Genomic DNA, 55,501 nt, shown 5'->3' on the forward strand with positions numbered 1-55,501 from the left:
ACGGTGTCGACCGAGGGTCCGCCGACCCCGAGGGCTCCGAGCAACTTCTTGAACACCATGTGCGGCGTCCGCTCCTTCTGTGGATGGCCGTTGGATGGCCATGAATGGGCGATCGAGGGTGTGTGAGACACCTCACCGGGACAGAATCCCCCGGTAGTAAAGGATTTCCCAAGCCCATGACCACTACGCACAGTTCCGGCCACCAAGATCACAGGCGCCTCATCCCGGACGGCGCTCCGTGTGACACTCGCCACTCCCCTTTGCTTTGCGCTCCCTTTACTATCTACGGGGCGGGTTCACACCCGCCTTCCACTCGTCGATCCCGACACCCCGAACAGAGAAGGAGCTGCGGCACCGCAATGGGTGAGCCTCCCAGTACGAACCGTGTCATCCCCGACCCCGCTCACCAGGGGACGGAGGTGACACGGTGAGCGAAGTGATCCTTCTTGTCCTCGCGCTCGCGCTGACACTCGCCTGTGCGGTGTTCGTCGCGGCCGAGTTCTCGCTGACGACCATCGAGCGCAGCGAGCTCGAACGCGCCGCGCAGGCCGGAGAGCGCGGTGCGGAGAGCGCGCTCAAGGCCGCCAAGCGGCTCACGTTCCAGCTCTCCGGCGCACAGCTCGGCATCACCGTGACCTCCCTGGTCATCGGCATGCTGGCCGAGCCGTCCCTCGCGGTGATGCTGCGCGGCCCGCTGGAGGGCGTCGGACTTCCGGCCGGCGCCGTTCCCACGGTCGCCACCCTCCTCGGCGTGGCGGCCTCCACCGTGGTCCTCATGGTCATCGGTGAGCTGGTCCCGAAGAACTGGGCGATCTCCAGCCCGCTCACGGTCGCCAAGGTCGTCTCGACCCCGCAGCGGGCGTTCACGGCCGCTTTCGCCCCGCTGATCCGGCACCTCAACAACACCGCGAACCGTGCCGTGCGGCGGCTGGGCCTGGAGCCGGCCGAGGAGCTGGCCTCCGCCCGTACGCCGCAGGAGCTCATCGCGCTCGCCCAGCACTCGGCCCGTGAGGGCGCCATCGAGCAGGACTCGGCCGAACTGTTCGTCCGCACCCTGCACCTGGCGGAACTGTCCGCCGAGAACGTGATGACGCCGCGCGTCGACGTCCGGGCGCTGGAAGCGCACGCCACCGCCGCCGACGCGGCCAACCTCACGCTGGCCACCGGTCTGTCCCGCTTCCCGGTCTACCGCGACAGCCTGGACGAGGTCATCGGCACGGTCCACATCCGCGACGTCCTCGCCCTGGACGAGTCCGAACGGTCCCGGACCGCGGTCACGGCGCTGGCCACCGAGCCGCTCCTGGTCCCCGACTCGCTGCCCGTGGACCGGCTGCTCGCGCAGTTGCGCAAGCACCGGACGATGGCGGTGGTGATCGACGAGTACGGCGGTACGGCTGGGGTCGCCACCGTCGAGGACATCGTCGAGGAGGTCGTCGGCGAGGTCCGCGACGAGCACGACCCCCATGAGCGCCCCGACCTCGCACCGGCCGAGCCGCTCGGCGACGGGCGCCCGGTCTGGGAGGCCGAGGGCAGTATCCGGCTGGACCAGCTCGACCGGATCGGCTTCCGCGCGCCGGAAGGCCCGTACGAGACGCTCGCCGGCCTGCTCGCCAATCAGCTGGCCCGCATCCCGGTCCGTACGGACCGGGTCGAGGTCGACGGCTGGCAGTTCGACGTGCTCGACATCGAGCACCACCGGGCCGACCGGGTCCGGATCGCCGCGCCCGCACCGGCGCTGGCACTGGTTCCGGAGGACGCCCGATGACCGCCATCCAGCTCGCCATCGGCGCGCTCACGCTGCTCACCAACGCGTTCTTCGTGGGCGCGGAGTTCGCCCTCATCTCGGTCCGTCGCAGTCAGATCGAACCGCAGGCCATGCAGGGCAGCCGTCGCGCCAAGAGCACCCTGTGGGGCCTCGAACACCTGTCGGCGGCCATGGCCACCGCGCAGCTCGGCATCACCATCTCCTCCCTGGTGCTGGGCGCCGTCGCGGAACCCGCCATCGCCCATCTGCTGGAGCCGCCGTTCGACGCGGTCGGCGTGCCGGAGGCGCTGGTCCACCCGATCGCCTTCGTGATCGCGCTGACGCTGGCGACGTATCTGCACATGCTCATCGGCGAGATGATCCCGAAGAACATCGCGCTGGCCGCCCCGGTCGCCACCGCGCTGGCGCTGGGGCCGTCCCTGGTGGGCCTGACGCGGGCGCTGCGGCCGGTCATCTTCGGCATCAACGCCTTCGCCAACATGCTGCTGCGGCTGCTGAAGGTCGACCCCAAGAACGAGGTCGCCTCGGTGTTCACCGACGACGAACTCGTGCGGCTGGTGAAGGACTCCAGCGACGCCGGGCTGCTCGCCCCGGCCGACGGGGAGCGGCTGCGGGACGCGCTGGAGCTCGGGACCCGGCCGGTCGGCGAGGTGATGGTCCCGCTGAACCGGACCGTCACCGTCGGCCTGGGCATCACTCCGCAGGGGCTGGAGCGGGCCGCGGTCGCCTCGGGCTTCTCCCGGCTGCCGGTCACCGGACCCGACGACGGGCTGCTGGGCTACTTCCACATCAAGGACGCCCTCGGCGTCGCGGAGCGCACCGAGGCGCTGCCCACGAGCGCCCTCCACCCCGTCATCCGGGTCGAGATCGACACCCCGCTCGACGACACCCTCACCGCGATGCGTGCCGCCGGTACGCATCTCGCGGCGGTCGCCGGGGACAAGGGCACGGTCATCGGCTTCGTGACGATGGAGGACGTACTGGACGAGCTGGTGGGGGCCGCCGCGGTCTGACCGGCCCGGCGGTTCACACCGTCGCACCAAGCGGAAGGAGAGGCGGCCCGTCGTACGGCGGGGCGCCTCTCGCTGTTTCCGGCACAGCGGCCTGCCTCTCCGGCCCGAGCGCGTAAGCTCGGCGGATGGCCAAGTACTTCGACGTGCACCCCGCAAATCCCCAGCCCCGCACCATCAGCACGGTGGTCGACAGCATCCGGTCCGGTGCGCTCGTCGCGTACCCGACCGACTCGTGCTACGCACTGGGCTGCCAGTTGGGCAACCGTGACGCCATCGGCCGGATCCGGTCGATCCGGAACCTCGACGACAAGCACCACTTCACACTGGTGTGCCACGACTTCGCGCAGCTGGCCCAGTTCGTCCGCGTGGACAACGACGTGTTCCGTGCGGTCAAGGCGGCGACGCCCGGCAGCTACACCTTCATCCTCCCGGCGACGAAGGAGGTTCCCCGCCAGTTGCTGCATCCGAAGAAGAAGACGGTCGGCGTGCGTATCCCCGACCACGTCGTGACGCAGGCTCTGGTCGCCGAGCTCGGCGAGCCGTTGCTCTCCAGCACCCTGCTGCTGCCGGACGAGGAGGAGCCGCTGACGCAGGGCTGGGAGATCAAGGAGCGGCTCGACCACGAGGTGGACGCCGTCATCGACTCGGGCGACTGCGGCACCGAGCCGACCACGGTCATCGACTTCTCCGGCGACGAGCCCGAGATCGTACGCCGCGGAGCCGGGGACACGTCCCGCTTCGAGTAGCCCGGTCGGCAGCGGGGACGGGCCGAGGAGGTCCCGGTGGCCGTCACCGTCGCCGGGAGGGCACCTGGCTCGTCGGGGCGGGGCCGCCGCGCCTGGGGGTTCGGCTCCGCCCCGTGGGGCCCTTCCCCGGTGCGCGTCACCGTACGCGTCACCACAACGGCGGAACTCGGGGCCGCCGAGCGGTGGGGGTCTCCACGGCCCCCGGGCGGGCGCGGGCACCTTTTCCGTACCGGCCGCGGCTCGCGCGCGCAGAGGACCGGCCGGGGATGCGAGGGGGCGGGGCCCGTCGCAGGGTGGACCCATGGCACACCCCCCGATCGTCATCCACCGTCCGACCCCCTCGGGCGGCCGCCGGGTGACCGTGCACTACGAAGGCCGGGACGAGATACTCGGGCTGGCCCACAGCGACCACGACGTCATCGTGTTCCTGAGCGAGGCCGGCCTCGAAGAAGCGGACCGGATACTCGACAACCCGCTGTGGGTGGAATGGCGGGGCGGACGGGCCCACCACTACGAGGCGGCCTGAGAGACCGTTACTCCCGCTCGGCCGAGCCGCCGCGTCTCACCCGCGCAGGCCCGTCGAGGATGGCCGAAACCGTCTGCTCGGGCGTCTGACCGGAAGTGTCCGGCCGTCGAGGGGTTCAGTTCACGGGGCGCTCCGCGCAGCCGGGCCGGGGGATGCGGTGGACGCGAGGGTGTCCTGGTCCGCTGCGGGGTCCGCTGGGCCGCGCTGACCGGGCAGTCGGACGTCGGGCGGCACAACGGGGGTCCGGCGGACGGCGAGGGTACCGAGGACGGCGGCGAGGCCGGCGAGGGCGAATCCGTAGGGCGGGGTGGCGCCCATGGGGTGGGTCTCGTACACCAGCGCCGCCGAGATCACGATCAGGGCTGCGGAGAGGCGGCCGTACTGTTCGGTCGCGGCGACGACGGCCATGCCCCACAGCAGGTACCAGGGCTGGACCATGGGCGAGAGGGCGACCAGGGCGAGCAGGGAGAGCCCGAGCGCGTGGGCGGGCGTCACGGTGCCGCGCATCGCGCGCCGGGCCAGCACGAGGATCAGGCCGAGCGCGGCCGCCAGGCCCAGCGTCTGGACGGCGGACTTGACCGGCTCCGCGTCGACGTCCAGGAGCAGGTGGGCCAGTGATCCCAGTCCGAGGCCGAGGTCACTGGTGGCGGAGAGTGCGGTGTGGATGTTCGCGGCGACGCCCTGGGTGTGCAGCCAGCCGAATCCGGTGCCGCTGAGCAGCGTCGCCCCTCCGGCGACCGCGCAGGCGATCAGGCCGGGCGCGAGCAGCCCCTTGGCCCGGCGGCGCCACTGAGGGCCGGTCGCGGACGCGTGCACGAGGACCCCGATGAACAGGAGCGCCACGGCCGCCGGGGACTTCACCATCATGGCAAGGCCGATCAGGGCGCTGCCCGCGATCCACCGTCCGCGCAGGGCGAGCACCAGGCCGGCGAGCATCAGGCCGATCATCAGCCCGTCGTTGTGCACGCCGCCGACCACGTGCATCAGCAGCAGCGGGTTGAGGGCTCCCAGCCACAGGGCGCGGCTCTCGCTGCGGCCGTGTTCGCGCGCGAGACGGCGCAGGGACCAGACGATCAGGGCGAGGGAGACGAGTGCGATGATCCGCATCGCCAGGACGGCGGGGACGATCGTTCCGCCGGTGGTCCGGGCGACGGCTGCGGAGAGCAGCAGGAAGAGCGGTCCGTAGGGGGCAGGGGTGTCGCGCCAGTGGTTGCCGACGCTCGCGGCGGCGTCGCCGCCGATTCCCCCCGGGTCCAGGGCGGAGGGGCCCTCGGTGTAGACGTCGTGGCCTTCGAGGACCATCGCGCCCTGGGCGATGTAGCTGTAGACGTCGGCGCTGTAGAGCGGCGGCGCGAGCAGGAACGGGGCGGTCCACCAGAGGAGGGTGACGAGGGTGTCGCGGACGGTGGAGGCGGTTTTGCCGTACTGCCACCAGGCCACGACGAGCGCGGTCAGTCCGGCGTAGGCGAGGACGGCGGCGGCCGCCTTGGTGGCGGAACCGTGGTCGGTCCACAGCCCCCAGGGGTCGTGGACCGGCAGCTTTCCGGCGAACCAGCCACCGACGGCGACCGCCAGAGATCCTGCCGCACCCAGCCGTCGGTACCCGACCCCGCTCAAAGCCCACATGACCGGTCAACCTATCGGACGGCCGGGCCCGGCCCGCAGCCCCTCCCACGGCTCGCCGGGCGCCTCCTGGGAGGGCGGCGGCAAGGAATCGCATCGGCACATGGCCCGTCGTGGGGGGGGTCCGCACGGCGGTGTTCACCACCGCGCCCGCGTAAATCTGTTGGCGCCCGGGACGCTGTGTGCCAGGCTTCACCCGTAACCAAGGGGCGTAGCTCAGCGGCCAGAGCGGCGGTCTCCAAAACCGTATGTCGCAGGTTCGATTCCTGCCGCCCTTGCCATCACCACCCGGCCTCCGTCATCGCACATCGCCGCGCCAGTCCCACTGGTGGCTGTCCGGCGACCGTGGCCCGTACTCGGCACGTCCGCCCGGTCCGTAGGCGCCGATCTCGGTGACCAGCCCGACGCCGTCGCGCAGGTCCGCGTCGCCCCAGCCGGTGACGTCGAGCAGCAGCCCGTCGAGCGGGCCACCGACCAGCTCGCGGTAATCGTGTCCCTGCCTCGGCCCTGGGTGGGGGTCGTCGTGGTCGGTGCCGTACACCCGTCGCTGCCTCATCAGCTCGTCCATGCGGGCAGCATCCCACCGGGCACTGACAACGGCTCGGTACGAGGGTCCATCCGGCCACCGTCCGCTGCCCGCCGTCCGCCGCCCGGCCGCCGACCCGGGCCGGTGGGCGGCCGGGCGCCCACAAATGGGCGCGCGAGCGATCGTCGGCTGTGGCACGCTCCACCGATGACCCTCCCACCGCGCCTGATCCCTCTCCTGGAGCAGTTCGACTTCGCCTGCGAGCGGCTCCTCGGCCGTCTGGCCGGGCCCGTCATGGACAGCGGCAACGGCGTCGACATCGGCGTCACCCCGCTCGACGACGACGAGTACCTCTGGGAACCCGTGCCCGACTGCTGGTCCGTACGCCGTCGCGGCGACGGCCCTGGGCCGCGGGCGACCGTTCTGGCGGGGGCCGGGGACTGGGGCCGGGATTCGGCGGACTCCCCGCATCCGTTCCCTCCGCCGTTCACCACCCTCGCGTGGCGTCTGAGCCATCTCTCCGAAATGCTCACCCTCCGTGCCGACTACACGCGCGGCAGCAGGTCGCTCACGCGCGACGGCTACCGCACTCCGGGTGACGCCGCAGGGGCGGTGGCCGCCTTCGAGACCGCGTCGGCCGCCTGGCGCGAAGCCCTGCTCACCGCCGACGACGCGGCCCTGGACACCGTCGGGTACAGCACGTATCCGAACGGCAGCGACGCCGAGGATCTCTTTGTCGACATCGTCTGGTGGGTCAATCAGGAGGTGCTGCACCACGGCGCCGAGATCGCCCTGCTCCGCGATCTCTACCGCGCCCGGCGGTCGTGAGCGAGCCTCGGCGGCCGTGGGCCGGCGGAAGTCCTCGCCTCACCCGCCGTCATCACCGTCCCCACCGTCATCACAGTGCCCACCGTCGTCACTGTCCCCACCGTCATCACAGTCGCCGCAGTCGCCGCAGTCGCCGCTCAGGGACGCCCGCCATATGATTCAGGGACTTAACGCACCGCGGAGCGGCACATGAACCGGCGTCGGACTCCCCGCTCAGCTAGCGCCGAAGACCTGCTCAACACCCTCCAGAGCCTCACTGCCCGCGCTCGGCGCGAAGTGGAGTTCCATCAGGCCAGGGTGGAACTCGCGCAGGCACTCCAGCGCGACATGCTTCCGGCGACCCTGCCCACGCTCCCCGGTCTCCAGTCCGCGGCACGCTACGCGCCCGCCCGCCACGGTCTGGACATCGGCGGCGACTGGTACGACGGTTTCGCGCTCGCGGACGGGGCTCTCGGCTTCGCCATCGGCGACGTACAGGGTCATGACGTCGAGGCGGCCGCCTTCATGGGCCAGGTCCGCATCGCGATGCGGGCCATCGCGGGCACGGCGTCCGATCCGGGCGAGGTCCTGGGCCGGACGAACGATCTGCTGCTGTCCGTGGACTCGGGACTCTTCGCGACCTGCACCTTCCTGCGGCTGGACCCGACGACCTGGGAACTGCACAGCGCGCGGGCCGGGCACGTGGCGTGCGTGTGGGCCACCACGGAGGGCCGGTCCGGCGTCACGGAGGACCCGGGCGGCATGCCGCTGGGCATCGAGCCCGGCGAGGGCTACCCCGTCACCCGGCGCACCCTGGACTCCGACGGGGCGATCGTGCTGCTCACCGACGGGGTCGTCGAGGGACCGTCGCTGCTGATCGAGGACGGTCTCGAGCGGGTCCGGCAGCTGGTCGCCGCGCACGTCGGGGCGAGCGCGGTCCAGCTGGCCGACGAAGTCCTGGGCGCGGCGGAGCTGACGGGGCACGAGGACGACGCCGCCGTACTGGTCCTGCGGCATGCCGCCGCCCGGCGCGGGCCGCGGTGACACCGGACGGTGCCGCGCGTGTCACCTGCCGACTCCCGCCGCGGGCGGTGTCTGATGAGTGGTGTGATCCGCAGCAAGGAAGCCAGACGTCGGGCCGTGTACGTGGCGCAGGTCCTGGGCGTGGCCGGTGCCTACTACCTGTCGGGGCGGCTCGGGCTGATGCGCCAGGTCGTCGTGGACGGCGCGGTCGTCACCCCGCTGTGGCCACCCACCGGCATCGCACTGGCCGCGCTGCTGTGCCTGGGTGTCCGGATCTGGCCCGGCATCGCGCTGGGCACACTGGTCACGGTCTCCGAGCTCGGCGACGCGTTCACCGTGAGCCGTCTGGCCATCATGTTCGGCAACACGGTCGCGCCGCTCTTCTCGTACGCGCTGTTGCGGAGGGTGGGCTTCCGCAGTGAGCTGGTCCGGCTGCGGGACGGGGTCTGTCTCGTCTTCCTCGGCGCGTTCGCGGGGATGCTGATCAGCGCCACCATCGGGAGTTTCACGCTGCTGCTCGACGGCAAGGCCCCGCCGGGACGGTTCTGGCTGGTCTGGTCGTCCTGGTGGGCGGGGGACGTGATGGGGGTCCTGGTGGTCACCCCCGTGCTGTTGGTCCTGCGCGGGGCTCGGTGGCCGCGCAGGACCGACCGGTGGCTGGAGGCCTCGGTTCTCGCGGTCGTCGTGGTCGTGTCGTCGTTGATCGCCACGCGCAGCTCGATGTCGGTGATCTATCTGGTGTTCCCGGTGATCATCTGGGCTGCCCTGCGCTTCCAGCTGCCCGGCAGCGCGCCGTGCGCCCTGGTCGTCTCGGTGTTCGCCATTCTCGCCGGTACGGATGCCCTGGGGCCGTTCGCGGGGCACAGCCTGATACAGATCATGGCCAATCTCTCGCTGCTCAACGGATGCGTCGCGCTCACCGCGCTGCTGCTCGGGGCCACCGTCGCGGAGCACAAGAACATCCGCCGTGAGACGGAGAACGCCGTCGATGAGCTGGAGGCCCTGGTGGAGCAGCTCGCTCCGTTGCCGGGGCCGCCCGCGGCACGGTACGAGGACAGACCGCGGCGGCACGGCCCGCTCGACGGCGGTCCCCACCCGGACAGTCCTTAGGGGCGGCACCGGGTCAGTACGGCAGGGGGCGGCCCGACGGGGTGCGCAGATCGAGCGGCGGCGGCCCCGAAGGGGGCGGGGGACGACGGACGACGACTCGGATGCGGCCCATTGCCACCACCTCCTCCTGGTCAACCGGTATGTGCCCCGTCGGCGCGGCTTCACACTTCCCGCCCGCCCCGGGCCCGCCCGCGCGCGTCCTCGCCGTCTCCCGGCGCGGATGCGGACCGGGCCCGGTGCGGTGACCCTTGATGTGTGGGGGTGCAGGGTCGAGGAGGAGGACGTATGTCCGCACTGGACAAGATCAAGAAGATGCTCAAGGGCCACGAGGGTCAGGTCGACAAGGGCGTCGAGAAGGCCGGTGACATGGTCGACGACCGTACGAAGGGCAAGTACGAGGGTCACGTCGACACCGCCCAGGACAAGCTGAAGCAGCAGTTCGGGACGGACCGCGACCAGGACGAGCCGCCCCGCACCTGAGTCGGCCCCGCCGGCGACCGGGCGGCCGCCGGACCGTCCGCCGCCCATCCCGCACACCGGTCCGTGCCACGGATCACCTTCCGTGGCACGGACCGGTGTGCGGTGCGCCGGGCCCTCCGCACACAGCGCCGCGTCCGGCCCTGCGGGGCCCGTCGGCGGAGGGCAGCGGGCAGCGGCCGGCGGGAAGTTTCCGGGGTTGCCCGCCGGATTCTTGTTATCGTCCCGCCCGCACCCCATCTCCCGAGTGTGGGAAGTGACAGCACCCGACCCCGGAAGAGTGAGCACAGCATGGGCAAGGATCACCCGACGGTCTTGATCGCGGCGGCGCAGGGCGGCGACCAGCGCGCCCAGGACCAGCTCGTCTCGGCGTACCTGCCACTGCTGTACAACGTCGTCGGACGTGCGCTGGAGGGTCATGCAGACGTGGACGACGTGGTGCAGGAGACCGTGTTGCACATGCTTCGGGGCCTGCCCGAACTGCGCGACCCGGAGCGTTTCCGTTCCTGGCTGGTGGCGATAGCCATGAACGAGATTCGCACGCACTGGCGCGAGAGACAGTCGGGTGGGATACCGGCGGACCGGCTGGACGCCGCGTACGACCTGCCGGATCCCCGCGCGGACTTCGTCGAGGTGACGATTCTGAAGCTCGGCCTGACCGGCCAGCGGCGGCAGGTGGCGGAGGCGACGCGCTGGCTGGAGGAGGACGACCGCGCGCTGTTGTCCCTGTGGTGGCTGGAGACCGCCGGCCATCTGTCCCGGGCCGAGGTCGCCGCCGCTCTCGCGCTCTCCCCGCAGCACACCGCCGTACGGGTGCAGCGGATGAAGGCCCAGCTGGAGGCGGCGAGGGTCGTGGTGCGCGCGCTGGCGGCCGAACCGCCGTGCGTGCTGCTGGAGGACATCACCACCGGCTGGGACGGTGTCCCCTCCGCCCTGTGGCGCAAGCGGCTGGCCCGTCACGCCCGCGATTGCACGGTGTGCTCGGGCCACGGCTCGGGGCTGGTGCCCGCCGCAGGGCTGCTCGTGGGTCTCGCGCTGGTCCCGGTGGCCACGGCAGCGGGGTCCGCTCCCGAGCTGCTCGCCACCGCAGCGCCTCTGCGGGCCCCCGGGGCGGGCGCGGACAGCACCGGGGCGGGGCGCGCCGAGCGCAGACGGGCGCAGGCCCGGCGGCGCCGTCGCAACTCGGCCGTCGCCGCCGTGGTCGCGGTCGCGGCGCTGGGCACGGGCGGCGCGGCGGTACACCTCTACACCGACGGCGACGAACGCGGAGCGTCGACCGTCACGGCCGACGCTCCGGCGCCCCGTTCGAAGGTGTCCACGCCGGCCTCGACGGCGGCGGCCCCTTCTCCCCCGGCGTCCGCCTCCGCGTCGCCCAGCGCCTCCCCGTCGCCGAGCCTCTCGCATACGCCCGAGGCGAAGCCGGGGAAGAGCACTCCGGCGCCCGCGCCCACCTCCGCCGCCCCGGTTCCGAAGCCCGACCCGCCTGCGCCCGCGCCGCCCGCCCCGGCCGGGACCGCCGGGCAGGTCACCGAGCTGGTCAACGCGGAACGGGCCAAGGAGGGCTGCGGTCCGGTGACCGTCAACGATCAGCTCAACACGGCCGCGCAACGGCACTCCGCCGACATGGAGGCCATGGACTACTTCTCGCACACCTCGCTGGACGGCCGGAACCCGGGCGACCGGATCACCGCCGCCGGGTACCGGTGGTCCACCTACGGCGAGAACATCGCCAAGGGCCAGCGGACCCCGGCCGACGTGATGCGGTCCTGGATGGACAGTCCGGAGCACCGCGCGAACATCCTCAACTGCTCCTTCAAGGAGATCGGTGTGGGGAAGCAGGATTCCGGCGGCGGTCCGGTGTGGACGCAGGTGTTCGGGGCCCGCTGAGTCCGCGCGGGGCGGGAGCCGGGATACCGCTGTGCCGAGATGCCGCACCAGGCGTCGTGAGCACGGTCATGATCGGCGGTACATCTCAAGTACCTCCAAGCACCTCCAACACCTCAAAGCACCCCAAACACCTCTTGCTCTACGATGCGGCCATGATCGCTGAACTGGAGTGCGTGGTCCTGGACTGCCCGGACCCGAGGGAGCTGGCCGGCTTCTACCGGTCGTTGCTCGGGGGCGAGGTCGACCGCCCCGACCGGCGGTGGGGGTGCGACGCGGACTGGTCCACGCTGCACACGCCCGGTGGCCTCGTCCTGGCCTTTCAGCGAGTGGCCGACTACCGGCCGCCGCGTTGGCCCGGCCAGGACTCGCCCCAGCAGTTTCATCTGGACTTCGGTGTCACCGACCAGGAGCGGGCGCACGAGGAGGTCCTGGCATCCGGGGCAGCCCTGCTCGACGCCGGGGACGAAGGAAGCGGCTGGCGGGTGTACGCCGACCCCGCCGGACACCCCTTCTGTCTCGTACGGCACTGACCGTCCCGGCTCCGCTCGCGCGCGCCCCCGTATCGTCCGGTGCGGCCGCTGACCGGCCGCACCGGAGCCCACCGGGGTCAGCGACGGACCAGCGTCAGCGCCGTGCCGAGGCAGGTCGCCACACCCACCGCGCCGGCCGAGACGGCGACGCAGCGGGCGCGGAGCCGGGTGTAGCGCCCGGTGTACTCCGCGCGCAGTTCGTCCGCGCGGTCGCGGATACGGATGAGCGACTCCCGGGACGCGGTGACACGTTCGGCGATGAACACTCGCTCGATCTCCTCACGCTGCGCCGTGGTCAACCAGGGCAATTGGCCGGTGAATCGGCGTGCCTGCCCTCGCGCCCGCTCGACCTCGGCGTTCCACAACAGGAAGCCTTCCAGCTGGGCCAGGCCTCGGGCGCTGTCCTTGTCGGGTTCCACCCGTCCTCCACTCCGTCGGGTCGTCCGCCGGGGCCGTCTTCACGCGCGCTTGTCTCCCGGGGCGATGATCGTGGAGTTCCCGGAACGGTTGGTGGCTTCCTCCAGAGAGCGGACCACCGGGTGGTGCAGGTCGAACGCCGGGGATTCGGAACGGATCCGCGGCAGGGTGACGAAGTTGTGCCGGGGCGGTGGGCAGGAGGTGGCCCATTCCAGCGAACGGCCGTAACCCCACGGGTCGTCGACCTCGATCTTCTTGCCGTACTTGGCGGTCTTCCAGATGTTGTAGAAGAACGGCAGGATCGACAGTCCGAGCAGGAAGGAGGAAATGGTGGAGATCGTGTTCAGCGCAGTGAAGCCGTCGGCGTCGAGATAGTCCGCGTAACGGCGCGGCATGCCCTCGGCGCCGAGCCAGTGCTGTACGAGGAACGTCCCGTGGAATCCGACGAAGAGCGTCCAGAACGTCGCCTTCCCGAGCCGTTCGTCCAGCATTTTTCCGGTGAACTTCGGCCACCAGAAATGGAATCCGGCGAACATGGCGAACACCACCGTGCCGAACACCACGTAATGGAAGTGGGCGACGACGAAGTACGAGTCGGAGACATGGAAGTCCATGGGCGGTGAGGCGAGGATGATCCCGGTCAGCCCGCCGAACAGGAAGGTGACCAGAAACCCTACGGCCCACAGCATCGGGGTCTCCATGGAGAGGGACCCCTTCCACATCGTGCCGATCCAGTTGAAGAACTTCACACCGGTCGGCACGGCGATGAGGAACGTCATGAACGAGAAGAACGGCAGCAGCACAGCGCCCGAGACGAACATGTGGTGCGCCCATACGGTCGCGGACAGGCCCGCGATGGCAATGGTGGCCGCGACCAGGCCGATGTAGCCGAAGACGGGTTTACGGCTGAAGACCGGGAAGATCTCGGTGACGATGCCGAAGAACGGCAGGGCGATGATGTAGACCTCGGGGTGGCCGAAGAACCAGAACAGGTGCTGCCAGAGCAGTGCACCGCCGTTGGCCGCGTCGAAAATGTGCGCGCCGAATTTACGATCGGCCTCCAGCGCCAGCAGGGCCGCGGCGAGGACCGGGAAGGCCAGCAGGACCAGGACACCGGTCAGCAGAACGTTCCAGACGAAGATCGGCATGCGGAACATCGTCATGCCGGGGGCGCGCATGCAGATGATCGTGGTGATGAAATTGACCGAGCCGAGGATCGTGCCGAAGCCGGAGAAGGCCAGCCCCATGATCCACAGGTCGGCGCCGATGCCCGGCGAGCGGACCGCGTCGTTCAGCGGGGCGTAGGCGAACCAGCCGAAGTCGGCCGCGCCCTGCGGGGTGAGGAAGCCGGCCACCGCGATGAGCGAGCCGAAGAGGTACAGCCAGTACGCGAACATGTTCAGCCGCGGGAACGCCACGTCGGGCGCGCCGATCTGGAGCGGCATGATCCAGTTCGCGAATCCGGCGAACAGCGGCGTCGCGAACATCAGCAGCATGATCGTGCCATGCATCGTGAACGCCTGGTTGAACTGCTCGTTCGAGATCAACTGAATACCGGGCCTCGCCAGTTCGGCACGCATAACCAGGGCCAGGAGCCCTCCCACGCAGAAGAACGCGAAGGAGGTGACGAGGTAGAGCGTGCCGATGGTCTTGTGGTCCGTCGAGGTCATCCACTTGATGATGACGTTGCCGGGTTCCCCGCGCCGTACCGGCATTTCGTCCTGTTCGGCGGTATCGGTCTCCACCGGTTGCGAGATGCCTCTCGTCGTCACTCAGACGCTCCTTCGATCGACGGCCCGTATGGACTCGGCGACCAGAATGGACCCGCGGCGATCGGTGCGGGGGGACATCCTTCACCGTCCGGCGCGAGCGCCCGACAAGGACACTCAAATGGCCTACGGAGAACGTCCGGTCCTTGCCCGGCCGCAACCGAAGGCGTATGTCAACGTCCCGAAGACGCTCGGATATTCCCTCGCGGAGAACGGAATAGCGCCTCTGGGCCCGTAGTTGGTGAACCGACAGAACCACCTCTGTCCGCTTCTCTTCACTCCTCTTCGCTCCTCTCCACTTCACTCCACTCGGCAAGCTTCGGAAGGTCGGACCCATGAAGATCGGCATCATCGGCGCGGGCAACATCGGCGGCAACCTGACACGGCGCCTGACCGACCTCGGACACGAGGTCTCCGTCGCCAACTCCCGAGGCCCCCACACGCTCATCGCCCTCGCCGAAGAGACCGGAGCGAAGCCGGTGACCGCGTCGGAGGCCGCACAGGACGCCCAGGTAGTCGTGGTCGCCGTCCCGCTCAAGGCCGTGCCCGACCTGCCCGCCGGATTCCTCGACGGCGCGGCGGAGGGCGCCACGGTCATCGACACGGGCAACTACTACCCGCAACAGCGCGACGGCCGCATCGCCGCCGTCGAGGACGGGCTGCCGGAGAGCCGGTGGACGGAGCAGCAGATCGGCCACCCCGTGATCAAGGCGTTCAACGGCACGTACGCCCAGGACATCCTGGACCGGGGCCGTCCGCAGGGCACTCCGGGCCGGCAGGCGCTCCCGGTGGCCGGCGACGACCCGAAGGGCAAGCAGACGGTACGTGAGCTCATCGACGAGCTGGGCTTCGACACGGTCGACGGCGGCGGCCTGGACGATTCGTGGCGCCAGCAGCCCGGTACCCCGGTGTACGGCAATCAGGGCGACGCCGACGCCATCGTGAAGGCGCTCTCCGAGGCGTCGCCGGAGCGCACGGCTGAGTGGCGCGCCTGACCCCGGGTGTCACACGGGACGGACGACCGGGCAAAGACTCCGGTCGGGCGGGAAACGGGGGTACCCGCCCGGCCGGATCGTCAGCCGGCCTCAGACCGCCCCACCCTTGTCACGGTGATCCGGACCGGGGCCGCCGGCCCCGGTCCGGCGAAACGTCGAGGACCGCCGCCCGTACACGGCCCCGTGCTGCGTCGAGGGGCCCTGCCCGTACGGCCCCGTGCTGCGTCGAGGGCCCGGTGTGACGACGGTGGCTCCGCGCGCCGTGCGGCGGATCGCCGAACCTCCGGCGGCGCAGGCAGGTGGGAGGCTGTGACGTCGCCCCGTCCCGACGGCGACGCCCGCGCATCGCCGAGCAGCCCGACCTGATCGCCCGGACAGGTCTAGTCGGACCAGTGGGAGGGGCGGATCAGCGATGCGGGAAGCGCCGTTTTCGCGGTGCCCTTGGCGGCGTTGAGCTGGGCCTGGGTGAGGAACAGGCTTCCCGTGAGGTCAGCGCCCGAGAGGTCGGCGTCACGGAAGTCCGCGCCGATGAGGTCGGCCAGGCGGAGGTCGGCGCCGGTGAGATCAGCGGCGATCAGACAGGCCCCGCGGAGGTCCGCTCCGCGCAGGTCGGCGCCCCGCAGCCGAGCCCCGATGAGGTCGGCGCCGCGGTGGTTGCGCTTCTTGCGGCGGGGCACGGTTGCCCGGACGAGTTCGCTGGCACGCAGAAGCAGTCCGGCGACCCGGTCGCGGTGACCGGCGACGTCCAGTTCCGCGAAGTCGACCGCGGGGCGCGTGGTGTGCTGTTCCGTAGCTTCCAGCGCCCGGCGGAGCTCGGCGTGCAGCGGACGTGCGGCCGGCAGCGTCAGAGCCTCGGTGAGGTACCACAGCAGTTCATGGAGCTGGCGCATGACCGGGAACACCTGGAACATCTGCGCGGCGAGGTCGGGGGACGAACGCCAGTCGCGGCCCCCGTAGGTCCCCTGTGAGACCTTCTGCCCGGCGCCGAAGCAGTCGTACACGGTGCAGCCGGAGAAGCCCTTCGGGCGCAGCCGGGTGTGGATGCCGCAGCGGAAGTCGTCCTGAAGGTTGGGGCAGGGCCGCCCGGCGGCCTTGTCGATGGCGAAGTCCGACGAGGCCGTCAGTGTGAGTGCGACGCAGCAGAGAGCGAAACAGTTCGTGCAGTCCGCGCGCAGAGCCTCCCGTCCGTTGTCGGGCACGGCGGTCGAATCGTTCTCAGGCACGGGTGGCGGGGTCCTTGCGTGGATCGTGTTGCGGAATGTGCGAGTGCAGAGCACACGAGTCTACCGAGGTGTCTCCCGGGGAACGACGCTCCCGTCGGCCTGTGCGTCCTCTGCCGGTGCACACTGGGCGCGGGACGGATCACGAGGGGGAGGCATGGGCGCTGAGGAGAGCACCGGATTCGAGCCGTCGACCGGCGATGGTCCACCGGTTGCCGGGCCCCCGGCGGCTCGGGCCGCTTCGGTGCGGACCGCGTTCGAGGGGCTGCTGCAGATCCGTCGCCTCACCGGCGCCGGACGGCCCGACCCCGAGGCCGTGCCCGCGCTGTGGGAACTCAACCGCCCGATCAGGGCGGTCGCGTTGGCGCTGGAGAGTTCGAGGGCGACACCGTCGGCCGTCGACCCGACTGGGCGTCGAGTGTCGGCCGGGTACCGGGTGAGCGACGGGGATTCGGCAGGTTCGGTACGGGTCGAGTGGACCGGGCCGTCCGGCAGCGGCGCAGCTCACGGCGAGGAGGAGGCGCTGGCCGGCTGCGCTTCGGCCTTGCGGGAACTGGGCTGGACGGTGCTGCTCTACCGGGGTCCCCGCAGAAGGCGCTACCTGGAGGTGGAGCCGCCGAGCGGGTTGTCCGGCGGGCACGGCCGGGCTTGAGGCGGCGTTGTCAGACCCATGGGAGATGCTTGAGAGTCAGACAGCTCTGAGGAGGAGAAGCTGAGATGGACAACGACGAGCTCGCCGCGGCGCAGGCGTACGTCCGCCTCTTGGAGGCCACCCGAGCAGTGCTCGCGGACCCCGACGACGCACCGGTCTACCTGCCGCTGCTCACCTCTCCGATGCGGGAGGCCGACCATGCTCTGCGCGGCGCGGGGCTGACGGGCAATGAGGACCGGCTGTTCGCTCTCGTCCGGGCACTGCAGCCGAGCCTCTCCGGCAGCGAAAGCTAGGGCCTGCGCCGGGGAGCGCCTGCACTGGGGGCCGCCTGCGCCGGAGGGTCTGCGCCGGACCGTCCTACCCGGCCTGGCCCTCCCGCGCGGGTACGTCCGTCGGCCCGGGAGCGAGGCCGAGTTCCTGTTCGCCGGGGCCGAGCGGTGCGAAGAAGCGGGCGACCTCCTGGTCGTCGACCTCCGCGAGGGAGCCCGGCTTCCACTGCGGGTCGTTGTCCTTGTCGATGATCCGGGCGCGCACACCTTCCACGAAATCAGGGTGCTCGAATGCCCGGCTGGAGACACGGAACTCCTGGTCGAGGACGGCTTCCAGGCTGCCGAGACGGGCTGCCCGGCGGACAGACGCGAGCGTGACCTTGAGCGCGAGGGGCGACTTGGTCAGGAGTTCGTCCGCCGCCGTCCCGGCTGCCGCGACGCCACAGCCGCGCAGCCGTCGGACGATCTCCTCCACGGTGTCCGCCGCATAGCAGGCGTCGATCCAGTCGCGCTGGGCGGCGAGCTCTCCGGCGGGCGGCTCCGTGGCGAACCGCTGCACGATGCCCGCCACGGGGACGCCAGGGACAGCCGGCTCGCCCAGCGCCACAGCCGGCTCGCCCAGCGCTTCGGTCAGGGCCGGCAGGAGGCGGGCCGGGACGTAGTGATCGGCCAGACCGCAGAGAACGGCGTCGGCCGCCCCGACGGAGCGGCCCGTGAGCGCCAGGTGGGTGCCCAGTTCGCCGGGGGCGGCTGCCAGCAGACGGGTGCCCCCGACATCGGGCACGAAGCCGATCGCGGTCTCGGGCATGGCCACGCGTGAGCGTTCGGTGACGACACGAAGTCCGGCGTGGGCCGATACGCCGACTCCGCCGCCCATCACGATGCCGTCCATCAGCGCGACGTACGGCTTGGGGAATCGGGCGATGCGGGCGTTGAGGCGGTACTCCTCACGCCAGAACTCCAAGGACGCACGCCCCGAGGCCCGTGCGTCGTCGTGCAGGGCTCGGATGTCGCCCCCGGCGCACAGGCCCCGGTCGCCCGCCCCGGACAGCAGCACCGCGTCGATCGCTTCGTCCTCCTCGGCGCGGGCCAGGGCCTCGTGGAGGAGCCGCACCATGGTGCGGCTGAGGGCGTTGAGGGCCCGGGGGCGGTTCAGTGTGAGGTGCAGGCAGGTGCCCCGCGTCTCCAGCAGGACGGGCCGGTCGTCGTTCATGCGTGTGCTCCGCTCACTGGGCTCGTGACACCTGGGACGCCTTCCATGGTCGCGGACGGTCCACGGCCGCCATTGCGCGACCCCCGGATCGGGCCGGGAGCGGCGGGGGCGGTGCGGGGCGGGCCGCTGTGGCACTCCGATGGATACGGCTCGACAATTGAGGACTACGGGGTGCGCCGACGCACGGCCCCGCCGGACGACCTCCGGAGCAGGAATGACCGACGACGAACGGCGGCAGGACGCCGAAGCCTCTCCGCTCCGCCGGATCGACCGGAAGACCAACGGTGAGATCCGGCAGACGGAACGCCTCGCCATGAACCGGACCGGCAGCTTCGACTGGGATCTGGACGCCCGCACCCTGGACATCGACGAGGCCGGGCTCATGGTGTTCGGCGTGGATCCGGCGACGTTCGACGCACGCCCGGCCGCACTTCTGGAGCACTTGGAACCGGCGGAACGGGCCCGGCTCGACGTCACGATCGACGAGGCCATCACCGGCGGCAGCAATTCCTACAGCGTCCACTTGCGCGTGCCGCTGGACGACGGGACCACGCAGTGGACCCACGTCCAGGCCCGCATCCTGCGATCGAAGGACGGCAGGGCCCACCGGATCGTGGGGGTCGTCCGGGACGCGACGGCGGAGGTCACCCATTCGGCCTTCGTTCTCGATCTGGAGAAACGGCGGCAGCGCCAGACCAATATCGTTGAACGCACAACGAGTGCGATGTCCCGCGCGGTGACCGTGGACGACGTGACGGCCGCCCTCACCGGGCCCGGCGGGCTGGCCCGCCTCGGCGCGGACGGTCTCGCCCTGGGGCTCGTGGAGAATTCCGCGCTGAACATCGTCGCGCTGAGCGGCGAGTCGCTCGAGGTGCTCGACGGGCTCGGCTCCGGTGGCCTCGACCGCAACCTCCCGCTCGCGGACACCATCCGCAGCGGACGCCCCCGGTTCATCACCTCCCTCGCCGCGCTGGGCCGTCGCTACCCGGAATTGGAGCCGCATCTCGGGAGGCTGAGGTTCCGGGCGGCGGCGTACCTTCCGCTGGTGGCCCAGGCCCGGTCGCTCGGCGGGCTGGCCCTCTTCTACCGCGAACGCACGGTCTTCAATGCGGACGAGCGCATTCTGTGCCTGGGCCTCGCCGCCATCGTGGCCCAGTCCCTGCAACGGGCGATGCTCTTCGACGAGGAGCGGGAGTTCGCCACCCAGCTCCAGTCCGCGATGCTTCCGCCCCGGATACAGGACGTCGAGGGCGGCGAGATCGCGGTCCGGTATCACGCCGCGTGGAGCGGCCGGCAGGTCGGCGGCGACTGGTACGACGTGATCACCCTGCCCAAGAACCGTTACGGGCTGGTCGTGGGGGATGTTCAGGGGCACGACACCCACGCGGCCGCGATCATGGGCCAGTTGCGCATCGCCCTACGCGCGTACGCCGCTGAGGGCCACCCGCCGGCCACCGTGCTGGCGCGGGCCTCGCGCTTCCTCGCCGAGCTGGACACCGAGCGCTTCGCCACCTGCACGTACGCCCAGGTCGACCTGGCGTCCGGAGCGGTGCAGGTGGTGCGGGCCGGGCACCTCGGCCCGCTGATCCGCCACCTCGACGGGCGGGTCGGCAGCCCGCAGGTGCGTGGTGGGCTGCCGCTGGGCACCTCCACGGATCTCCAGGACGAGGAGTACCCGGAAACCCGGCTCGACCTGGTACCCGGTGAGACGTTCGTGCTGTACACGGACGGCCTGGTGGAGGAACCCGGAGCCGACCTCGACTCCGGGATCGACGCGCTGCGCAACGAGGTGAGCGCGGGGCCCGCCGGGGCCGAGGCGCTGGCCGATCACCTGTCGGAACGGCTGTGGGAACGGTGGGGGTCGGGGGACGATGTGGCGCTCCTCGTCCTGCGCCGGAGCCCGGACGTGGGGTCGTCGCACGCGCCACGGCTCCACCAGTACATCCACCAGGCGGACCCGGAAGGCCTCTCGGACGCCCGCGCGATCGTGCGCCAGGCCCTGGCCGACTGGGACATGGCCGAGTTCGCCGACGATGCGGAGCTCGTCACGGGGGAGTTGTTGGTGAATGTACTCCTGCACACCGAGGGCGGCGCCGTCCTGACACTGGAAGTGCTGCCCGAACCGGTACGGCGGATCCGGCTGTCGGTCCAGGACCGGTCCAGCGTCTGGCCCCGTCGGCGTACGCCGGGCGAGACGTCCACCTCCGGCCGGGGACTGCTCCTGCTCGACGCGGTCGCCTCGCGCTGGGGAATCGAGCCCCGCGGCGAGGGCAAGGCCGTCTGGTGCGAGATCGGCCCCGCTCCCCCGCCGGCCACCGCGCCTCCGACGGACCCGGAGCGATGAAGGACCCGGAACGGTGACGGACGAACAGGGGTGACGGACGGAGAAGGGGGTACCGGAGGAAGTGAGGGGCCGCATCACCGCGGTGGCGCGGCCCCTCGACCACCGCTCGGGCGGCCTCAGCCACGGCTCGGACGGCCTCAGCCCGCCGGTCTCGAACGGCCTCCGCCTGTCGATCTCGGACGGCTCCGGCCGCTTCCTGCGTTCCTACGGCTCACGAGGCCCGCCGCCCCGACCTGCCGGCGCGGGCCCACTGAGAGCGGGAGCGTCAGTCCTGGGCGGTACGCCGCTTGCGGACGGCCCACAGGATGCCGCCGCCGGCCAGCAACACCGCGACAGCGGCGCCACCGATGGCCAGCGTCGACGACGAGCCGGTCTCGGCCAGATCCGGCGAGTTCGGGCTCGGGGCGGGCACGGCGGGCGCGGACTCCGAAGGCTGCTCGCTGGGGGTGGCGCTCGGCTCGGGCGTCCCGGTGGACGGCGTCCGCGACGGGGCCGGCTCGCTCGGGGTCGGCTCGGTCGGTGTGGGACGGGGCTCCTCGTCGCACACCTTCGCCGTCTCCGACTTGTCGATCGAGTACTTTCCGTCGCCGCCTCCGTCCTTGACGACCAGTCGGACGGTCACCGGCTTGTCGTGCTCGGGAAGCGTCAGCTTCTTGTGGAACTCACGGTCGAAGGTCTCGGTGGGGAGCAAGTCCTTGCCGTCCACCGTGACGGTCACCGTATTGGGGACGTCGCTCGTGTAGTCGGTGAGGTCAACAGTCACCTCGGAGCAGGTTACGGCCCAGGTGGGGGTGTGAGCAGCGGCCGGACCGGCGGAGATGACGCCTCCGGTCGGACCGACGACCGCAGCGGCCACGAGTGCACCCGCGCCACGCCACGATCTCCTGGGTATGGTCATGGAATCTTCCTCCAGATACTTCTCATCGCCCGTATGCCGGTGGGGCGCACAGTACTGCCATCGCCCAGGAACGACGCAGTCGCCCCGTGCGCATCCCCTCGCACCAACTCCCGGCGTCTCCCCGCTACTTCCGGCAGGACGAGCAGACCTCCCGTCGTCATGTCCTCCGGTGGTGGCCGAATGAGAGGGTGGGTTGCACATCTATCTGCCGCCGCACGCGCGCCCGAGCCTGGAGCATGACCCGTTCTATGCGAATGCTGCTGATCCGTCACGGCCAGACACCGTCCAACCTCGGCCACTTCCTGGACACCGCGCGGCCCGGCCCCGGCCTCACCGACCTGGGTCTGCGGCAGGCTGCGGCGCTGCCCGGGGCGCTCGCCGGGGAGGACATCCTCGCGGTGTACGCCTCCACCCTGACGCGTACACAGCTCACGGCCGCGCCCCTGGCCGCTGAGCGGGGCATCGAGGTCCGGATCCGTGACGGAATCCGGGAACTGTCGGCCGGTGACCTGGAGATGCGGGCCGACGAGGACGCCGTCCGGCAGTATCTGACGACCGCCTTCGCCTGGTCCGCCGGGGACGTAGCCCGCCGGATGCCCGGGGGCGAGAGCGGGTCCGAGGCGCTGACCCGCTTCGACGCGGTGGTGGCCGAGGCAGCGGAGGCCGGGGAGTCCGGAACCGTGGCGCTTGTCAGTCATGGCGCCGCCATCCGGGTGTGGACAGCCGCCCGCGCACGGAACGTCACGGTCGGGTTCGCCGCCGAACACAGCCTGGACAACACGGGCGTGGTGGTGGTCGAGGGCTCGCCGGACTCGGGATGGACGGCCCTCTCCTGGGCCGGGACGGTCGTCCCGGCGGTCACCGCGAGCGGCGCGGCGGACGGCGGCCCAGCTGGCCGCACGCTGCCGGGACCGGAGCTGGGACCGGCAACCGGTCATCCTTTCGCCTGATCTCCGCGCTCGCTTCCTCCGGCGGGGACAGGGCGGTGGTAGAACGCTACGGCGTCACAGGGCCTTGTGCATGATGTGAAGCCCCACATAGCCCTGGGTCGGGTGGTTGAAGCCCTCCGGAAGAGTGCCGACCACGTCGAAGCCGATCGACCGGTACAACTTGACGGCATGGGTGTTGGTCTCGACCACCGCGTTGAACTGCATGGCCCGATACCCTTCGGCGCGAGCCCAATCGACTGAGTGTTCGCACAGCGCGCGCCCCACTCCCCGGCCGGAGTGAGCGGGGTCGACCATATAGGTGGCGCTGGCTATGTGGGATCCATTGCCCATGTGGTTGCGGTTCATCTTCGCTGTGCCGAGCACCGTCCCGGCGTCGTCCACGGCAACGACCACGCGGCTCGGCGCCGCGACGAACCACCATCCCTCGGCGTCCTCCTTACCAAGATCGAGTGGATAGGTGAGCGTCTCGCCCGCGGAGACGATCGCATGGAAGAACGGCCAGATGGCGGGCCAGTCCTCGGAGATTGCTTCCCTGATCAACATCCGCACAGGATGACCTATCCGAACGATCGGCGCGAAAGTTTATCCGGTGCCCCGCACACGCCACCCCAGCCTGGCGAGCAACCTCTTCCGGGTCGGCACGCCCACCGCAGCAGGCCCGGACCGGACGGCCGGCGCCGCCCGGACTCCTCTGTCGCCCCCGGGGCGCGGGGCCGGCCGGTCCTCGCGTGCCCGGTCCAGCTCCAGCGCCAGGTTGACCCTCCTCCAGAGGATTTCGTCGGGGTCGTCGGCCGGCGTCAACTCCCCCATGGCCTCCCTCGCCGCCATCGACCCCGGACGTCCGAAGACCGGCTCCGGACGGACCCGTACGAGATAGGCACGTTCGTAGGGGTCGTCCACGACCTCCGCCAGTTGCACCGGATCCAGTGCCGATGCCTGGACCGCCGCCCGCGCCCAGGGGTCCGGCGTGCGGTCCAGCAGCCGGTCGATGCGCTGCGCACGCCAGTTGCGTGCCCGCCAGTCCGTGCCCGATTCCAGCATCGTGCGCATCCCCGGGGGCGTCCGCCCGGCAAGCAGCTCGGGCTCCCGGGCCGCGAACGCGGCAAGCTCGTCCGCGAGATAGAGCCAGACCACCGCGCGGTACCGGTTCAGATAGAACGTGACCGGTGAGACGCAGCCCGCCCGTGCCAGCCGGGTGAACCGTGCCGGAGCGATGTTCAGCAGGCCTGCTCCTTCCGCTGTGCCGACGGTACGGACCCGCTCCGCCAGGTCATCGGGGAAGCCCGGCTGCTCCCGCAGGCGCGCGATCTCCTCCTCACGCACCCGTGGCCGCCCACCACCCGGTGCGCCGACGACGGCGATCAGCCCCAGGTGCACCGCAAGCTCGAACTGCGCACGCCGCAGGCCCAGTTCCTGGGCCGCGCGCCCGGCCGCGACCGTCGACGCCGGGGCGGCGGACGAGGTGTGCCCACCCTCGCCTTCCGCCTCCGCGCTCACGCCCGCGGCATGAGCGCCGGCCCACGCGCTCGCGTCCTCGGCCGGCTCGCTCGCATCCTCGGCCCGCGCGCCCTGGGTCCTGGCGTGCGTTCGGAGCACTTCCCTGACCGTCATGACTGTCCTCCCCCGTCGGATCGAATACTCTGTGTGATCACAGTAGTCCGAAGGAGTCACCACCCGTCAGTCCTGTGGATAACTCTTCACCGACGACGGGAGTCGCAGGTCAGACGGGTCGGACAGGTTGACAGATCTGACAGGTCAGACAGGTCAGAAGGATCCGGTGTCCTCGGGCCCGCCCTGACGGACGGAGACTCCGAGGTGTTCGCCGACCCTGTTGACGAGCAAGGTCATCTCGTAGGCGACCTGGCCGACGTCGGCTTCGGCCGCGGTCAGTACGCACAGACAGCTGCCGTCGCCCGCGGCCGTCACGAAGAGCAGTGCCTCGTCGAACTCGACCATCGTCTGGCGGGCGCGGCCCGCCCGGAAGTGGCGCCCCGACCCGCGCGCCAGACTCTGCAGACCGGAGGAGACCGCCGCCAGATGCTCAGCGTCCTCACGGGCGAGTCCGGTGCTGGCCCCGGTGACCAGCCCGTCGTTCGACAGCACCAAGGCGTGCCGTATGTATTGCACCCTGCTGGTGAGATCGTCAAGAAGCCAGTCGAGTCCCCGGTCAAGCGGCATGTGCTCATCCTCCCCGTAACCTTCGTTCCCCGTACCCCGCTACGCGCGTAAGCCTCGCGCAACGGCCCCGTGGGGGCAAGCGTCCCTCACAGCCCGGGGTGCCGCTTCGCGCCATGCGGGGATCGGGCCGAGGATGGGCCCATGGCACACCACATGACCGATGAAGAATGGCGGGCCTTCCTCTCGGAGGGCACGCGCACGGCGAAGGTTTCGACGGTACGGACCGACGGCAGTCCGCACATCGCACCCGTCTGGTTCCTTCTCGATGGCGACTCGGTGGTCTTCAACACCGGCAAGGAGAGCGTGAAGGGGCGCAATCTCGCTCGCGACGGGCGGGTCTCCCTGTGCGTCGACGACGACCGGCCTCCCTACGCGTTCGCGGTGGTGCAGGGGCATGCCGAGCTGAGCGAGGACCCGGGGGAACTCCTGCGGTGGGCGACGCTCATCGCCCGCCGTTACGTGGCGGCCGACGCCGCCGAGGAGTTCGGCCGGCGCAACGGTGTGCCCGGCGAACTGGTCGTGCGGGTGCGGATCGACAAGGTGGTCGCGATGGCCGACTTGACCGGCTGACTGCGGGGGTCTCGACGCCGGGCCGTCAGCCGAAGGCGGCGAGGAGCCGGGCAGTGTGCATGCGCCCGGCATACTCGACCGTGCGGATCAGGACTTCCTTTCCGGAGGCCCGGTCACGGGCGTCGCACGGCACGACCGGCGTGCCCGGGTCGAGGTCGAGCGCCCGCTCGACATCGTGCTCCGTATGGTCAGGAGCGCCGGGGAAGCGGTTGACGGCGACGACGAAAGGTATCCGCCGTCGCTCGAAGTGGTCGACGGCGGCGAAGCAGTCCTCCAGCCGCCGGGTGTCGGCGAGCACGATCGCCGCGAGGGCGCCCTCGCAGAGCTCGTCCCACAGGAACCGGAAACGGTCCTGGCCCGGCGTGCCGAACAGATAGAGGGACAGGCCGGAGTGGACGGTGATACGGCCGAAATCCATCGCTACGGTCGTGGTGGTCTTCCGCTCCACCCCGTCGGTGTCGTCCCGGTCCCGCCCGCTCTCGCTCAGAGTCTCTTCCGAGTGCAACGGGCGGATCTCGCTGACCGAGCCGACCAGGGTGGTCTTCCCGGCCCCGAAGCCGCCCGCCACGATGATCTTCAGGGTGAGCGCGATGTCCTCTCCGATCATGCTCCTGCCGACGTTCCCGGGAGTGCGGTGGGCGGTGCGGTGGCTCTCGTCGCTGTCGACGTGCTCGGAGGGCATGCGTCCCCTCTCTTCGGCAATGGCTTCGGGCTTCAGGAATCGCTTCGGGCCGACAGCATGGCAACCGGTCGGCTTCGTTCGAGTGGGTTGATCGTTCTTGACCGGTGCGGCTTCGCCACGGTCGTTCTTTGCCGCACAACGGACCTCATTGCGCCTCTCTTCGACGGGCCTGATGCCCCGCGCGGGCCTCGGGCTCATCCGGCGCGGCCCCTACACTGGTCTTTTCGGCTGCCTGGTACGGGCAGCGGTGCCGGGTCCGCGCAGACGGCCCGGGGACGAGGAGATACGAGCGTGTCGACAGGTTCCGGCGGCGGTTTCCAGGATCCGCCCGCGGAGGTGCTCGCGGAGGCCGCATCGGCGTTCGGGCTCCTGGCGACACCGGCACGGCTGCACATCGTGTGGGCACTGGCGCAGGGCGAGAGCGATGTGACAGGACTCGCCGAGCGGGTCGGCGGCACGCTTCCCTCCGTCAGCCAGCACCTGACGAAGCTGAAGCTGGCCGGTCTCGTCCGCTCCCGCCGCGAAGGCCGACGGCAGGTCTATCTGGTCGACGATCCCGATGTGGTGACGGTCGTCCGGCTCATGGTCGGTCAATTGGCCGAACGCGCCGGGCACTCCTCCCAGAAGCCCGTCCTCCTGCGTGAGCTCGGTGCCTGAGAGCGGTTCAGCCGCGGGTCCCGGACACCTCACCGCCGGCACGCCGGCCTCCGTCACACCGTTTCCCGGCACCGGCACCGGCACCGGCACCGGCAAGAATGCCTCGGCAGCATCCGGCGGGGGCCGCACGACCACCGCCCCGGCCTCCGGCACCGGGCCCACCTCCCTGCAGACGCTGCGCGCCCTCGACAGCGGGCCGCGCGGGCTGCTGGAGACGGAGGCCGAGATCCGGCTCGGCCGGACGGGCGAGAACGTGCTGCCCGCCCGGCGGCCCGTGCCCTGGCCCCGGCGCTTCCTGCGCAGCTTCCGGGACCCCTTCACCTCCGTACTGCTCTGCCTCGGCCTGGTGTCGGCCCTCGTCTCCGCCTGGGGCACCGCCTGCGTCATCCTGGCGCTCGTCGCGGTGAGCTGCCTGCTGCGTTCGGCGGAGGAGCACCGTGCCGACCGGTCGACCGCGGCGCTGCGCGAACTGGTGGCGACCACGGCGACCGTGCTGCGCCGCGCCTCGGACGATGCCTCTCCCCTCGAACGGGAGGTGCCGGTCGCCGACCTGGTGCCGGGGGACGTGATCCGGCTGCGGCCGGGCGATCTCGTACCCGCCGACGTGCGGCTGCTGCGCACCGACGGACTCACCGTGCATCAGTCGGCCCTGACCGGGGAGTCCGCGCCGGTGGCCAAGGAGGCCCTCGACGTCCCCGACCCAGCGCTGTCCGGGGCCGGACCGTTCGCACAGCCGCAGTGGTGCTTCCAGGGCAGCAGTGTCACCTCCGGCAGCGGTACGGCGGTGATCGTGGCCACCGGTGGGGAGACCCGGTTCGCCGCCGCCCATGACGGCAGGGCCGGGCAGCGGGGCGCGAGCGCCTTCGAGCGGTCCGTCCAGGGGATCTCCTGGACGCTGATCCGCTTCATGCTTCTGACCCCGCCCCTGGTGCTGATGGCCAATGCGGCGCTGCGCGGCCGGGGCCTGGAGACGCTGCCGTTCGCCGTGGCCGTCGCCGTGGGGCTCACCCCGGAGATGCTGCCGGTCATCGTCACGACGACGCTCGCGCGGGGCGCCGCCCGGCTGGCGCGCACCAGCGGAGTGATCGTCAAGCGGCTCCCGGCGCTGCACGACCTGGGCGCGGTCGATGTGCTGTGCCTGGACAAGACCGGCACGCTGACCGAGGACCGGCCTGTCGTCGCAGGGGCGACCGACGGTGCGGACCGGCCCGATCCGGACGTACTGCGGTGGGCGGCGGTCAGCGCGCTGTGGACGCTCCAGCTGGCGGAACTGCCCGCGGCCGACTCGCTCGACGAAGCGGTGCTGGACGCCGCCGACGAGTACGGTCCGTCCGCTGCCGGGGAGGTGGATCCGGACGCGTACGAGGGCGTCGCGGTGCTGCCCTTCGATCCGGTGCGGCGCGTCGCGACGGCGGTGGTCGGGCGGCCCGGCCGGCCCGGCGTCCACACCCTGGTCACCAAGGGTGCCGTCGAGGCCGTGCTCGACCGGTGCGCCATGGACCGGGAAGAGCGTGACCGGCTGCTCGCCCTGGCGGACCGGAAGGCCGGAACGGGACTGCGTCTGCTGGCCGTGGCCCGTGCCGACCGGGCGGCCGGGCCGGGCGCGTACACGCCTGCGGACGAGCGGGATCTGACCTTCCTGGGCCTGGTGGCGCTGCGCGATGTTCCGGCCCCGAGCGCCGCCGACGCGCTCGGGGTACTCGCGCGGCGGGGCGTGAGCGTCAAGGTGCTCACCGGCGACCATCCGGGCACGGCCGCCCGGGTGTGCGCGGATCTCGGCCTGCGCCCGGAGGGGCGCTCCGGCCCCGGTGATGTGGTGACGGCCGAGCTGGTGGACACCCTGTCGGACGCGGAGCTGGTCCGGGTGGCGGACCGGGCCACGGTGTTCGCGCGCTGCACCCCCGAGCACAAGGCCCGGATCGTCTCGGCCCTGCGCGCCGGCGGCCACACGACCGGCTTCCTCGGCGACGGCGTCAACGACCTGCCCGCCCTGCACGCCGCCGACGTCGGCATCTGTCCCCGCAACGCCGTGGACGTGGCCAGGGAGGCGGCCGATGTGGTCCTGGCGGAAAAGGACCTCACCGCGATCGACCGTGCGGTGCTGGCAGGCCGGCACAGCAGCGGGAACATCGCCACCTATCTGCGGATCACTCTCTCGTCGAACCTCGGCAACGTCATCGCCATGCTGACGGCCGGGCTGATGCTGCCCTTCCTTCCCATGCTCCCGGCGCAGGTGCTGGTGCAGAACCTCTGCTTCGACGCGGCGCAGCTGGCGTTCGCGTTCGACCGCCCGGCGGCTTCGGTCCTGCGTCGCCCCACCGTGCTGCGGCCGCGCGACTTCCTGCGCTTCATCACGGGTTTCGGCCTGCTCAACGCGGCCGCGGACCTCGCCACCTTCGGGGTGCTCGCGTTCGCCCTCCACCATGCGCCCGCGGACGGCGGGGAGGCGGCGTTCCACGCCGGGTGGTTCACGGAGAACCTGCTCACCCAGGCCCTCGTGATGATTCTGCTGCGGACCGGTCGCAGTGCCGCCGAACGCCGGGCGGGTGAGCCTCTGCGGGCTGCCGCCGCGGGTCTCGCCGCCGTCGGCGTCGTCCTCCCGCTCACTCCGCTCGGGCCGTCGCTGGGGATGAGCGCCCTGCCGCCCCTCTACTACCTGTTGCTCGGCTCGATCCTGGGGCTGTACGCGGTCGGGCTCACGGCGGCCCGCCGCCGCTACGAGCGCCGCCACCTGCCCGACGCGGCGCCGGAGCACGTAACGCAGGGCAAGCCGGGAGGCAAGGAAGGCCACACCGAACGCTGAGGGGTGCCCGTACCTCCTCGAAGCGACAGTTGTACGGTTGCGCAATGTGGCAACTGTCGCCCACTGGTGCGCCCGGGGCCGGGCGACGACCCGGCCTTCCCCGCCGCCGCTCATTTCATGGCTTGCGCAATCCGGGAACCCGGAACGCCGTGCCGAGCGTTCGTACAGGTAGCGGCCACAAGAGTGACAGCGGAACGGCACTGATCGCCGGACCCGGACGCGGTGAAGCCGCAGGATCCCGGATCGCACGTGCGGACCTACAGAACACTGGAGGAAATTCATGGGTGTGACCCTGGCCAAGGGCGGCAACGTCTCCCTGTCGAAGGAGGCCCCCGGTCTGACCGCCGTGACGGTCGGGCTCGGCTGGGACGTACGGACCACGACCGGCGCCGATCACGACCTGGATGCCAGTGCGCTGCTGTGCTCCGAGGCGGGCAAGGTCCTCTCCGACGGCCACTTCGTCTTCTACAACAACCTCAACAGTCCCGACGGTTCCGTCCGCCACACCGGGGACAACCTGACGGGTGAGGGCGAGGGCGACGACGAGTCGGTCGAGGTCGACCTGGCGTCGGTCCCCGCCGAGATCGCGAAGATCGTGTTCCCCGTCTCGATCCACGACGCCCAGAGCCGGGGCCAGAGCTTCGGCCAGGTACGCAACGCGTTCATCCGGGTGGTGAACCGGGCCAACGGCGTCGAGCTCGCCCGTTACGACCTGAGCGAGGACGCCTCCACCGAGACCGCGATGGTCTTCGGCGAGCTGTACCGGCACGGCGCCGAGTGGAAGTTCCGGGCCGTCGGCCAGGGGTACGCATCAGGCCTGGCGGGCATCGCCTCGGACTACGGCGTCAACGTCTGACCGGACAGCTCGGCTTCCGGTGATCGCGAGGCCCACGCCGGTTGCGCGATCATGTCCCCATGGCCAATGACCACACTCATGTCCTGGACTTCTTCACTCCGCGTGCGGCCGGCTGGGACAGCCGGTTCCCCGACGACGGTCCCGCCTGTACCGCCGCGGTCGGTCTGCTCGGGCTGCGCCCCGGCGACGCGGTGCTCGACGCGGGCTGCGGGACGGGGCGTGCGATGCCCGCGCTGCGGGCGGTCGTCGGGCCGCGGGGCACGGTGCTGGGCGCCGATCTCACTCCGGCCATGCTGGAGGAAGCGACACGGGCGGGACGAGGAGACAGCGGGACACTGCTCCGTGCCGATATCGCGCGGCTGCCGCTGCGCGACGGGGTCCTGGACGCGGTGTTCGCCGCCGGGCTGATCTCGCATCTGGCCCACCCCGAGGCGGATACGGCGGAACTCGCCCGTGTGGTCCGGCCGGGCGGGGTCCTGGCTCTGTTCCATCCGATCGGCCGGGCCGCCCTCGCCGCGCGTCAGGGACGCGTCATCTCCGACGACGACCTGCGGGCCGAGCCCAGGCTGCGTGACCTGCTGGCCGGTGCGGGGTGGCGGCTGGAGTCCTACACCGACGAGGACGACGGCTTTCTCGCCCTCGCGGTCAGGCAGGCCTGAGGCCGGGGGCGCAGCCAGGACCCGGTGCCGTACAGGAAGCGTCGAGCCGTACGGGACCGGCGCACGGCCCCCGGTCGGTGCGTCGGCCCGGTCCGCCCGGCCGAGGTGCACGGCTCGGTCGGGGCGGTCGCGTCACTCGACGGGCGACTGCGACGGCCCCCGGCCCGGAACCGGGCAGCCGCGGACGCCCGGCGTGGGGAACGTACCGAGCCCCGCGATCTCGTACCCGTCCGGATATCCCTTGATCTCGGGGTTCTGGCGCGCGTAGTGGGGAGTCCGCCGGGGTGGCAGGAGCCGGACGGCACGCGCCCGGAGCCGAAGCGAGCCCCTGGTCAAACCGCGGGCGACCGGCCCCGGGCGGCGGTAGCGGAAGGCCTTGAGCAACGAGTCGTCCAGGAGCGCGAGGCTGGCGCCGCGCACCACCGGGGCGAGGGGCGCCGGATACCAGGATCCCATCAGCGCCAGGGTGGCGTCGGAGACCCGGCGGGCTCCTTCGTCCCAGCCGAAATGCTCCTCCTCGTAGGCGTCGAGGGTGCGCTCGAAGTCCTCGTAGCTCACCGGGATGTCCTTGATCCCCATGCGGGCACCGAGCGTGCGGTAATAGGCGGCGAAGGCGCCCAGCTCGTGGCAGCAGAGGCGTCGCCAGCCGAAACTGTCCAGCCAGCGCTTCGGGGTGACGACGAACGTGCACAGGACGTAGCGCATGTCGTCGTTGCTGATGTCGTAGCTGCGGTGCATCTGGTTGATCCGGCGGACGGCTGTGCGGCCTTCGTCGGTGTCGAAGCCGTGCTCCGTCACCGTGTCGAGCAGCAGGGCCGTGTCGTCGTAGCGCTTCTGGGAGCGCTCCGTCAACTCCGCGGTCTCGTCCAGGAGTCGACCGATGCTGGGCACGGCATAGGTGCGGTAGAGGGCCAGTTCGAGAGCGCGGGTGATGTCCCAGGGGAACTCGTAGGTGACGGTGAGGCGGTAGATCTCCAGGAAGTCCCGCTCGGGGTCAAGTCGCTGAATCTCTTTCAGCCGGTCGTACCGCTTCACCATGCTGTCCCCCTCGTTCGGCCGGATGCCCAAGCTTACTCGGATGCCTCCCGCGCGCCCGGACCTGGCGGCCTCCGGCACCCGGACGGGGTGGTCCACGACTGCGGTCCGCCGCTGTTCGTCAGGGCCTCGACGAGGGGGCTACCGAGTAGTTAGGGTGCGCCGACGGGCCAAGGGACGCAGGACCGAGCGATGGGCAGGCGGGCGATGACCGACAGGGAGAACACCGTGGCCGGTGCGGGCGATGCGGTCGCCGACGACTCGCTGCTGGTGCTGACCGCGATGCTGCTGACGCCTGCGCGGTTCCCGAGCGTGCTGGGTGACGACTACGTGGCCGCGTGCGACGCGCTCGCGCTCGAACCGTACGAGGAGGGCTACGGACTCGTTCTCGGGCAGGACGGCGAGGGGGCTCGATGGACCGTGGTGGTCGAGGACGCCTCCCAGGTGGCCGTCGCCATCGCCGCGTGGGACTGCGGCATGGAGCACGACCTGTCTCCCGACGAGCGCTCCATGGTGTGCGCGCTGCCGGGCTGGCCGATGGACCTGGCCGTCTCGGCGCCCGGTGTCCCGGATCCGCACGATCCGGAGACGGACGGGAAGGGCCCCGCACCGCTGTCCCCTCCCGACGCGGAGGCCTGGGGCCCGGCGCAGCGGCGGCTCGGGGCGGACGACATCGCCGCGCAGTGGCCGGTGTGGCGCGAGCAGATCGACGAGGCGCGGTTCCCGCGGCCAGGGGCCGAGGGAGAGCCGGAGAACGGCACGGAGCGCGAACCGGAGGACCGCACCGGGGGTGAGCCCGGGAACGATTCCTCGCCGTCCCTCCGGCACCCCGGCGTACGCAGGGCCCTGTCGGAGGCGGAGGCATATACGAAGGCTCCGCCGCCACCCGGGCGGATCCGCTCCTCGTACGCCACCGCCGACGCACGGACCTTGCGCGTCGACGGCCCGGGGTGGTCGATGGTGGCCCGGACCGACGACATCGCCCTGTTCCTGCTGGACGAGGAGCCGGGCATGGTCATCCCCGTCGGCCGTGGAGCCGCCCTGCCCAGCCTGCTCACCGCTCTGGACGGGCTGGCCGTCCACCCCACGTGAAACCGCTCACGGGCGTCCGGCCTCAGCGGCCGATCTCCTTGCGGTTGATCCTGCGGAGCCTGCGCCGCTGGGACGGGTCAAGCAGCAGATAGCCCGCCACGGGAACTCCGATCACGATCAGCAGCGCCCACCAGAATCCGATCAGGGGCCACAGGATGGCTGCCGCGACAACGCCCCCGATAGCGATCTTCGCACCATTCGACATGGTCCACGCCTCCTTCGCGACCGGCGCCGCTCCTGTTGTGTGAACGCCTCCGCGCTCCCTTACGTTCCCCATCGGCCTTGCGTTCCCCATCGGCCGCGCTATCGCAGCGGCTCACCGACCTCGTGCATGTGCGACAGCGCCTGCCGGTAGGACTCGATCAGGCCGGTCTCCGCGTACGGCATGCCGATCCCGGAGCAGTGCGCCTTGACCAGGGGCTGAGCGAGCCGCAGGTTGGGGCGCGGCATGCTCGGGAAGAGGTGGTGCTCGATCTGGTAGTTCAGCCCGCCGAGGAACCAGTCGGTCAGGACGGCGCCGCGTACGTTGCGCGAGGTCAGGACCTGCCGCTGGAGGTGGCCCCAGCGCTCGCCGTCGGGGTCGGGCATCTCCATGCCCTTGTGGTTCGGGGCGAAGGCCATACCCAGGTGGAGGCCGAACAGCGCGTGCAGCACCAGAGCGAAGACGATCGCCTTGCCCGGGGACAGCGTGCTCAGCAGCAGCGTCGCGTAGAGGGCTATGTGCGCGGTCAGCAGCAGCGCCGAGACGGCCCGCTCCCGGAGGGGCTGACGGCGCAGGAACTGGAATCCGTAGATCTTCAGCGCGATGCCTTCGAGCAACAGCATCGGAAAGAACAGCCGGGCCTGGTTCCTGGTCAGCCAGCGGGCGAAGCCCTCACGCTGCGCCGCCTGCTTCTGGGTCCAGACCAGGGCTCCCACACCGACATCGGGATCCTTGTCGATGTGGTTGGGGTTGGCGTGGTGGCGTACGTGCTTGTCGTTCCACCACGCCTCGTTCATGCCGAGCAGCAGATTGGCGTGTACGAGACCGATCAGCCTGCTCGTCCTGCGGTCACCGGATATCTGCGCATGCCCCGCGTCATGGGCGACGAAGGCCGTACGGGTCCACAGGACCGCCCATGGCAGCGTGAGGAGCAGGCTCCACCAGGTGTCGCCCAGCAGGACGAAACCGGTGATCACCGCACCCAGGGCCGCCAGGTTGACGGCGATGCCGAGCACATACCGGTCCGTGCGGCGCTCCAGCAGGCCCTGGTCCCGCACGCCACGCAGCAGCGGCGCGAAGTCGCTTCCGGCCGCCGCCCCACGGGTGCCGGCCGGGTGGTCCGGACTGCTCTCGTCGGCGGGATCCGCAACAGTGGCTGTCGCCTGGGGCATGACGTCTCCGGTTCTCTGGAACATATGCGCTGACCTCATCGAACGTACGGACCGGGGGCCGGCGGGGGCCATGGCGCCACCACCCGGGTCTTCCTGGGGCAGACCCCGTGCCCGATGGTGGGGCTGGCTGCACCATCGAGACCGGGAAGAGAGATGAGTGACGCGCGCCACACAGTCACACGGGTCGCCGTCGCGCGGAGTGGAGTACCCTCGGCGACTCCGCCCACTAGTCAAATTTGAGGAATCTGACATCGCTGTGCACAAGCACCCTGCGGCAACGCCCTCCGAGATCGCCGAACTGTCCCGCTGCTCCGCGGTCTTCGTCCCCGCGGATCCGGCCCGTACCGGCAGGATCGCGTTCTGGAATCCGGACGGTAGCACTCCTTTTGACACCCTCGGGACTTCGGCGGAACTGACCGTGGTCGCAGCCGACCTGCGCCCCCGTACGGTTTCGGCGCTGTGCTTCCCCGTACGGGACGCCCTGCCGGTGCTGACCCGGGCGCGCTCCGTCGCGCAGGCCTCCCCCGCCACGGCCTTCTGGGGCGCCGCCGCGCTGCTCGCTCTCCAGTTCGTCGCCCGCGGCCTACTGCTGCCGGGGCTGAGTGCCACCGACCACGACGCCTGGCGGATCGGACCGTTGAGCGCCGAGGATCTCGAACGGATCCGGGAACTTGCGGCGTCGATGCCGCCGACCGCGCACGCGACTCCCGTTCCGGACGAGGGCGACGGGAAGCCGGGCGGACCCGAAGGGCTGGGCGGTGCAAGCGGCCTGGGCGCTTCCGGCCGGCCGGCCGGAACGCGGGAGCCGAGCGCGACGAACGGCTCCGCCGACGAACCGCTGCTGCCCGAACCGGAGCGTCTGCTCCGTGCGTTCCTCGATGCCGTGGCCGACGCGATGCCCCGCACGCCGGCCGCCGGATTCGCCGCCGCCGGGCCCGCGTTCACCGCCCAGCAGCCGCAGCACCTGCCCGGGGGACGCGCCTGGGCGGCCGATGTCGCGGCCGGTCACGACGCGGGCGTACGGCTCTCGCTGCGTATAGAGGTCACGGGCGTGACGTCGGGGAGGAGCGGTCCGGAGGCACCCGCCGGCACCGCCCCGGGCGCGGTGGGGCCGGGGTCCGGTCCGGACGTGGTCACGCCGTCGTTCCGTGCCGTGCCGCAGATCCACAGTGTCAGTGATCCCTCCTTGGTCGCCGACGCGGCCGAGGTGTGGGCGGGCGGCTCACGGACCGCCGCCGCGTTCGGGCCGCGGGCCCGGATGGACGCCCTCCTCACCCTGCGGCGGGCCGCCCGTGCCTGGCCGCCGCTGGCGCCGTTGCTCTCCGCCGCGGTGCCGGACTCGGTGGAGCCGGCCGACGAGGAGATCGCCGAGCTGCTGGGACCCGCCTCGCGTGCCCTGGCCGCCGCCGGTGTGCAGGTGCACTGGCCCAGGGAACTGGCCAAGAAGCTCACAGCGCGCGCCGTGATCGGCCCGGACGACGGAAACCCCACGGACCGGGACGTCACGGACCGGGAGGGTGACGGGCTGGGGGCCGGGCCACGGGGGCGGACCGCTGCGGACACGCCCTCGTTCCTCTCCGCCGACGCCCTGCTGTCGTTCGACTGGCGGTTCGCCCTGGGCGACCGGAAGCTGACCCGCGAGGAGCTGGACCAGCTCGCCGAGTCCACCAGGCCCATCGTGCGGCTGCGCGACCAATGGGTGCTCATCGACCCCGAGGAGGCGCGCAGGGCCCGGGAGACCCAGGACCGCAAGGTCACCCCGATCGACGCTCTCGGCGCGGTGCTGACCGGTTCCACGGAGGTGGACGGCCGTCGCGTCGAGGTGGCGGCGACCGGATGGCTCCAGGGGGTACGGGACCGGCTGGCCGATCCGGAGTCCTCCGCCCGGCAGGCGATCGGGCAGCCCGAAGCTCTCACCGCGACCTTGCGCGACTACCAGTTGCGCGGTCTGAACTGGCTGAACACGATGACCTCGCTCGGCCTCGGGGCCTGCCTCGCCGACGACATGGGCCTGGGCAAGACGATCACGCTCATCGCCCTGCATCTGCACCGGCAGAGCGACCGCGACGCGGCCGGCCCGACGCTGGTGGTGTGTCCGACGTCGTTGATGGGCAACTGGCAGCGGGAGACCGAGAGGTTCGCGCCGGGTACCCCTGTCCGCCGCTTCCACGGTGCGTCGCGTTCCCTGGAGGGCCTGGCGGACGGCGAGTTCGTCCTGACGACCTACGGCACGATGCGCCTCGACGCGCCCCGGCTCGCCGCCGTGTCCTGGGGCATGGTCGTCATCGACGAGGCGCAGCACGTCAAGAACCCGCACTCGGCGACGGCGAAGCAGTTGCGCACCCTCGGGGCCCGTGCCCGCGTCGCGCTCACCGGTACCCCGGTGGAGAACAACCTCTCCGAGCTGTGGGCGATCCTGGACTGGACCACGCCCGGCCTGCTCGGCCGGCTCGGCACCTTCCGTACGCGGTACGCCGCCGCGGTCGAGGGCGGCGACGACCCGGGTGCCGCCGAGCGGCTCGCGGCGCTGGTGCGGCCGTTCCTGCTGCGCCGGCGGAAGGCCGATCCGGGGATCGCGCCCGAGCTGCCGCCGAAGACCGAGACCGACCGGGCCGTGTCGCTGACGCCGGAGCAGACCGGCCTGTACGAGGCGGTGGTCCGCGAGACCCTGGCGGAGATCTCCGCCGCCGACGGCTTCGAGCGGCGGGGGCTCGTGATGAAGCTGCTCACCGCGCTCAAGCAGATCTGCAACCACCCCGCGCAGTACCTCAAGGAGGAGCAGCCGCGGATCGCGGACCGGTCGGGGAAGGTCGAGCTGCTGGACGAACTCCTGGACACGATCCTCGCCGAGCAGGGGTCGGTGCTGGTCTTCACGCAGTACGTGCGGATGGCCCGGCTGCTGGAGGAGCACCTGGCCGCGCGCGGGGTGGCCACGCAGTTCCTGCACGGCGGTACGCCGGTGGTCCGCCGCGAGGAGATGGTGGCCCGCTTCCAGGCGGGCGAGGCGCCGGTGTTCCTGCTGTCCCTCAAGGCCGCGGGCACCGGGCTCAACCTCACCCGGGCCGGTCATGTCGTGCACTTCGACCGCTGGTGGAATCCGGCGGTCGAGGCGCAGGCGACGGACCGGGCGTACCGGATCGGCCAGACGCAGCCGGTGCAGGTGCACCGGCTGATCGCCGAGGGCACGATCGAGGACCGGATCGCCGAGATGCTCGCCCGCAAGCAGGGCCTCGCGGACGCGGTGCTCGGCTCCGGCGAGGCGGCGCTGACCGAACTGACCGATGCGGAACTGGCCGACCTGGTCGAGCTGCGAGGGGGCGCACGATGAGCGACGGTTACGAGGACGACTTCGCGTACGAGGAAGCGTACGCGGACACGTACGGGGCGGATTCCCGGGCGGGCGGCACGGACGCGCCCAACGCCTGGGACGGGAACGACGACGGATCCGACGGCGGGACGTCGCCGGGCGGCCGGCGCGGACCGGAGCGTACGTTCGTGGCGCTTCCCCCCGCGCAGGGCCGGGGTTTCGCCACGTCCTGGTGGGGCCGGGCGTGGCTCAAGGCCCTGGAGGACACGGCGCTGGACGGACAACAGCTCAAGAAGGGCCGGCGGCTGGCCCGGGAGGGCAGGGTCGGGGCGGTCTCCGTACGGCCGGGCCGGATCACGGCCGTGGTGCGGGACCGTGACGGCACGGCCCACCGCAGCGACGTCCTGCTCCAGCAGCTCGGCGCGGGAGCCTGGGACCGGTTCCTGGACATGGCCGTGGACCGGGCCGGGCACATCGCGGCGCTGCTGGACCGGGAGATGCCGCCGCACCTGGTCGAGGACGCGGCGGGCGCCGGGGTCGATCTGCTGCCCGGCATCGGCGATCTGGAGCCGGAGTGCACCTGCGGCACCTGGGACCACTGCCCGCACTCGGGTGCTCTCTGCTACCAGGTGGCGCGGCTGCTCGACGAGGACCCGTTCGTCCTGCTGCTGATGCGGGGACGCGACGAGCGGCGGCTGCTGGACGAGCTCCAGGTGCGCAGCACCGCCCGCGCGGTCCTGGCGGGGGGCGACGGGACGCGGGAGCGAGCCGACGACGCGGGGCCGGAGCTTCACGGGGTCCCTGCCGGGGAGGCGTTCGCGGCGGCCGGGATCCTGCCGCCGCTGCCCACTCCCCCACCGGCCCCCGACGGGCCGGGGACCGGGCCGTCGCTGGACACGGAGACCGGGCCCGTGCCCGGGATCGACCCGGCGGCGCTGGAGGTGCTGGCGGCCGACAGTGCGGTGCGGGCCCGCCGGATGCTGCTGGACGCACTGGCCCCGGGGCACGAAGGACAGCCGCTCCCGGTGGAGCTGACCCCGCAGCAGGACGCGGTGCGGCTGGCCGCTGACGCCCGGCCGGAGCAGCGGATCGGGGCACGGCTGGCCACGGGGTCCGGCCGCCCGCCCGCGGACCTGGACGCGGCGGTCCGCGCCTGGCGGTACGGCGGGGTCGCGGCGCTCGCCGTGCTGGACGAGGAGTGGACGCCGGATCAGGAGCAGCTGGGGCGGGCCCGCGCCCGGCTCGGCGAGGCATGGGAGGCGGGCGAGCGGCCGGCGCTGCGGGCAAGCGGGCGGGCCCGCTGGACCGTTGTGGGCGCCGACGTCCAGCTCCGGCTCGACCCGAACGGGCGGTGGTGGCCCTACCGCAAGGAGCGCGGTCGTTGGGTGCCGGCGGGACCGGCGGACGACGACCCGGCGGGAGCGCTGGCGGGGGCCGACGGGGATGTGGCGGACGGGACCGATGGGACGAACGGGACGGACAGCGTGAACGGGACGGACGCAGCGGTCTGAGACGCCCGGGGCCGGGCTGACAGGCCGGGGGCTCCCGGGTCGGGGCAGGGGGTGGAATCCGGGGTGGCCGGTGCGTTCGCCCCTCCGCGGGGAAGCCGCGCATCCGGACGCGCGCGAGGCCGAAGCCCGGGAGGCCAAAGCGCTGGAGGCAGACGCGCGTCCGGAAGGCGACTGCGGGGAAACTGTGGGGAACCGGATGTCCGGCGGGCTCGTCATCTGCATCGGCGGGTACTGATCCGCGAGCCGGGGGCCTCACCGGCTCAACTCCGTACGCCCAGCACCCGCCCCGGCCTCGTCCTCACCCTCAGCCCAGCCCAGCCCAGCCCAGCCCCAGGAGTGTCGTTGCACCGCAGAAGGATCATTCAGTGCGCCGCCGCAGCGACGACGGCGGCTCTCCTGCCGGCCTCCGCTCGGGCCGTGGCGACGCCGCAGGGCACCACCGACTACGCGACGGCCTTCTGGGCTCCCGCCGCCCCCGCCAACTACACCGTCCCCGCCCGCCCTTCGGACCGCCGGGTCGACCGCGTCGTCATCCATGTCGCCCAACAGTTGTTCACGCCGACCACGGGCATCTTCCGCACCCCCTCCAAGCAGGTGTCGGCCCACTACGTGGTCCGCTCCGGCGACGGCCATGTCGCCCAGTGCGTACGCGAGAAGGACATCGCCTGGCACGCGGGCGACTGGAGCTGGAACACCCGGAGCATCGGCATCGAGCACGAAGCCTGGGTGGACCGCCCGGAGTTCTTCACGGACGTCATGTACCTGCGGTCCGCCAGACTCACTGCGGACATCTGCCGACGCCACCGCATCCCCAAGGACCGGGAGCACATCGTCGGCCACCACGAGGTACCGGGCAGCGACCACACCGACCCCGGCGTCCACTGGGACTGGGAGCGCTACCTCCGGCTCGTCGGCGAGGTCACCTGAGCGCCCTCCCCCGCCGCAGCCCGCGGTGATGACTCTCCGCACCGAGGTTGTCGCGGAGGCCTCCGGCGACGACGATGGGAGAGCCCGACGGCCCTTGGACGGGAGGGTTCACGTTGACGGATCCCTGGGTGGCCCTGGCGGCGGACACCGATCCCGGCGAACGGAGCGGCGAGCTGCGCCGCGCCCACGAGGTGTTCACCACGGCGGGACGGCTGGAGCAGCCGGTCCGTGCGGTGGTCGGCGCGTCCTGGCGCCGCTCGGCACGGGCGCGGGTCAGCCCGGACGACGCCCCCGCGGTGGAGCTCGGCCCGGACGAGCTGGGCCCCTATCGGGCGGCGCATCCGCTGGCCCGTGCGATGCCCGTGATCCGCGAACTGATGGGCGCGTACGCGACGGACGGGGAACATCTGCTGGCTGTCTGCGACGCCCACGGCCGCCTCCTGTGGGTCGAGGGGCATACGACGGCGCGGCGGCGGGCCGGCCTGATGAACTTCGTGGAGGGCGCCCGCTGGGCCGAGTCCGTGGCGGGAACGAACGCGCCGGGAACGGCGATCGCGGTGGACCGCCCGGTGCAGGTCTTCGCGGCCGAGCACTTCCTGCGGCCGGTCCAGCAGTGGACCTGCGCGGCGGCGCCGTTGCACGACCCGCACACCGGCCGGGTGCTGGGAGCCGTGGACATCACGGGCGGCGACCGTCTCGCCCATCCGCACAGTCTGGCGTTCGTCCAGGCAGTGGCACGAGCCGCCGAGTCGCAGCTCGCGCTGCTGGCCCCGCCGCCGGACGTCGAGGTGGTGCGGCTGGGCGCGCTGGGCCGGGACGAGGCGCTGCTGGAAGGACGGGGGCGGCGGCTGCGGCTCAGCCGGCGGCACAGCGAGATCCTGGTCGCCCTGGCCCGCCGGCCGGAGGGCCTGAGCGGTGAGGAGCTGCTGGTCGAGCTGTACGAGGACGAGTCGGTGACCCCGGTGACGCTGCGGGCCGAACTCTCCCGGCTCCGGCGGCTGCTGGGGCCCGAGCTGCTGGGCTCGCGTCCGTACCGGCTGGCCGTCCCGGTGGACGCCGACTTCGACACGGTGACGCGCCGGCTGGCTTCGGGCGCGGTGGCGGCGGCGCTGGACGCGTACGCGGGCCCGCTGCTGCCGGGTTCCCGGGCCCCGGCCGTCGTACGGCTGCGGCGACGGATCACCGAGCAGCTGCGGGCGGCGCTGATCGCCCGGCGGGATCCGGGGCTGCTCGCCGACTGGGCGTACAGCCCGTGGGGCGAGGAGGACCTGCCGGTGTGGCGCGCGCTGGCCGGGGCGGCTCCGGCGGGCCAGCGGGCGGCGTTGCTGGCCCGGGTCCGGGGCCTCGACGCCGAGCAGCGCGGCTGAGGGCATCGCGCAATTCCTGGCGGGCGCACGACGACAGCCCTTGGCACGACGCACCCTTCCTTCTCCCCTTCTTCTCCACCGCAGCGCCGCTGCAACGGCCTTGCAACGTCCCCGTCCCTAGCCTCGCGCCGAGGGCCGTCCGACGTCGGGCGGCACCGGATCCGGGAGGCCACAGAGATGACCCGTTACGCTGCGCCGGGCACCGAGGGCGCGATCGTCACGTTCGCGTCCCGCTACGACCACTGGATCGGCGGGCAGTACGTCCGGCCGGCCCGGGGGCAGTACTTCGAGAACCCGAGCCCGGTCAACGGCCGCCCGTTCACGGAGATCGCGCGCGGCACGTCCGAGGACGTCGAACTGGCCCTGGACGCCGCCCATGCGGCGGCTCCGGGCTGGGGCGCCACGTCCGCCGGGGACCGGGCCTCGGTGCTCAACAGGATCGCCGACCGGATGGAGGCCCGGCTGGAGGAGCTGGCGGTCGCCGAGAGCTGGGAGAACGGCAAGCCGGTGCGGGAGACGCTGGCGGCCGATATTCCGCTGGCCATCGATCACTTCCGCTACTTCGCGGGGGCTCTGCGCGCCCAGGAGGGTTCGCTCAGCGAGATCGACGACGACACCGTCGCGTACCACTTCCACGAACCGCTGGGCGTGGTCGGCCAGATCATCCCGTGGAACTTCCCCATCCTGATGGCCACGTGGAAACTCGCCCCGGCGCTCGCCGCGGGCAACGCGGTGGTCCTCAAGCCGGCCGAGCAGACGCCCGCCTCGATCCACTACTGGCTGAGCCTGGTGGCGGATCTGCTTCCGCCGGGCGTCGTCAACATCGTCAACGGCTTCGGAGCGGAAGCCGGCAAGCCGCTCGCCTCCAGCCCGCGCGTCGCGAAGATCGCCTTCACGGGTGAGACCACGACGGGGCGGCTGATCATGCAGTACGCCTCCGAGAACATCAAACCGGTGACGTTGGAGCTGGGAGGCAAGTCGCCGAACATCTTCTTCGACGACGTCTCGCGCGCCGACGACGACTTCCTCGACAAGGCGCTCGAAGGGTTCACCATGTTCGCCCTCAACCAGGGCGAGGTGTGTACGTGCCCGTCACGCGCTCTCATCCAGCGCGGCCACTACGGTGCGTTCCTGGAGGCGGGCATCGCCCGCACGGAGCAGATCGTGCCGGGTCACCCGCTGGACACCGACACGATGATCGGCGCCCAGGCGTCCAACGACCAGCTGCAGAAGATCCTCTCGTACCTGGACATCGGACAGCAGGAGGGGGCGAAGATCCTGACGGGAGGTCAGCGCATCGAGCACGGCGGCGAGTTGGCGGGTGGCTACTACGTCCAGCCGACGGTCTTCGAGGGCGACAACCGGATGCGGGTCTTCCAGGAGGAGATCTTCGGCCCGGTCGTGGCCGTGACCTCCTTCACGGACTTCGACGACGCCATCAGCACGGCGAACGACACGCTGTACGGGCTGGGGGCCGGAGTCTGGACCCGCGACGTCAACACGGCGTACCGGGCGGGGCGCGGGATCAAGGCGGGCCGGGTCTGGACGAACTGCTACCACGCCTACCCGGCGCACGCGGCATTCGGAGGCTACAAGCAGTCGGGCATAGGCAGGGAGAACCACAAGATGATGCTGGAGCACTACCAGCAGACCAAGAACCTCCTGGTGTCGTACTCGGCGAAGAAGCTGGGCTTCTTCTAGACGCCGACGAAGGGCGCCTGACCAGGTGGTTTCCCTCCAGGCGCCCTTCGCGGCGGGCATCCGGTCCATGGAGCGGGATGCCGGGCCGTTCACGGGCCGCGCCGAGCTTGCGCTGCTTCAGGCGCCCCGACCCCATGGCCTTCCTTTCGCACCGACCTGGATCGCCTCGCACCGACCGGGATCACCGGAGTGCGGTGTCACATCGCTTTCGCGGGTGACAGGGCGTAGGTGCGGCTGGAGGAGAAGAACTCCAGGGCCGCGCGGCCCTGTTCGCGCGGGCCGTGGCTGGATGCCTTGGCGCCGCCGAACGGAAGGTGGAAGTCGACACCGGTGGACGGGGCGTTGATCCGGATCATCCCGGTATCGATCCGGTCCAGGCCACCGATGGCGGCGTCCCAGTCCGTGGTGTGGACCGAGGTGACCAGGCCGTACGGAGCGGAGTTGGTGATCCGCACCGCGTGGGCGAGGTCGTCCGCGGACAGCAGGGCCGCCACCGGGCCGAAGACTTCCTCGCGCAGCAGCCGGTGCCCTGGGGGCGGCTGCTCCACGAGGGTCGGGGCCGCGTACCAGCCGGGCCCCTCGGACACCGTGCCGCCGGCGAGCGCGGCCAGGCCGCGCCAGGCCTCGGCGACCTTGTCGCGGGCGTGTTCGCCGATCAGCGGCCCGCATACGGTCGCCGGGTCGGCCGGGTCGCCGACCACCAGGGCCTTCAGCGCCTCGGAGAGCGCCTCCCGCAGAGGGGCCAGGGCCGCGCCCACGGCGATCACCCGGCTGGTGGCCGTGCACTTCTGACCCGCGTACCCGGCGATCGAGACGGCGATATGAGCCGCCGCCTGCTCGATGTCCGCGTCCGGCAGGACGATCGCGGCGTTGAGGCCGCCCATCTCGGCCTGGGCGGGAATGCCGCGTGCCGCGGCCGCGCGCGCCACCGCCCGCCCGACGGCGGTCGAGCCGGTGAAGGAGATGATGTCGGCCGCGTGGACCAGGGCGTTGCCCTCGGCGGCGCCTCCCGGAATGACCGTGAACGCTCCTGCGGGCAGCGCTCGTTGGACGATCCCGTCGAGCCGCCGGGCACAGGCCGTCGCCTCGGGGGCGGGCTTGAGCACCACCGTGTTGCCGACGGCGAGGGCGGGCGCCGCCTTCCAACTGGGGATCGCGTAGGGGAAGTTCCACGGCGTGATGAGGCCCGCGACGCCGTACGGGCGGCGGCGGCTGAGCAACAAGCCCTCCCCTGCGGCAGGTTCGTGGACGGCGCCGACGGGCTCGTACGGAGCCTGGGCGTAGTACCGCCAGATCGCGACGGTCCGCGCGACTTCGGCACGGGCCTCGGCGAGCGGCTTGCCGACCTCGCGCACGGCGAGTGCGGCCAGTTCGTCCGCTGCCGCGTCGATGGCGGCGGCGACCGCGCCGAGCGCCGCCGACCGGGCCGCCGCGCCGGCCGCCGACCAGCCCGGCTGGGCGGCGCGTGCCCGCTCGACGGCATCGGCCGTGGCGAACGCCCCGGGTGAGGCGATCCGCACCAGGACGTCGTCGGGGTCGGCGGGATTGCGGGAGATAAGCGAGAGGGCTGCGGCGTTCACAGGAGGAACCTCCGGGGAAGGGGTCGTCCGGGTCGAGGAAGTACTGGGCGGGTGCCGGTGATCCGGGCGCGCCCGGTGACGGCGGGCGCTGCGGCGGGACGTCCGCCGTAAGGGCCGCCGGGTTCGGACACGGGTGAGTAACGGAACCGCCGGCACCTTGTCAGTACCATTTCACATTACTATGTTACGGGTCACATTCCAGCAGCCCCAGGCTTCCGACTGTTCACGGAGTGACCACTGATGAACAAGCGCACCCCGCACGCCGCCGTCACCGCCTTGGCGGCGGCCGTCGCACTCACCGCCGTCGGCTGCACCGACGGCAAGAACGTCGGCGGCGGCCAGGGCGAGGACACCGGGAAGAACCCGGCAACCTCCAACGTAGGCAGGACGGTTGGCGGAACCCCGCAGAAGGGCGGGACGCTGACCGTGCTGTCCAACCAGGACTTCACACACCTCGACCCGGCCCGCAACTGGGTGGTGACCGACATGGACTTCGGCACCCGGCTGCTCTACCGCACCCTCGTGACGTACAAGGCCGAGCCGGGCGCCAGGGGCGGGGAGCTCACCCCCGACCTCGCCGAGGACCTCGGCACACCCTCCAACGGTGCCAGGACCTGGACCTTCAAGCTCAAGAAGGGCCTCAAGTACGAGGACGGGTCGCCGATCACCGCCGCGGACGTCAAGCACAACGTGGAGCGCTCCTTCTCGCCCGACCTGCCCGGCGGACCCGACTACGCGGCGCGCTATCTCGCCGGCGCCGACGGCTACCGGGGCCCGGCCGGGGGCAAACATCTCGACTCGGTCAGGACGCCCGACGACCACACGATCGTCTTCGAACTCCGCAAGCCGTTCTCCGAGTTCCCCTACGCCACAGTGCTCCCCACCTTCGCCCCGGTGCCCAAGGCCCAGGACAAGGGCCCCCGCTACGACAACCGCCCGTTCTCCTCGGGCCCCTACAAGATCGAGAGGTACGACCGGGACAAGCAGCTGGTCCTGGTCCGCAACCCGCACTGGGACCCGGCGAGCGACTCGGTCCGCAAGGCGTACCCGGACAAGCTGGTCGTGGTCATGGGGCTCAAGGCCAACCAGATCGACGACCGGCTGATCGCGTCCCGGGGCCCCGACTCCTCCGCCGTCTCCTGGGACAAGATCCGGCCGGAGAGCGCCCCCAAGGTCCTCACCGACTCCGGCGTCAGGGCGCGGCTGCTCGCCGAGTCCTCCAGCTGCACCGAGATGGTGCAGATGCACACGGGCCGGGCCCCGTTCGACGACCTCAGGATCCGCCAGGCCGTGCAGTACGCCCTGGACCGCGAGTCCGTGATGACGGCGTCCGGCGGGCCCGCCCTCAACGAGCCCGCGACGGCCATGATGCCGGGCTCGCTCTTCGGCGGGAAGCAGCCCGACACCCTGTCCATCCCCCTCACCGGTGACGTGGAGAAGGCCAAGCAGCTGCTGAAGGAGGCCGGTAAGCCGGACGGGTTCTCCACCAGCATCACCGTCTCCAACGGCGACAAGGGGGTCGGCGAGGCGGTGCAGCAGTCCCTCGGCCGGGCCGGGATCAAGGTCACCGTCGAGACGGTCGACCCGTCCGCCTTCTACGACTCCATCGGCGACACCAAGAACCGTACCGACCTCATCTACACCGGCTGGTGCCCGGACTATCCCTCCGGGTCCACCTTCCTGCCGTTCGTCTTCGACGGCCGCTACATCAAGGAGAAGGGGAACTCCGGCAACCACTCGCTCTTCCGCGACGAGCCGACGATGAAGCGGATGGACGAGATCGCCGCCATGACGGACGCCGCGCAGGCCGGCGAGGCGTGGCAGAAGCTCGACGGGGAGATCCTCGCCAAGGCACCGACGATGCCCGCCGTCATCGAGCGCAAGCCGCTGCTGGTCGGCACCAATGTCGCGGGGGCCTTCGGCCACACCTCCTTCGGGGGGCAGCTCGACTACGCCACCGTCGGCCTCAAGGACCCCTCCAAGAGCAGGAACTGAGGGCACATCAGGTCATGGCCACTTCCTCCCCGCCCACCGTCACAAAAACGTCCGGCGGCCCCTGGCAGCTCGCCCGCGCGGAGCTGAGCCGCCGTACCTCCGTGAAGATCTCCCTCGCCGTGGTCGCACTGTTCTCGGTCATGGCGATCGCCGCTCCACTCATCGGCTCACTGGGCGGCTGGTCGCCCGACGAGTTCGACAAGACCGCCATCGACCCCTATCTGGGCGGCCAGCCGATCGGCCCGCTCGGCGGCATATCGTCCGAGCACTGGCTCGGCGTCGAACCCGTCACAGGCCGCGACCTCTTCTCCCGTGTGGTGCACGGCGCCCAGGTGTCCCTGCTCATCGCCTTCTCCGCGACCGCGATCGTCGTGGTCGCGGGGACGGCGGCCGGGGTCGCGGCCGGCTACTTCGGCGGCCGCACCGACGCCGCACTCTCCCGGCTGATGGACCTCACCATGTCCTTCCCCTCCCTCATCTTCATGATCGCGATGATGTCGGTGGCCAGGGACGTCAACCGGGTCGTGCTGATGACCGCCGTCATCGGTCTCTTCGGCTGGCCCGGCATCGCCCGGGTCGTGCGCGGCCAGACGCTCTCCCTCAAGCACCGGGAGTATGTCGACGCCTCACGGGTGGGCGGTGCGGGACCCTGGCGGATCCTCACCCGCGAGGTGCTGCCCGGGGTCGCGGGGCCCGTCATCGCGTACACCACCCTGATCATCCCCGGCATGATCGCCACCGAGGCGGCCCTCAGCTATCTGGGCGTCGGCGTCCGGCCGCCCACCCCGTCCTGGGGCCAGATGATCGCCGAGAGCGTCAACTTCTACGACACGGACCCCATGTACTTCGTCGTCCCGAGCCTCTGCCTCTTCCTCACCGTGCTCGCGTTCACGCTGCTCGGCGACGCGCTGCGGGACGTCCTCGACCCCAGGGGCAGCCGCTCATGATCCTCCACCTCGGCCGGCGGCTGCTCGGCGTACTCGGCGTGCTGATCGCCGTCGCCGCCGTCACCTTCACCATCTTCTACGTACTGCCTTCCGACCCGGCGGCCGCTGCCTGCGGCAAGTCGTGCAGCGCCGAACGCCTGGCGGCGATCCGCACCAACATGGGCCTCGACCAGCCGCTGTGGCGGCAGTTCATGGAGTTCGTCACCGGAATCTTCACCGGCCGCACCATGGGCAGCGGCCAGTACGCCCTGCACTGCGACTTCCCGTGCCTCGGTTACTCGTACGAGAACAGCCAGGAGGTGTGGGACCTGCTCGTCGACCGGCTGCCGGTCTCCGCGTCGCTCGCGTTCGGCGCGGCGGCGATCTGGCTGCTGCTCGGGCTGACGGCGGGTGTCGTCGCCGCGCTCCACAAGGACAGCCTCACCGACCGCGTCCTGATGGTCGGCTCGGTCGCCGCCGCCTCGCTGCCCGTCTACTTCACGTCGATGATGCTGATCTACGGGCTGATCCGGGTGGCCGGGCTGCTCCCCTATCCGAGTTACGTCTCCCTCACCTCCAGCCCGCTGGAGTGGGCGTCCAACCTGCTGCTGCCGTGGCTGGCCCTGGCCGTCCTGTACGCGGCCATGTACGCCCGTCAGAGCCGCAGTTCGATGATCGAGACGATGGCGGAGCCGTACATCCGCACCGCCCGCGCCAAGGGGCTGCCGCGCCGCACGGTCGTCGTCAAGCACGGGCTGCGGGCGGGAATGACCCCCGTCCTGACCATCTTCGGCATGGACCTGGGCGGGCTCCTCGCGGGCGCCGTGATCACGGAGTCGATCTTCGGGCTACCGGGCATCGGGCGGCTCTTCTACGGCGCTCTGTCCACCGGGGACCAGCCGGTGATCCTCGGCGTCACCCTGCTCGCCGCCACCTTCATCGTCGTCGCCAACCTGGCCGTCGATCTGCTCTACGCAGTCGTCGACCCCCGAGTGAGGTACTGATGGGCGACACCCGACCCATGCTGTCCGTACGTGACCTGACGGTCACCTTCGCCACCCGGAACGGTCCGGTGCGGGCCGTGGACTCACTCGCCTTCGCGGTGGAGCGGGGCCGGACTCTGGGCATCGTCGGTGAGTCCGGCTCCGGCAAGTCCGTCGCCTCCATGGCCGTACTCGGACTGCACACCGACGCCGAGGTCACCGGGTCCATCCGCCTCGACGGGCAGGAGTTGGTGGGGCTCACCGAGCGCGAGCTGAACCGGCTGCGCGGCCGGAAGATGGCCATGATCTTCCAGGACCCGCTCTCCAGCCTCCACCCCTACTACACCGTCGGCGAGCAGATCGCCGAGCACCACCGGGTGCACTTCGGCAGCGGCCGCAGGGCCGCCAAGCAGCGGGCCGTCGAGGCACTCGCCGAGGTCGGCATCCCTGAACCCGGGCGCCGGTCCGGGGAGTACCCCCACCAGTTCTCCGGCGGGATGCGCCAGCGCGTCATGATCGCGATGGCACTGGCCTGCGAACCCGAGCTGCTCATCGCGGACGAGCCGACCACCGCACTCGACGTCACCGTCCAGGCCCAGATACTGGAGCTGATCGCACGGCTCCAGCAGGAGCGGGGACTCGCCGTCGTCATGATCACCCACGACCTGGGAGTGGTGGCCCAGCTCGCGCACGATGTCCTGGTGATGTACGGCGGCCGCGCCGCCGAACAGGCCGGTGTCGACGAGCTGTTCGCGAGACCGGCCCACCCCTACACCCAGGGCCTGCTGGACTCGCTCCCCCGGCTCGACGACAGCGACGAGGAACCTCTGCGGGCGATCCCCGGAAGCCCTCCGTCCCTGCTCACCCCCGCCCCCGGCTGCGCCTTCGCCCCCCGCTGCCCCCGGGCGGAACGAGCCCCGGCCGCCGATCGGTCTCGCTGCGAGAGCGAACCGCCGGCGCTCGGCGGCCCGGCCGGACACCCGGTTGCCTGCCACTTCCCCGCGTACGCACCCTCCACCCCGGAAGGCGTCGCCCCATGACCACATCCTCCCGGCCCACGCTCCCCGCGAGCCACGTGACGCCCGAACCCCTGCTCTCCGTACGCGACCTGACGATGCGCTTCCCCGGCAGACGCCGCTCGTCGCCACCGGTCCGGGCGGTCGACGGCGTCGGCTTCGACGTGGCGGCGGGCGAGACGCTGGGCCTGGTCGGCGAGTCCGGCTGCGGCAAGTCGACCACCGGACGCATGATCGTCCGGCTTCTCGAACCCACCTCGGGCTCCATCTCCTATGACGGCCGCGACATCACCCGGCTGTCCCAGCGCGAGCTGAAGCCGCTCCGCAAGGACATGCACATGGTGTTCCAGGACCCGCACTCCTCGCTCAACCCGCGCCGGACCGTGGCCCGGATCATCTCCGATCCGCTGCTGGTGCAGGGAAGTTCGGCGGCCGCCGCCCGCAGGCGGGCCGCCGAGCTGATGGACCTCGTAGGGCTGATCCCCGAGCACATCGACCGCTATCCGCACGAGTTCTCCGGCGGCCAGGCCCAGCGCATCGGCATCGCCCGCTCGCTCGCCACCGGCCCCCGTCTCGTGATCGCCGACGAGCCGGTCTCCGCGCTCGACGTCTCCGTACAGGCGCAGATCGTCAACCTGATGGAGCGGCTCCAGCGCGAACTCGGCCTCGCCTACCTGTTCATCGCCCATGACCTGTCGGTGATCAAGCGGGTCTGCGACCGGGTCGCGGTGATGTATCTGGGGCGGATCGTCGAGATGGGCACCAAGGAACGGGTGTACGCGGCCCCCGCCCACCCCTACACCCGGGCGCTGCTGTCCGCCATACCGCAGCCCGATCCGGCGGCGGAACGCTCCCGTGAGCGGATCACCCTGCTCGGCGACCCGCCGAGCCCCGCCGCTCCACCGCCCGGCTGCACCTTCCACCCGCGGTGCCCCAAGGCGCAGGAGGTCTGCCGGACCGAGGCACCGCTGCTGCGGATCGCCTTCCCGGGCGAGGCCAGAGAGGTCGCCTGCCACTTCCCCGGGCCGGCCTGACCCCCGGTCGTGCCCCGGATGTCCGGCGCTGTCGCCGCCGGGAGGGCTGACGGCCTTGCCGCGCGCCGCCCACCCATGCGTTCAATCCCTGGTCGGGGTCTCCAGCAGCCGGATGCTGAACGGGTGCCGGGCAGCGGTGAGCAGTTGCCGCGCCGACGCCTCCTCGACGAGGTCGCCGGCCTCCAGCACGGCGATGCGGGAGGCCAGTGCGGCCGTGGTGAGGTCGTGGGTGATCAGTACCAGGGCCAGGTCGCCCCGCTCGCGCACCAGCCCGGCGAGCGTGTCGAGGATGGCCCGCCGGGTGACCGTGTCGAGGCCGGAGGTGATCTCGTCGCAGATCAGCACGCGCGGCCGGGCCAGCAGGGCGCGGGCCAGTGCGGCGCGCTGGAGTTCACCGCCGGACAGCCCGTCCGGGCGACGGTGTACGAGGGCGTCGGCGAGGCCGAGGCCGACGAGCGTGGCCAGCGCCTCGGCCAGGGCGTCGGCCTCGGTCTTCCCCTGCAGCCGCACCGCCGTCCGGGCCACCTGATGCAGGATCGGGCGGTTTTCGTCGAAAGCCGCCCGTGCGTCCTGGAAGACGTACTGGACCGCGGCGAGTTGCCGACGCGTACGGTCCCTCAGACTGCGCGGCAGAGGGATGCCGTCGAGGAGGATCACGCCGTCGTGATGCCGGTGCAGACCGGCCAGACAGCGGGCCAGGGTGGTCTTCCCGCTGCCCGAGCGGCCGACGACCGCGAGGCATTGGCCGGCCTGGAGGGAGAGTTCGGGCAGGCGGAGCACGGCTGTCCGGCCGTGGCGGGCCGTCAGCGGGCCGACCCGGAGGACCTCGGCAGCCTCAAGGGCCGGTTCGATACGGGCGGTTGGGGAGCCGGACGCCAGGAGTCCGGCCGTCCAGGCGTGCCGGGGCGCACGCCACAGGCGCTCGGCCGGTGCGGACTCCACCACGTGGCCGTCACGCATGACCAGCACCTCGTCGGCGAGTGCGCGCACGACGTCCAGGTCATGGCTGAGCAGGACGACGGCGATACCTTCCCTGGAGACGGCGGCGAGCCGGCCGACGATGCTCCGCTTCGTCAGCGCGTCCTGTCCGGTGGTCGGCTCGTCGGCCACCACCACCTTGGCGCCGAGCAGCAACGCCTGTGCGAGGACGACGCGTTGCTGCTGGCCGCCCGACAGCTGGTGGGGAAAGCGGCGCAGCATCGCCGTCGTGCCGGGGAGCTGGGCCAGCTCCAGGGACCGCAGCACCCGCTCGCGGACGGCGGCCCGGCGATCCCGTAGCGGCAGGCCGCGTACCTGCGTGCGGGCGATGTCCCGCAGCAGGGCGCCGATGCGGCGCGCGGGGTTGAGTACGGCGCCCGGGTGCTGCGGGACATAGCCGACCAGTCCGTCCGGCGCCCGTACGTGACCGCTCACGCGTGCGCCGGCCGGATACTCCCCGAGCAGCGCGAGACCTGTGGTCGTCTTGCCGCTGCCGGACGCGCCCACCAGGGCGGTGATCCGGCCGGGGAACACGCGGAGGTTCACTCCGTCGACGATCGCCCGGTCGCCGACGATCACCCGCAGGTTCTCGATCTCCGCGACCGCGTTCACGGGGTTCACGTCCGCTTCCTCTTCCTCAGTCCGGCATCGACGAGCAGGTTGGTCCCCATGGTGAGGGCGATGATGAGCAGGGCGGGCACGACCACGGCCCAGGGCTGGACGAACAGTCCGGTGCGGTTGCGGTCCACCATCACCGCCCAGTCGGCCGCGTCCGGCTCGACACCGACGCCGAGGAACGCCGCGGTGGCGACGAGATACAGCACGCCGGTCAGCCGTACGCCCGCGTCGGCGGCGAGCGTACGGGTGAGGGACCTGCCGACGTAGCCGACCGCCGTGCGCCACCAGGTCTCCCCCTGCATGCGCAGCGCTTCGACCGCCGGGCGTGACGCGGCCTCCGACGCCGCGGCCCGTACGATCCGGGCGGCGTCGGGGATGTTGACGAGGGCCACCAGCAGGGTGAGGCCGACAGCACCCGGCGCGAAGACGGCGGCGGCGAGCAGGATCATCAGCAGCGACGGCACGGCGAGCAGCACGTCGAGAGGGCGCATCAGCAGTTCTTCGAGCCAGGTGCGGTGGGTGAGGGCGCTGAGAAGCCCGACGGGAAACGCCACGAGGTAGGCCAGGGCGGTCGCGGCCAGCGCCACGAGCACCACCGAGCGCCCGCCGAGCAGGATCTGGCGCCAGACGTCCCGGCCGACGAAGTCGGTGCCGAGCCAGTGTCCGCCGCCGAGGGTGAACGAGGCGGCGCGAGGCCCGGGGGCGCCCGCGAGCAGCGGTCCCAGCAGCGCCAGAGCGAGCGGAACGCCGACCACGACGGCGCCGAGTACGTAACGGGACTTCACGCGGCCACCTCCGACCGGGGGGCGAGGCGGCGCGCGACCAGGTCGGCGCCGAGGTTGAGCACGACCGTGGCGACGCCGAAGACGACGGCGAGTCCCTGGACCACGGGAACGTCGCGTTCCGCGACGGCGTTCATCAGGACGGTGCCTAGGCCGGGGATCACGTACAGCGCTTCCACGACGATGACACCGCCCAGCAGCCAGTCGATGGTGCGGGCCAGTTGCTGGGTGGCGGGCGCCATGGCGTTGGGAAGGGCGTGTCCGTACCGGACGCGGAGGCCCGGGACGCCGTAGCGGCGGGCGTGTGCCACGTACGGCGAGGCCAGCGCGTCGATCATGCCGGCGCGTACGAGGCGGGCGAGGGAGCACACCGGGCGGGAGAGCAGGACGAGCACGGGGAGCACCAGGGCGGCGGGATGGGCGAGGAGGTCGGTGCCGTATCCGACGGCGGTCGGCGGGAGCCAGCCCAGGCGCAGGGCGAAGACCGTGACCAGCAGCACGCCGAAGGCGAACTCGGGCACCGCGTACACACCGAGCGTCACCGAGCTGACGAGCCGGTCGACGGGTCCGCCCTCGTGGCGGGCGGCGAGCACGCCGAGGCCGACGCCGATCGGGACGAGGAGCGTGATCGTCAGGGCGGCGAGCAGCAGCGTCGGTCCGAAGCCGTCCGTGATGTACGTGCTGACGGGCCGCCCGGAGGCCAGGGAGGTGCCGAAATCACCGTGCGGCAGCCCGGCGGCCCACGCGGCCAGGCGTTCGTGGGCGGGCCGGTCGAGATCCATCGCCTCGCGGATGGCGGCGATGCGCTCCGGGTCCGGCTGATCACCGGCGAGGGCGACGGCCGCGTCGCCCGGCAGCGCCTCGGTGAGGGCGAAGACGAGCAGCACGACGGATGCCGTCTGCGCCACGCCGAGCAGCAGCCGCCTGGCGATCCAGGCCGGTGGTCCGCTCACGCGAGCCATACCTTGTCGAAGCGCGCCCAGTCGAGGGAGTTGGCCGGCGCCGTGGAGTCGACGCCCCGGACGCCCGGGGCGGTGCCGAGGATCCAGTCGGCGAAGCCCCAGATCAGGAAGCCGCCTTCGGCGTGCAGCCGGCGCTGCATGCGTTCGTGGACGGCGGTCCGGGCGGCCTTGTCCTTGGTGGACTGTGCCTGTTGGTACAGGGCGTCGAAGTCCTTGTGGTGCCACTTGGTGGCGTTGGTGGTGGAGTCGGTGAGCAGGCGCTGGGAGATGTGGGCCTCGATGGGCATGGCGCCGGAGCGGTAGGAGCAGATGGTGCCGGAGTCGAGGATGTCCTTCCAGTAGCTGTCCTTGCTGCCGGTCCTGACGGTGATGGTGACGCCCGCCCTGGCGGCCTGGTCGCGGAAGATGGTGGCGGCCTCGGTGAATCCGGCCGCGACGGGCGAGGTGTCGAGGGTGACTTCGAGGCCCTCGGCCCCGGCCTGCTTGAGCAGCGCCCTGGCCCGGTCGAGGTCCTGTTCGCGCTGGGGCAGGCTCGCGGCGTAGTACTCGTACCCCTTGCCGAACAGGTCGTTGCCGATTTCCCCGGCGCCGGACAGGGCGCCGTCGACCAGTTCCCCGCGGTCGGCGATCAGGAAGAACGCCTCCCGCACCCGCCTGTCGTCGAAGGGCGGACGGTCGGTCTTCATCGCGAACGCCTGCATGGCGCTGTTGCGGAGCCGGATGATCTCGATCTGCCCCTTGCCCTCATGGGCGCGGCCGGTGGCGGGGTTGAGTTCGTGCGCGTACTCGATCTGGCCGCCGAGGAGGGCGTTGACGCGGGCGGACTCCTCGTTGGCGACGACGAACTCCAGCTCGTCCAGGTAGGGGGCGCCGTCCCAGTGGTCCTCGTTGCGCTCGTACACGGCCGACTTGCCCGGGGCGAAGGAGACGAAGCGGAAGGGGCCGCTGCCGACGGGACTCCGGTCGAAGTCCTGCTCGCCCTCCGGCACGATGTACGCGCCGAACGCGGCGAGCACATTGGGGAATTCGGCGGTCGGGCGCTTGAGGACGAACTCGACGGTCCGGTCGTCCGGTGCGCGGCTGGCTTCGAGGTCGACGGGTTCCAGGGACGCCCTGGCGCGGAACGCCTTCTTCGGGTCGGTGATACG

The 55,501-nt window shown here is 71.6% G+C and carries 51 protein-coding genes, 1 tRNA gene and 1 pseudogene (2 of these 53 running past the window's edge); 32 read left to right on the forward strand and 21 right to left on the reverse strand.

All coding sequences use genetic code 11. The annotated features are described in order from the left end of the window. On the reverse strand, positions 1–59 hold the beginning of the coding sequence (locus ACGF2Y_RS25005; RefSeq protein ID WP_392951478.1) for a sporulation protein. 967 nt of this gene lie to the left of the window's left edge; 59 of the gene's 1,026 nt are visible here — the first part of the coding sequence; it begins with the start codon at positions 57–59; its stop codon lies beyond the left edge, outside the window. A gap of 368 nt (positions 60–427) precedes the next feature. On the opposite strand from ACGF2Y_RS25005, the gene ACGF2Y_RS25010 reads away from it, so the two are divergent. The 4 genes from ACGF2Y_RS25010 (at position 428) to ACGF2Y_RS25025 (ending at position 4,050) form a co-directional block, all read left to right on the forward strand. Further along, entirely contained in the window at positions 428–1,765 is a 1,338-nt protein-coding gene (locus tag ACGF2Y_RS25010; RefSeq protein WP_392951481.1) for a hemolysin family protein, read from the forward strand. Continuing rightward, complete coding sequence (locus ACGF2Y_RS25015) at positions 1,762–2,778, forward strand: hemolysin family protein (RefSeq protein ID WP_392951484.1); 1,017 nt, start codon at positions 1,762–1,764, stop codon at positions 2,776–2,778. Before ACGF2Y_RS25010 ends, ACGF2Y_RS25015 begins: the two co-directional genes overlap by 4 nt. Before the next feature lie 125 nt (positions 2,779–2,903). After that, a complete protein-coding gene (locus ACGF2Y_RS25020) occupies positions 2,904–3,524 on the forward strand; it encodes an L-threonylcarbamoyladenylate synthase (RefSeq protein ID WP_392951485.1) in 621 nt (206 codons plus the stop codon). 301 nt (positions 3,525–3,825) lie between these two features. Further along, positions 3,826–4,050 (forward strand): hypothetical protein, encoded by a 225-nt coding sequence (locus ACGF2Y_RS25025; protein ID WP_392951487.1) that lies wholly within the window; start codon positions 3,826–3,828, stop codon positions 4,048–4,050. Between the two features lie 120 nt (positions 4,051–4,170). Here ACGF2Y_RS25025 and mptB read toward each other — a convergent pair whose 3' ends face one another. After that, positions 4,171–5,676: a polyprenol phosphomannose-dependent alpha 1,6 mannosyltransferase MptB gene (gene mptB / locus ACGF2Y_RS25030; RefSeq protein ID WP_392951490.1), complete on the reverse strand. Its 1,506-nt coding sequence runs from the start codon at positions 5,674–5,676 to the stop codon at positions 4,171–4,173. Positions 5,677–5,878: 202 nt separating this feature from the next. Here mptB and ACGF2Y_RS25035 point away from each other — a divergent pair. Further along, positions 5,879–5,954, forward strand: a tRNA-Trp gene (locus ACGF2Y_RS25035). A gap of 17 nt (positions 5,955–5,971) precedes the next feature. Here ACGF2Y_RS25035 and ACGF2Y_RS25040 read toward each other — a convergent pair. Continuing rightward, on the reverse strand, positions 5,972–6,241 hold the full coding sequence (locus ACGF2Y_RS25040; protein WP_392951493.1) for a hypothetical protein: 270 nt from the start codon (positions 6,239–6,241) through the stop codon (positions 5,972–5,974). Positions 6,242–6,406: 165 nt separating this feature from the next. Between ACGF2Y_RS25040 and ACGF2Y_RS25045 the strand changes: the two genes are divergently transcribed. The 6 genes from ACGF2Y_RS25045 (at position 6,407) to ACGF2Y_RS25070 (ending at position 12,033) form a co-directional block, all read left to right on the forward strand. Next, on the forward strand, positions 6,407–7,027 hold the full coding sequence (locus ACGF2Y_RS25045; RefSeq protein ID WP_392951495.1) for a DinB family protein: 621 nt from the start codon (positions 6,407–6,409) through the stop codon (positions 7,025–7,027). Between the two features lie 189 nt (positions 7,028–7,216). Then, on the forward strand, positions 7,217–8,050 hold the full coding sequence (locus ACGF2Y_RS25050; protein ID WP_392951498.1) for a PP2C family protein-serine/threonine phosphatase: 834 nt from the start codon (positions 7,217–7,219) through the stop codon (positions 8,048–8,050). A 63-nt stretch (positions 8,051–8,113) separates the two neighbouring features. After that, positions 8,114–9,139, forward strand: coding sequence for an MASE1 domain-containing protein (locus ACGF2Y_RS25055; protein WP_392951501.1), 1,026 nt, complete (start codon positions 8,114–8,116; stop codon positions 9,137–9,139). Positions 9,140–9,424: 285 nt separating this feature from the next. Beyond that, positions 9,425–9,619 (forward strand): antitoxin, encoded by a 195-nt coding sequence (locus ACGF2Y_RS25060; protein ID WP_392951503.1) that lies wholly within the window; start codon positions 9,425–9,427, stop codon positions 9,617–9,619. Between the two features lie 288 nt (positions 9,620–9,907). Beyond that, a complete protein-coding gene (locus ACGF2Y_RS25065; protein ID WP_392951506.1) occupies positions 9,908–11,503 on the forward strand; it encodes a sigma-70 family RNA polymerase sigma factor in 1,596 nt (531 codons plus the stop codon). A 152-nt stretch (positions 11,504–11,655) separates the two neighbouring features. Further along, entirely contained in the window at positions 11,656–12,033 is a 378-nt protein-coding gene (locus ACGF2Y_RS25070) for a VOC family protein (protein ID WP_392951509.1), read from the forward strand. A 77-nt stretch (positions 12,034–12,110) separates the two neighbouring features. On the opposite strand, the gene ACGF2Y_RS25075 is transcribed toward ACGF2Y_RS25070, so the two are convergent. Together ACGF2Y_RS25075 and ctaD are read right to left on the reverse strand one after the other, a co-directional pair. After that, the gene (locus ACGF2Y_RS25075) at positions 12,111–12,452 is read right to left on the reverse strand and encodes a hypothetical protein (RefSeq protein WP_392951512.1); all 342 of its coding nucleotides are present in this window, start codon (positions 12,450–12,452) and stop codon (positions 12,111–12,113) included. 39 nt (positions 12,453–12,491) lie between these two features. Further along, positions 12,492–14,165, reverse strand: a complete 1,674-nt coding sequence (gene ctaD, locus ACGF2Y_RS25080; RefSeq protein ID WP_392951666.1) for a cytochrome c oxidase subunit I — start codon at positions 14,163–14,165, stop codon at positions 12,492–12,494. A gap of 389 nt (positions 14,166–14,554) precedes the next feature. Between ctaD and ACGF2Y_RS25085 the strand changes: the two genes are divergently transcribed. Continuing rightward, complete coding sequence (locus tag ACGF2Y_RS25085; protein WP_392951514.1) at positions 14,555–15,214, forward strand: NADPH-dependent F420 reductase; 660 nt, start codon at positions 14,555–14,557, stop codon at positions 15,212–15,214. Between the two features lie 380 nt (positions 15,215–15,594). Here ACGF2Y_RS25085 and ACGF2Y_RS25090 read toward each other — a convergent pair whose 3' ends face one another. Further along, positions 15,595–16,437, reverse strand: a complete 843-nt coding sequence (locus ACGF2Y_RS25090) for a pentapeptide repeat-containing protein (protein WP_392951517.1) — start codon at positions 16,435–16,437, stop codon at positions 15,595–15,597. 154 nt (positions 16,438–16,591) lie between these two features. Between ACGF2Y_RS25090 and ACGF2Y_RS25095 the strand changes: the two genes are divergently transcribed. Both ACGF2Y_RS25095 and ACGF2Y_RS25100 read left to right on the forward strand, forming a co-directional pair. Further along, the gene (locus tag ACGF2Y_RS25095; protein ID WP_392951520.1) at positions 16,592–17,086 is read left to right on the forward strand and encodes a hypothetical protein; all 495 of its coding nucleotides are present in this window, start codon (positions 16,592–16,594) and stop codon (positions 17,084–17,086) included. A 65-nt stretch (positions 17,087–17,151) separates the two neighbouring features. Then, positions 17,152–17,379, forward strand: a complete 228-nt coding sequence (locus ACGF2Y_RS25100) for a hypothetical protein (RefSeq protein WP_392951522.1) — start codon at positions 17,152–17,154, stop codon at positions 17,377–17,379. 64 nt (positions 17,380–17,443) lie between these two features. Here ACGF2Y_RS25100 and ACGF2Y_RS25105 read toward each other — a convergent pair whose 3' ends face one another. Continuing rightward, a complete protein-coding gene (locus tag ACGF2Y_RS25105; RefSeq protein ID WP_392951525.1) occupies positions 17,444–18,568 on the reverse strand; it encodes an enoyl-CoA hydratase/isomerase family protein in 1,125 nt (374 codons plus the stop codon). 214 nt (positions 18,569–18,782) lie between these two features. Here ACGF2Y_RS25105 and ACGF2Y_RS25110 point away from each other — a divergent pair, with 214 nt between their 5' ends. After that, positions 18,783–20,912: a SpoIIE family protein phosphatase gene (locus ACGF2Y_RS25110; protein ID WP_392951528.1), complete on the forward strand. Its 2,130-nt coding sequence runs from the start codon at positions 18,783–18,785 to the stop codon at positions 20,910–20,912. A 265-nt stretch (positions 20,913–21,177) separates the two neighbouring features. On the opposite strand, the gene ACGF2Y_RS25115 is transcribed toward ACGF2Y_RS25110, so the two are convergent. Continuing rightward, positions 21,178–21,810, reverse strand: coding sequence for an LAETG motif-containing sortase-dependent surface protein (locus tag ACGF2Y_RS25115; protein WP_392951530.1), 633 nt, complete (start codon positions 21,808–21,810; stop codon positions 21,178–21,180). A gap of 248 nt (positions 21,811–22,058) precedes the next feature. Here ACGF2Y_RS25115 and ACGF2Y_RS25120 point away from each other — a divergent pair, with 248 nt between their 5' ends. After that, complete coding sequence (locus ACGF2Y_RS25120; RefSeq protein WP_392951532.1) at positions 22,059–22,760, forward strand: histidine phosphatase family protein; 702 nt, start codon at positions 22,059–22,061, stop codon at positions 22,758–22,760. A gap of 54 nt (positions 22,761–22,814) precedes the next feature. Here ACGF2Y_RS25120 and ACGF2Y_RS25125 read toward each other — a convergent pair whose 3' ends face one another. The 3 genes from ACGF2Y_RS25125 to ACGF2Y_RS25135 all read right to left on the reverse strand — a co-directional run bounded on the left by ACGF2Y_RS25125 (position 22,815) and on the right by ACGF2Y_RS25135 (position 24,938). Beyond that, complete coding sequence (locus ACGF2Y_RS25125) at positions 22,815–23,303, reverse strand: GNAT family N-acetyltransferase (protein WP_392951535.1); 489 nt, start codon at positions 23,301–23,303, stop codon at positions 22,815–22,817. 39 nt (positions 23,304–23,342) lie between these two features. Next, positions 23,343–24,371, reverse strand: coding sequence for a DUF6397 family protein (locus tag ACGF2Y_RS25130; protein WP_392951538.1), 1,029 nt, complete (start codon positions 24,369–24,371; stop codon positions 23,343–23,345). Between the two features lie 153 nt (positions 24,372–24,524). After that, a complete protein-coding gene (locus ACGF2Y_RS25135) occupies positions 24,525–24,938 on the reverse strand; it encodes a roadblock/LC7 domain-containing protein (RefSeq protein WP_392951541.1) in 414 nt (137 codons plus the stop codon). Positions 24,939–25,079: 141 nt separating this feature from the next. Between ACGF2Y_RS25135 and ACGF2Y_RS25140 the strand changes: the two genes are divergently transcribed. Then, entirely contained in the window at positions 25,080–25,508 is a 429-nt protein-coding gene (locus tag ACGF2Y_RS25140; protein ID WP_392951543.1) for a PPOX class F420-dependent oxidoreductase, read from the forward strand. Positions 25,509–25,533: 25 nt separating this feature from the next. Here the strand turns inward: ACGF2Y_RS25140 and ACGF2Y_RS25145 are convergent, their stop codons facing one another. Next, a complete protein-coding gene (locus ACGF2Y_RS25145) occupies positions 25,534–26,190 on the reverse strand; it encodes an ATP/GTP-binding protein (RefSeq protein WP_392951546.1) in 657 nt (218 codons plus the stop codon). Positions 26,191–26,481: 291 nt separating this feature from the next. Between ACGF2Y_RS25145 and ACGF2Y_RS25150 the strand changes: the two genes are divergently transcribed. From ACGF2Y_RS25150 to ACGF2Y_RS25165, 4 genes are all read left to right on the forward strand, one after another. Next, positions 26,482–26,847: an ArsR/SmtB family transcription factor gene (locus ACGF2Y_RS25150; RefSeq protein ID WP_392951548.1), complete on the forward strand. Its 366-nt coding sequence runs from the start codon at positions 26,482–26,484 to the stop codon at positions 26,845–26,847. Further along, on the forward strand, positions 26,831–29,650 hold the full coding sequence (mgtA, locus tag ACGF2Y_RS25155; RefSeq protein WP_392951550.1) for a magnesium-translocating P-type ATPase: 2,820 nt from the start codon (positions 26,831–26,833) through the stop codon (positions 29,648–29,650). Before ACGF2Y_RS25150 ends, mgtA begins: the two co-directional genes overlap by 17 nt. 280 nt (positions 29,651–29,930) lie before the next feature. Further along, positions 29,931–30,506, forward strand: coding sequence for a TerD family protein (locus ACGF2Y_RS25160; RefSeq protein ID WP_392951552.1), 576 nt, complete (start codon positions 29,931–29,933; stop codon positions 30,504–30,506). Between the two features lie 59 nt (positions 30,507–30,565). Continuing rightward, positions 30,566–31,165, forward strand: coding sequence for a class I SAM-dependent methyltransferase (locus ACGF2Y_RS25165; protein ID WP_392951554.1), 600 nt, complete (start codon positions 30,566–30,568; stop codon positions 31,163–31,165). 132 nt (positions 31,166–31,297) lie between these two features. Here the strand turns inward: ACGF2Y_RS25165 and ACGF2Y_RS25170 are convergent, their stop codons facing one another. After that, entirely contained in the window at positions 31,298–32,203 is a 906-nt protein-coding gene (locus ACGF2Y_RS25170; protein ID WP_392951556.1) for an oxygenase MpaB family protein, read from the reverse strand. Positions 32,204–32,407: 204 nt separating this feature from the next. Here ACGF2Y_RS25170 and ACGF2Y_RS25175 point away from each other — a divergent pair, with 204 nt between their 5' ends. Further along, positions 32,408–33,292, forward strand: a complete 885-nt coding sequence (locus ACGF2Y_RS25175) for a hypothetical protein (protein WP_392951558.1) — start codon at positions 32,408–32,410, stop codon at positions 33,290–33,292. A gap of 22 nt (positions 33,293–33,314) precedes the next feature. Here ACGF2Y_RS25175 and ACGF2Y_RS25180 read toward each other — a convergent pair whose 3' ends face one another. Next, entirely contained in the window at positions 33,315–33,497 is a 183-nt protein-coding gene (locus tag ACGF2Y_RS25180; protein ID WP_392951561.1) for a hypothetical protein, read from the reverse strand. A gap of 98 nt (positions 33,498–33,595) precedes the next feature. After that, the gene (locus tag ACGF2Y_RS25185; RefSeq protein ID WP_392951564.1) at positions 33,596–34,666 is read right to left on the reverse strand and encodes a fatty acid desaturase family protein; all 1,071 of its coding nucleotides are present in this window, start codon (positions 34,664–34,666) and stop codon (positions 33,596–33,598) included. Positions 34,667–34,922: 256 nt separating this feature from the next. On the opposite strand from ACGF2Y_RS25185, the gene ACGF2Y_RS25190 reads away from it, so the two are divergent. The 5 genes from ACGF2Y_RS25190 to ACGF2Y_RS25210 all read left to right on the forward strand — a co-directional run bounded on the left by ACGF2Y_RS25190 (position 34,923) and on the right by ACGF2Y_RS25210 (position 43,479). Continuing rightward, positions 34,923–37,994: a DEAD/DEAH box helicase gene (locus tag ACGF2Y_RS25190; protein ID WP_392951567.1), complete on the forward strand. Its 3,072-nt coding sequence runs from the start codon at positions 34,923–34,925 to the stop codon at positions 37,992–37,994. Beyond that, on the forward strand, positions 37,991–39,484 hold the full coding sequence (locus tag ACGF2Y_RS25195; protein ID WP_392951570.1) for an SWF or SNF family helicase: 1,494 nt from the start codon (positions 37,991–37,993) through the stop codon (positions 39,482–39,484). The genes ACGF2Y_RS25190 and ACGF2Y_RS25195 overlap by 4 nt, the downstream gene beginning before the upstream one ends. A 342-nt stretch (positions 39,485–39,826) precedes the next feature. Then, a complete protein-coding gene (locus ACGF2Y_RS25200) occupies positions 39,827–40,411 on the forward strand; it encodes an N-acetylmuramoyl-L-alanine amidase (protein WP_392951573.1) in 585 nt (194 codons plus the stop codon). 113 nt (positions 40,412–40,524) lie between these two features. Beyond that, positions 40,525–41,778, forward strand: a complete 1,254-nt coding sequence (locus tag ACGF2Y_RS25205; RefSeq protein WP_392951576.1) for a GAF domain-containing protein — start codon at positions 40,525–40,527, stop codon at positions 41,776–41,778. A 177-nt stretch (positions 41,779–41,955) separates the two neighbouring features. Further along, on the forward strand, positions 41,956–43,479 hold the full coding sequence (locus tag ACGF2Y_RS25210; protein ID WP_392951579.1) for an aldehyde dehydrogenase family protein: 1,524 nt from the start codon (positions 41,956–41,958) through the stop codon (positions 43,477–43,479). Positions 43,480–43,676: 197 nt separating this feature from the next. On the opposite strand, the gene ACGF2Y_RS25215 is transcribed toward ACGF2Y_RS25210, so the two are convergent. Both ACGF2Y_RS25215 and ACGF2Y_RS25220 read right to left on the reverse strand, forming a co-directional pair. Further along, entirely contained in the window at positions 43,677–45,059 is a 1,383-nt protein-coding gene (locus ACGF2Y_RS25215) for an aldehyde dehydrogenase family protein (protein ID WP_392951581.1), read from the reverse strand. Positions 45,060–45,066: 7 nt separating this feature from the next. Continuing rightward, positions 45,067–45,166 (reverse strand): annotated as a pseudogene (locus tag ACGF2Y_RS25220) (proline racemase family protein); the annotation flags it as partial. Positions 45,167–45,299: 133 nt separating this feature from the next. On the opposite strand from ACGF2Y_RS25220, the gene ACGF2Y_RS25225 reads away from it, so the two are divergent. From ACGF2Y_RS25225 to ACGF2Y_RS25245, 5 genes are read left to right on the forward strand one after another with little or no spacing between them, the layout of a single operon-like run. Continuing rightward, the gene (locus ACGF2Y_RS25225) at positions 45,300–47,054 is read left to right on the forward strand and encodes an ABC transporter substrate-binding protein (protein WP_392951584.1); all 1,755 of its coding nucleotides are present in this window, start codon (positions 45,300–45,302) and stop codon (positions 47,052–47,054) included. A gap of 14 nt (positions 47,055–47,068) precedes the next feature. After that, entirely contained in the window at positions 47,069–48,001 is a 933-nt protein-coding gene (locus ACGF2Y_RS25230; protein WP_392951587.1) for an ABC transporter permease, read from the forward strand. Then, entirely contained in the window at positions 47,998–48,984 is a 987-nt protein-coding gene (locus ACGF2Y_RS25235; protein ID WP_392951590.1) for an ABC transporter permease, read from the forward strand. Before ACGF2Y_RS25230 ends, ACGF2Y_RS25235 begins: the two co-directional genes overlap by 4 nt. Next, on the forward strand, positions 48,984–50,003 hold the full coding sequence (locus ACGF2Y_RS25240) for an ABC transporter ATP-binding protein (RefSeq protein WP_392951593.1): 1,020 nt from the start codon (positions 48,984–48,986) through the stop codon (positions 50,001–50,003). The genes ACGF2Y_RS25235 and ACGF2Y_RS25240 overlap by 1 nt, the downstream gene beginning before the upstream one ends. Beyond that, positions 50,000–51,013 (forward strand): ABC transporter ATP-binding protein, encoded by a 1,014-nt coding sequence (locus ACGF2Y_RS25245; protein WP_392951595.1) that lies wholly within the window; start codon positions 50,000–50,002, stop codon positions 51,011–51,013. The genes ACGF2Y_RS25240 and ACGF2Y_RS25245 overlap by 4 nt, the downstream gene beginning before the upstream one ends. 81 nt (positions 51,014–51,094) lie before the next feature. Here ACGF2Y_RS25245 and ACGF2Y_RS25250 read toward each other — a convergent pair whose 3' ends face one another. The 4 genes in view from ACGF2Y_RS25250 to ACGF2Y_RS25265 are tightly spaced (each overlapping or abutting the next) and all read right to left on the reverse strand, a layout consistent with a single transcriptional unit that may run on beyond the window. Beyond that, entirely contained in the window at positions 51,095–52,612 is a 1,518-nt protein-coding gene (locus tag ACGF2Y_RS25250) for an ABC transporter ATP-binding protein (protein ID WP_392951596.1), read from the reverse strand. Then, positions 52,609–53,394 (reverse strand): ABC transporter permease, encoded by a 786-nt coding sequence (locus tag ACGF2Y_RS25255; RefSeq protein ID WP_392951599.1) that lies wholly within the window; start codon positions 53,392–53,394, stop codon positions 52,609–52,611. Before ACGF2Y_RS25255 ends, ACGF2Y_RS25250 begins: the two co-directional genes overlap by 4 nt. Continuing rightward, the gene (locus tag ACGF2Y_RS25260) at positions 53,391–54,344 is read right to left on the reverse strand and encodes an ABC transporter permease (protein WP_392951601.1); all 954 of its coding nucleotides are present in this window, start codon (positions 54,342–54,344) and stop codon (positions 53,391–53,393) included. Before ACGF2Y_RS25260 ends, ACGF2Y_RS25255 begins: the two co-directional genes overlap by 4 nt. After that, positions 54,341–55,501 carry the 3' portion of an ABC transporter substrate-binding protein gene (locus ACGF2Y_RS25265; RefSeq protein WP_392951603.1) on the reverse strand. The gene runs 462 nt beyond the window's last position, so only the last 1,161 of its 1,623 coding nucleotides appear in the window; the start codon falls outside the window, past its right edge; the stop codon is at positions 54,341–54,343. Before ACGF2Y_RS25265 ends, ACGF2Y_RS25260 begins: the two co-directional genes overlap by 4 nt.

The sequence above is a fragment of the Streptomyces sp. NPDC048142 genome, assembly GCF_043202835.1.
Classification (GTDB): Bacteria; Actinomycetota; Actinomycetes; order Streptomycetales; family Streptomycetaceae; genus Streptomyces.

Coding starts and splice junctions, on each gene's coding strand:
- ACGF2Y_RS25025 (WP_392951487.1), top strand. CDS start 3,826: ATGGCACACCCCCCGATCGTCATCCACCGTCCGACCCCCTCGGGCGGC.
- ACGF2Y_RS25015 (WP_392951484.1), top strand. CDS start 1,762: ATGACCGCCATCCAGCTCGCCATCGGCGCGCTCACGCTGCTCACCAAC.
- ACGF2Y_RS25120 (WP_392951532.1), top strand. CDS start 22,059: ATGCGAATGCTGCTGATCCGTCACGGCCAGACACCGTCCAACCTCGGC.
- ACGF2Y_RS25145 (WP_392951546.1), bottom strand. CDS start 26,190: ATGCCCTCCGAGCACGTCGACAGCGACGAGAGCCACCGCACCGCCCAC.
- ACGF2Y_RS25085 (WP_392951514.1), top strand. CDS start 14,555: ATGAAGATCGGCATCATCGGCGCGGGCAACATCGGCGGCAACCTGACA.
- ACGF2Y_RS25045 (WP_392951495.1), top strand. CDS start 6,407: ATGACCCTCCCACCGCGCCTGATCCCTCTCCTGGAGCAGTTCGACTTC.
- ACGF2Y_RS25065 (WP_392951506.1), top strand. CDS start 9,908: ATGGGCAAGGATCACCCGACGGTCTTGATCGCGGCGGCGCAGGGCGGC.
- ACGF2Y_RS25115 (WP_392951530.1), bottom strand. CDS start 21,810: ATGACCATACCCAGGAGATCGTGGCGTGGCGCGGGTGCACTCGTGGCC.
- ACGF2Y_RS25105 (WP_392951525.1), bottom strand. CDS start 18,568: ATGAACGACGACCGGCCCGTCCTGCTGGAGACGCGGGGCACCTGCCTG.
- ACGF2Y_RS25140 (WP_392951543.1), top strand. CDS start 25,080: ATGGCACACCACATGACCGATGAAGAATGGCGGGCCTTCCTCTCGGAG.
- ACGF2Y_RS25040 (WP_392951493.1), bottom strand. CDS start 6,241: ATGGACGAGCTGATGAGGCAGCGACGGGTGTACGGCACCGACCACGAC.
- ACGF2Y_RS25060 (WP_392951503.1), top strand. CDS start 9,425: ATGTCCGCACTGGACAAGATCAAGAAGATGCTCAAGGGCCACGAGGGT.
- ACGF2Y_RS25070 (WP_392951509.1), top strand. CDS start 11,656: ATGATCGCTGAACTGGAGTGCGTGGTCCTGGACTGCCCGGACCCGAGG.
- ACGF2Y_RS25020 (WP_392951485.1), top strand. CDS start 2,904: ATGGCCAAGTACTTCGACGTGCACCCCGCAAATCCCCAGCCCCGCACC.
- ACGF2Y_RS25110 (WP_392951528.1), top strand. CDS start 18,783: ATGACCGACGACGAACGGCGGCAGGACGCCGAAGCCTCTCCGCTCCGC.
- ACGF2Y_RS25170 (WP_392951556.1), bottom strand. CDS start 32,203: ATGGTGAAGCGGTACGACCGGCTGAAAGAGATTCAGCGACTTGACCCC.
- ACGF2Y_RS25095 (WP_392951520.1), top strand. CDS start 16,592: ATGGGCGCTGAGGAGAGCACCGGATTCGAGCCGTCGACCGGCGATGGT.
- ACGF2Y_RS25210 (WP_392951579.1), top strand. CDS start 41,956: ATGACCCGTTACGCTGCGCCGGGCACCGAGGGCGCGATCGTCACGTTC.
- ACGF2Y_RS25100 (WP_392951522.1), top strand. CDS start 17,152: ATGGACAACGACGAGCTCGCCGCGGCGCAGGCGTACGTCCGCCTCTTG.
- ACGF2Y_RS25160 (WP_392951552.1), top strand. CDS start 29,931: ATGGGTGTGACCCTGGCCAAGGGCGGCAACGTCTCCCTGTCGAAGGAG.
- ACGF2Y_RS25130 (WP_392951538.1), bottom strand. CDS start 24,371: ATGACGGTCAGGGAAGTGCTCCGAACGCACGCCAGGACCCAGGGCGCG.
- ACGF2Y_RS25180 (WP_392951561.1), bottom strand. CDS start 33,497: ATGTCGAATGGTGCGAAGATCGCTATCGGGGGCGTTGTCGCGGCAGCC.
- ACGF2Y_RS25135 (WP_392951541.1), bottom strand. CDS start 24,938: ATGCCGCTTGACCGGGGACTCGACTGGCTTCTTGACGATCTCACCAGC.
- ACGF2Y_RS25225 (WP_392951584.1), top strand. CDS start 45,300: ATGAACAAGCGCACCCCGCACGCCGCCGTCACCGCCTTGGCGGCGGCC.
- ACGF2Y_RS25165 (WP_392951554.1), top strand. CDS start 30,566: ATGGCCAATGACCACACTCATGTCCTGGACTTCTTCACTCCGCGTGCG.
- ACGF2Y_RS25125 (WP_392951535.1), bottom strand. CDS start 23,303: ATGTTGATCAGGGAAGCAATCTCCGAGGACTGGCCCGCCATCTGGCCG.
- ACGF2Y_RS25185 (WP_392951564.1), bottom strand. CDS start 34,666: ATGCCCCAGGCGACAGCCACTGTTGCGGATCCCGCCGACGAGAGCAGT.
- ACGF2Y_RS25195 (WP_392951570.1), top strand. CDS start 37,991: ATGAGCGACGGTTACGAGGACGACTTCGCGTACGAGGAAGCGTACGCG.
- mptB (WP_392951490.1), bottom strand. CDS start 5,676: ATGTGGGCTTTGAGCGGGGTCGGGTACCGACGGCTGGGTGCGGCAGGA.
- ACGF2Y_RS25175 (WP_392951558.1), top strand. CDS start 32,408: ATGACCGACAGGGAGAACACCGTGGCCGGTGCGGGCGATGCGGTCGCC.
- ACGF2Y_RS25240 (WP_392951593.1), top strand. CDS start 48,984: ATGGGCGACACCCGACCCATGCTGTCCGTACGTGACCTGACGGTCACC.
- ACGF2Y_RS25230 (WP_392951587.1), top strand. CDS start 47,069: ATGGCCACTTCCTCCCCGCCCACCGTCACAAAAACGTCCGGCGGCCCC.
- ACGF2Y_RS25235 (WP_392951590.1), top strand. CDS start 47,998: ATGATCCTCCACCTCGGCCGGCGGCTGCTCGGCGTACTCGGCGTGCTG.
- ctaD (WP_392951666.1), bottom strand. CDS start 14,165: ATGCCGGTACGGCGCGGGGAACCCGGCAACGTCATCATCAAGTGGATG.
- ACGF2Y_RS25050 (WP_392951498.1), top strand. CDS start 7,217: ATGAACCGGCGTCGGACTCCCCGCTCAGCTAGCGCCGAAGACCTGCTC.
- ACGF2Y_RS25245 (WP_392951595.1), top strand. CDS start 50,000: ATGACCACATCCTCCCGGCCCACGCTCCCCGCGAGCCACGTGACGCCC.